This is a genomic window from Salinarimonas soli (assembly GCF_008386575.1).
Lineage (GTDB): Bacteria > Pseudomonadota > Alphaproteobacteria > Rhizobiales > Beijerinckiaceae > Salinarimonas_A > Salinarimonas_A soli.
In genome coordinates, this window is record NZ_VUOA01000018.1 from 1 (window position 1) to 51,439 (window position 51,439).

Annotated in this window: 64 protein-coding genes (1 of these 64 cut by a window edge); 15 read left to right on the forward strand and 49 right to left on the reverse strand. The window is 68.8% G+C overall.

Features of this window, described 5'->3' with window-relative positions; genetic code table 11:
• Both F0L46_RS26580 and F0L46_RS08025 read left to right on the forward strand, forming a co-directional pair.
• Positions 1 to 249: hypothetical protein (locus F0L46_RS26580; protein ID WP_210247623.1), on the forward strand; the 249-nt coding region annotated here is incomplete at its 5' end.
• A gap of 457 nt (positions 250 to 706) precedes the next feature.
• Positions 707 to 1,609: a histone deacetylase family protein gene (locus F0L46_RS08025; protein ID WP_149816548.1), complete on the forward strand. Its 903-nt coding sequence runs from the start codon at positions 707 to 709 to the stop codon at positions 1,607 to 1,609.
• 13 nt (positions 1,610 to 1,622) lie between these two features.
• Here F0L46_RS08025 and F0L46_RS08030 read toward each other — a convergent pair whose 3' ends face one another.
• The 4 genes from F0L46_RS08030 to F0L46_RS08045 are packed head-to-tail and all read right to left on the reverse strand — an operon-like array spanning position 1,623 to position 5,301.
• Positions 1,623 to 2,183, reverse strand: a complete 561-nt coding sequence (locus F0L46_RS08030) for a DNA-3-methyladenine glycosylase (protein ID WP_149816549.1) — start codon at positions 2,181 to 2,183, stop codon at positions 1,623 to 1,625.
• Positions 2,184 to 2,189: 6 nt separating this feature from the next.
• A complete protein-coding gene (locus F0L46_RS08035) occupies positions 2,190 to 3,008 on the reverse strand; it encodes a polyphosphate kinase 2 family protein (protein WP_149816550.1) in 819 nt (272 codons plus the stop codon).
• 26 nt (positions 3,009 to 3,034) lie between these two features.
• Positions 3,035 to 3,781 carry an SDR family oxidoreductase gene (locus F0L46_RS08040; RefSeq protein WP_149816551.1) on the reverse strand — a complete coding sequence of 249 codons (747 nt, stop codon included), beginning with the start codon at positions 3,779 to 3,781 and terminating at the stop codon, positions 3,035 to 3,037.
• A gap of 47 nt (positions 3,782 to 3,828) precedes the next feature.
• Positions 3,829 to 5,301, reverse strand: coding sequence for an aldehyde dehydrogenase family protein (locus tag F0L46_RS08045; protein WP_149816552.1), 1,473 nt, complete (start codon positions 5,299 to 5,301; stop codon positions 3,829 to 3,831).
• Positions 5,302 to 5,545: 244 nt separating this feature from the next.
• Between F0L46_RS08045 and F0L46_RS08050 the strand changes: the two genes are divergently transcribed.
• The 4 genes from F0L46_RS08050 (at position 5,546) to F0L46_RS08065 (ending at position 9,688) form a co-directional block, all read left to right on the forward strand.
• A complete protein-coding gene (locus tag F0L46_RS08050; protein WP_149816553.1) occupies positions 5,546 to 6,514 on the forward strand; it encodes a TRAP transporter substrate-binding protein in 969 nt (322 codons plus the stop codon).
• A gap of 41 nt (positions 6,515 to 6,555) precedes the next feature.
• Complete coding sequence (locus F0L46_RS08055) at positions 6,556 to 7,098, forward strand: TRAP transporter small permease (RefSeq protein WP_149816554.1); 543 nt, start codon at positions 6,556 to 6,558, stop codon at positions 7,096 to 7,098.
• A 12-nt stretch (positions 7,099 to 7,110) separates the two neighbouring features.
• On the forward strand, positions 7,111 to 8,388 hold the full coding sequence (locus tag F0L46_RS08060) for a TRAP transporter large permease (RefSeq protein ID WP_149816555.1): 1,278 nt from the start codon (positions 7,111 to 7,113) through the stop codon (positions 8,386 to 8,388).
• A 181-nt stretch (positions 8,389 to 8,569) separates the two neighbouring features.
• Positions 8,570 to 9,688, forward strand: coding sequence for a CaiB/BaiF CoA transferase family protein (locus tag F0L46_RS08065; RefSeq protein ID WP_149816556.1), 1,119 nt, complete (start codon positions 8,570 to 8,572; stop codon positions 9,686 to 9,688).
• 9 nt (positions 9,689 to 9,697) lie between these two features.
• On the opposite strand, the gene F0L46_RS08070 is transcribed toward F0L46_RS08065, so the two are convergent.
• A complete protein-coding gene (locus tag F0L46_RS08070) occupies positions 9,698 to 10,012 on the reverse strand; it encodes a hypothetical protein (protein ID WP_149816558.1) in 315 nt (104 codons plus the stop codon).
• 89 nt (positions 10,013 to 10,101) lie between these two features.
• On the opposite strand from F0L46_RS08070, the gene mazG reads away from it, so the two are divergent.
• Positions 10,102 to 10,923: a nucleoside triphosphate pyrophosphohydrolase gene (gene mazG / locus F0L46_RS08075; RefSeq protein WP_149816559.1), complete on the forward strand. Its 822-nt coding sequence runs from the start codon at positions 10,102 to 10,104 to the stop codon at positions 10,921 to 10,923.
• On the opposite strand, the gene hflX is transcribed toward mazG, so the two are convergent.
• The 10 genes from hflX to F0L46_RS08125 form a co-directional block, all read right to left on the reverse strand.
• Complete coding sequence (hflX, locus tag F0L46_RS08080) at positions 10,916 to 12,313, reverse strand: GTPase HflX (RefSeq protein ID WP_240539915.1); 1,398 nt, start codon at positions 12,311 to 12,313, stop codon at positions 10,916 to 10,918. The two genes, mazG and hflX, sit on opposite strands and share 8 nt — an antisense overlap.
• Before the next feature lies 1 nt (position 12,314).
• Positions 12,315 to 12,566: an RNA chaperone Hfq gene (gene hfq, locus F0L46_RS08085; RefSeq protein WP_149816561.1), complete on the reverse strand. Its 252-nt coding sequence runs from the start codon at positions 12,564 to 12,566 to the stop codon at positions 12,315 to 12,317.
• A gap of 188 nt (positions 12,567 to 12,754) precedes the next feature.
• Complete coding sequence (gene ntrX / locus F0L46_RS08090) at positions 12,755 to 14,125, reverse strand: nitrogen assimilation response regulator NtrX (protein ID WP_149816562.1); 1,371 nt, start codon at positions 14,123 to 14,125, stop codon at positions 12,755 to 12,757.
• Entirely contained in the window at positions 14,122 to 16,410 is a 2,289-nt protein-coding gene (locus F0L46_RS08095; protein ID WP_149816563.1) for a sensor histidine kinase NtrY-like, read from the reverse strand. Before F0L46_RS08095 ends, ntrX begins: the two co-directional genes overlap by 4 nt.
• Before the next feature lie 187 nt (positions 16,411 to 16,597).
• Positions 16,598 to 18,043 carry a nitrogen regulation protein NR(I) gene (gene ntrC / locus F0L46_RS08100; RefSeq protein WP_149816564.1) on the reverse strand — a complete coding sequence of 482 codons (1,446 nt, stop codon included), beginning with the start codon at positions 18,041 to 18,043 and terminating at the stop codon, positions 16,598 to 16,600.
• Between the two features lies 1 nt (position 18,044).
• Positions 18,045 to 19,154 carry a two-component system sensor histidine kinase NtrB gene (locus F0L46_RS08105; RefSeq protein WP_149816566.1) on the reverse strand — a complete coding sequence of 370 codons (1,110 nt, stop codon included), beginning with the start codon at positions 19,152 to 19,154 and terminating at the stop codon, positions 18,045 to 18,047.
• On the reverse strand, positions 19,151 to 20,167 hold the full coding sequence (gene dusB / locus F0L46_RS08110; protein ID WP_149816567.1) for a tRNA dihydrouridine synthase DusB: 1,017 nt from the start codon (positions 20,165 to 20,167) through the stop codon (positions 19,151 to 19,153). The genes F0L46_RS08105 and dusB overlap by 4 nt, the downstream gene beginning before the upstream one ends.
• A 96-nt stretch (positions 20,168 to 20,263) precedes the next feature.
• Positions 20,264 to 21,262 carry a metallophosphoesterase family protein gene (locus tag F0L46_RS08115; protein ID WP_149816569.1) on the reverse strand — a complete coding sequence of 333 codons (999 nt, stop codon included), beginning with the start codon at positions 21,260 to 21,262 and terminating at the stop codon, positions 20,264 to 20,266.
• Positions 21,259 to 23,076 carry an AAA family ATPase gene (locus F0L46_RS08120; RefSeq protein ID WP_240539917.1) on the reverse strand — a complete coding sequence of 606 codons (1,818 nt, stop codon included), beginning with the start codon at positions 23,074 to 23,076 and terminating at the stop codon, positions 21,259 to 21,261. The genes F0L46_RS08115 and F0L46_RS08120 overlap by 4 nt, the downstream gene beginning before the upstream one ends.
• Complete coding sequence (locus F0L46_RS08125; protein WP_240539918.1) at positions 23,073 to 23,351, reverse strand: hypothetical protein; 279 nt, start codon at positions 23,349 to 23,351, stop codon at positions 23,073 to 23,075. Before F0L46_RS08125 ends, F0L46_RS08120 begins: the two co-directional genes overlap by 4 nt.
• 250 nt (positions 23,352 to 23,601) lie before the next feature.
• Here F0L46_RS08125 and F0L46_RS08130 point away from each other — a divergent pair, with 250 nt between their 5' ends.
• Positions 23,602 to 24,060, forward strand: coding sequence for a hypothetical protein (locus F0L46_RS08130; RefSeq protein WP_149816571.1), 459 nt, complete (start codon positions 23,602 to 23,604; stop codon positions 24,058 to 24,060).
• 114 nt (positions 24,061 to 24,174) lie between these two features.
• Positions 24,175 to 24,741 carry a hypothetical protein gene (locus F0L46_RS08135; protein WP_149816572.1) on the forward strand — a complete coding sequence of 189 codons (567 nt, stop codon included), beginning with the start codon at positions 24,175 to 24,177 and terminating at the stop codon, positions 24,739 to 24,741.
• A gap of 9 nt (positions 24,742 to 24,750) precedes the next feature.
• On the opposite strand, the gene F0L46_RS08140 is transcribed toward F0L46_RS08135, so the two are convergent.
• Both F0L46_RS08140 and F0L46_RS08145 read right to left on the reverse strand, forming a co-directional pair.
• Positions 24,751 to 25,650, reverse strand: a complete 900-nt coding sequence (locus tag F0L46_RS08140) for an NAD(P)/FAD-dependent oxidoreductase (protein ID WP_149816574.1) — start codon at positions 25,648 to 25,650, stop codon at positions 24,751 to 24,753.
• Between the two features lie 223 nt (positions 25,651 to 25,873).
• Positions 25,874 to 26,545, reverse strand: a complete 672-nt coding sequence (locus F0L46_RS08145; RefSeq protein WP_149816575.1) for an HAD family hydrolase — start codon at positions 26,543 to 26,545, stop codon at positions 25,874 to 25,876.
• A gap of 267 nt (positions 26,546 to 26,812) precedes the next feature.
• On the opposite strand from F0L46_RS08145, the gene F0L46_RS08150 reads away from it, so the two are divergent.
• On the forward strand, positions 26,813 to 27,067 hold the full coding sequence (locus F0L46_RS08150; protein ID WP_149816576.1) for a DUF7696 family protein: 255 nt from the start codon (positions 26,813 to 26,815) through the stop codon (positions 27,065 to 27,067).
• Between the two features lie 250 nt (positions 27,068 to 27,317).
• On the opposite strand, the gene F0L46_RS08155 is transcribed toward F0L46_RS08150, so the two are convergent.
• Entirely contained in the window at positions 27,318 to 27,671 is a 354-nt protein-coding gene (locus F0L46_RS08155) for a hypothetical protein (protein ID WP_149816578.1), read from the reverse strand.
• Between the two features lie 546 nt (positions 27,672 to 28,217).
• On the opposite strand from F0L46_RS08155, the gene F0L46_RS08160 reads away from it, so the two are divergent.
• Positions 28,218 to 29,123: a hypothetical protein gene (locus tag F0L46_RS08160; protein ID WP_149816580.1), complete on the forward strand. Its 906-nt coding sequence runs from the start codon at positions 28,218 to 28,220 to the stop codon at positions 29,121 to 29,123.
• A gap of 87 nt (positions 29,124 to 29,210) precedes the next feature.
• Here the strand turns inward: F0L46_RS08160 and F0L46_RS08165 are convergent, their stop codons facing one another.
• From F0L46_RS08165 to F0L46_RS08175, 3 genes are read right to left on the reverse strand one after another with little or no spacing between them, the layout of a single operon-like run.
• Positions 29,211 to 30,020: a hypothetical protein gene (locus F0L46_RS08165; protein ID WP_149816581.1), complete on the reverse strand. Its 810-nt coding sequence runs from the start codon at positions 30,018 to 30,020 to the stop codon at positions 29,211 to 29,213.
• On the reverse strand, positions 30,013 to 30,435 hold the full coding sequence (locus F0L46_RS08170; protein ID WP_149816583.1) for a hypothetical protein: 423 nt from the start codon (positions 30,433 to 30,435) through the stop codon (positions 30,013 to 30,015). The genes F0L46_RS08165 and F0L46_RS08170 overlap by 8 nt, the downstream gene beginning before the upstream one ends.
• Positions 30,401 to 30,697, reverse strand: coding sequence for a hypothetical protein (locus tag F0L46_RS08175; protein ID WP_149816584.1), 297 nt, complete (start codon positions 30,695 to 30,697; stop codon positions 30,401 to 30,403). Before F0L46_RS08175 ends, F0L46_RS08170 begins: the two co-directional genes overlap by 35 nt.
• A gap of 216 nt (positions 30,698 to 30,913) precedes the next feature.
• Here F0L46_RS08175 and F0L46_RS08180 point away from each other — a divergent pair, with 216 nt between their 5' ends.
• A complete protein-coding gene (locus F0L46_RS08180; RefSeq protein ID WP_149816586.1) occupies positions 30,914 to 31,354 on the forward strand; it encodes a hypothetical protein in 441 nt (146 codons plus the stop codon).
• A gap of 118 nt (positions 31,355 to 31,472) precedes the next feature.
• Here the strand turns inward: F0L46_RS08180 and F0L46_RS08185 are convergent, their stop codons facing one another.
• The 5 genes from F0L46_RS08185 to F0L46_RS08205 form a co-directional block, all read right to left on the reverse strand.
• The gene (locus F0L46_RS08185) at positions 31,473 to 31,877 is read right to left on the reverse strand and encodes a hypothetical protein (RefSeq protein WP_149816587.1); all 405 of its coding nucleotides are present in this window, start codon (positions 31,875 to 31,877) and stop codon (positions 31,473 to 31,475) included.
• A 69-nt stretch (positions 31,878 to 31,946) separates the two neighbouring features.
• Positions 31,947 to 32,090, reverse strand: coding sequence for a hypothetical protein (locus tag F0L46_RS26075; RefSeq protein ID WP_188311893.1), 144 nt, complete (start codon positions 32,088 to 32,090; stop codon positions 31,947 to 31,949).
• Positions 32,074 to 32,619, reverse strand: coding sequence for a hypothetical protein (locus tag F0L46_RS08195; protein WP_149816589.1), 546 nt, complete (start codon positions 32,617 to 32,619; stop codon positions 32,074 to 32,076). The genes F0L46_RS26075 and F0L46_RS08195 overlap by 17 nt, the downstream gene beginning before the upstream one ends.
• Entirely contained in the window at positions 32,619 to 33,083 is a 465-nt protein-coding gene (locus tag F0L46_RS08200; protein ID WP_149816590.1) for a lysozyme, read from the reverse strand. Before F0L46_RS08200 ends, F0L46_RS08195 begins: the two co-directional genes overlap by 1 nt.
• Positions 33,080 to 33,352: a DUF7940 domain-containing protein gene (locus tag F0L46_RS08205; RefSeq protein ID WP_149816591.1), complete on the reverse strand. Its 273-nt coding sequence runs from the start codon at positions 33,350 to 33,352 to the stop codon at positions 33,080 to 33,082. The genes F0L46_RS08200 and F0L46_RS08205 overlap by 4 nt, the downstream gene beginning before the upstream one ends.
• Positions 33,353 to 33,480: 128 nt before the next feature.
• On the opposite strand from F0L46_RS08205, the gene F0L46_RS27185 reads away from it, so the two are divergent.
• On the forward strand, positions 33,481 to 33,789 hold the full coding sequence (locus F0L46_RS27185) for a VanZ family protein (RefSeq protein WP_368732169.1): 309 nt from the start codon (positions 33,481 to 33,483) through the stop codon (positions 33,787 to 33,789).
• Positions 33,790 to 33,862: 73 nt separating this feature from the next.
• Here the strand turns inward: F0L46_RS27185 and F0L46_RS08210 are convergent, their stop codons facing one another.
• From F0L46_RS08210 to F0L46_RS08225, 4 genes are all read right to left on the reverse strand, one after another.
• Positions 33,863 to 35,290 (reverse strand): SGNH/GDSL hydrolase family protein, encoded by a 1,428-nt coding sequence (locus F0L46_RS08210; protein ID WP_149816593.1) that lies wholly within the window; start codon positions 35,288 to 35,290, stop codon positions 33,863 to 33,865.
• Between the two features lie 73 nt (positions 35,291 to 35,363).
• Positions 35,364 to 36,299: a hypothetical protein gene (locus F0L46_RS08215; protein ID WP_149816594.1), complete on the reverse strand. Its 936-nt coding sequence runs from the start codon at positions 36,297 to 36,299 to the stop codon at positions 35,364 to 35,366.
• 4 nt (positions 36,300 to 36,303) lie between these two features.
• Positions 36,304 to 36,537 (reverse strand): hypothetical protein, encoded by a 234-nt coding sequence (locus F0L46_RS08220; RefSeq protein WP_149816596.1) that lies wholly within the window; start codon positions 36,535 to 36,537, stop codon positions 36,304 to 36,306.
• 5 nt (positions 36,538 to 36,542) lie between these two features.
• Positions 36,543 to 36,902: a hypothetical protein gene (locus tag F0L46_RS08225; RefSeq protein WP_149816597.1), complete on the reverse strand. Its 360-nt coding sequence runs from the start codon at positions 36,900 to 36,902 to the stop codon at positions 36,543 to 36,545.
• A gap of 147 nt (positions 36,903 to 37,049) precedes the next feature.
• Here F0L46_RS08225 and F0L46_RS08230 point away from each other — a divergent pair, with 147 nt between their 5' ends.
• Positions 37,050 to 38,030, forward strand: coding sequence for an acyltransferase family protein (locus tag F0L46_RS08230; protein ID WP_149816599.1), 981 nt, complete (start codon positions 37,050 to 37,052; stop codon positions 38,028 to 38,030).
• A 28-nt stretch (positions 38,031 to 38,058) separates the two neighbouring features.
• On the opposite strand, the gene F0L46_RS08235 is transcribed toward F0L46_RS08230, so the two are convergent.
• Genes F0L46_RS08235 through F0L46_RS08270 form a run of 8 tightly spaced genes read right to left on the reverse strand, consistent with a single transcriptional unit; the run spans position 38,059 to position 43,445 of the window.
• The gene (locus F0L46_RS08235) at positions 38,059 to 38,517 is read right to left on the reverse strand and encodes a hypothetical protein (protein WP_149816600.1); all 459 of its coding nucleotides are present in this window, start codon (positions 38,515 to 38,517) and stop codon (positions 38,059 to 38,061) included.
• 9 nt (positions 38,518 to 38,526) lie between these two features.
• Positions 38,527 to 39,279 carry a hypothetical protein gene (locus tag F0L46_RS08240; RefSeq protein ID WP_149816601.1) on the reverse strand — a complete coding sequence of 251 codons (753 nt, stop codon included), beginning with the start codon at positions 39,277 to 39,279 and terminating at the stop codon, positions 38,527 to 38,529.
• Between the two features lie 21 nt (positions 39,280 to 39,300).
• Positions 39,301 to 39,981 carry a baseplate wedge 1 family protein gene (locus F0L46_RS08245; RefSeq protein WP_149816602.1) on the reverse strand — a complete coding sequence of 227 codons (681 nt, stop codon included), beginning with the start codon at positions 39,979 to 39,981 and terminating at the stop codon, positions 39,301 to 39,303.
• Positions 39,982 to 39,985: 4 nt separating this feature from the next.
• Positions 39,986 to 41,158, reverse strand: a complete 1,173-nt coding sequence (locus F0L46_RS08250) for a baseplate J/gp47 family protein (protein WP_149816603.1) — start codon at positions 41,156 to 41,158, stop codon at positions 39,986 to 39,988.
• A 1-nt stretch (position 41,159) separates the two neighbouring features.
• Positions 41,160 to 41,513 (reverse strand): contractile injection system sheath initiator, encoded by a 354-nt coding sequence (locus F0L46_RS08255; RefSeq protein WP_149816605.1) that lies wholly within the window; start codon positions 41,511 to 41,513, stop codon positions 41,160 to 41,162.
• A 7-nt stretch (positions 41,514 to 41,520) separates the two neighbouring features.
• Positions 41,521 to 42,192: a Gp138 family membrane-puncturing spike protein gene (locus F0L46_RS08260; protein WP_149816606.1), complete on the reverse strand. Its 672-nt coding sequence runs from the start codon at positions 42,190 to 42,192 to the stop codon at positions 41,521 to 41,523.
• Between the two features lie 3 nt (positions 42,193 to 42,195).
• On the reverse strand, positions 42,196 to 43,131 hold the full coding sequence (locus F0L46_RS08265) for a phage protein (protein ID WP_149816608.1): 936 nt from the start codon (positions 43,129 to 43,131) through the stop codon (positions 42,196 to 42,198).
• Complete coding sequence (locus F0L46_RS08270; protein WP_149816609.1) at positions 43,128 to 43,445, reverse strand: phage baseplate plug family protein; 318 nt, start codon at positions 43,443 to 43,445, stop codon at positions 43,128 to 43,130. Before F0L46_RS08270 ends, F0L46_RS08265 begins: the two co-directional genes overlap by 4 nt.
• 460 nt (positions 43,446 to 43,905) lie before the next feature.
• Here F0L46_RS08270 and F0L46_RS08275 point away from each other — a divergent pair, with 460 nt between their 5' ends.
• Positions 43,906 to 44,277 (forward strand): hypothetical protein, encoded by a 372-nt coding sequence (locus F0L46_RS08275; protein ID WP_149816610.1) that lies wholly within the window; start codon positions 43,906 to 43,908, stop codon positions 44,275 to 44,277.
• A 19-nt stretch (positions 44,278 to 44,296) separates the two neighbouring features.
• Here F0L46_RS08275 and F0L46_RS08280 read toward each other — a convergent pair whose 3' ends face one another.
• The 11 genes in view from F0L46_RS08280 to F0L46_RS08325 are tightly spaced (at most 13 nt apart) and all read right to left on the reverse strand, a layout consistent with a single transcriptional unit that may run on beyond the window.
• Entirely contained in the window at positions 44,297 to 44,821 is a 525-nt protein-coding gene (locus tag F0L46_RS08280) for a phage baseplate protein (protein ID WP_149816612.1), read from the reverse strand.
• 9 nt (positions 44,822 to 44,830) lie between these two features.
• Positions 44,831 to 46,651: a phage tail tape measure protein gene (locus F0L46_RS08285; protein WP_149816614.1), complete on the reverse strand. Its 1,821-nt coding sequence runs from the start codon at positions 46,649 to 46,651 to the stop codon at positions 44,831 to 44,833.
• Positions 46,648 to 46,821 (reverse strand): DUF6889 family protein, encoded by a 174-nt coding sequence (locus tag F0L46_RS26085; protein ID WP_188311900.1) that lies wholly within the window; start codon positions 46,819 to 46,821, stop codon positions 46,648 to 46,650. Before F0L46_RS26085 ends, F0L46_RS08285 begins: the two co-directional genes overlap by 4 nt.
• 11 nt (positions 46,822 to 46,832) lie before the next feature.
• On the reverse strand, positions 46,833 to 47,294 hold the full coding sequence (locus F0L46_RS08290) for a phage tail assembly chaperone (protein ID WP_149816615.1): 462 nt from the start codon (positions 47,292 to 47,294) through the stop codon (positions 46,833 to 46,835).
• 13 nt (positions 47,295 to 47,307) lie between these two features.
• Positions 47,308 to 47,757, reverse strand: coding sequence for a tail tube family protein (locus F0L46_RS08295; protein WP_149816617.1), 450 nt, complete (start codon positions 47,755 to 47,757; stop codon positions 47,308 to 47,310).
• 13 nt (positions 47,758 to 47,770) lie between these two features.
• Positions 47,771 to 49,237 (reverse strand): DUF3383 domain-containing protein, encoded by a 1,467-nt coding sequence (locus F0L46_RS08300; protein ID WP_149816618.1) that lies wholly within the window; start codon positions 49,235 to 49,237, stop codon positions 47,771 to 47,773.
• A gap of 3 nt (positions 49,238 to 49,240) precedes the next feature.
• Positions 49,241 to 49,822 carry a phage neck terminator protein gene (locus F0L46_RS08305; protein ID WP_149816620.1) on the reverse strand — a complete coding sequence of 194 codons (582 nt, stop codon included), beginning with the start codon at positions 49,820 to 49,822 and terminating at the stop codon, positions 49,241 to 49,243.
• A 1-nt stretch (position 49,823) separates the two neighbouring features.
• Entirely contained in the window at positions 49,824 to 50,204 is a 381-nt protein-coding gene (locus tag F0L46_RS08310) for a hypothetical protein (protein WP_149816621.1), read from the reverse strand.
• 3 nt (positions 50,205 to 50,207) lie between these two features.
• Positions 50,208 to 50,696: a hypothetical protein gene (locus F0L46_RS08315; RefSeq protein WP_149816623.1), complete on the reverse strand. Its 489-nt coding sequence runs from the start codon at positions 50,694 to 50,696 to the stop codon at positions 50,208 to 50,210.
• Between the two features lie 8 nt (positions 50,697 to 50,704).
• Positions 50,705 to 51,091: a DUF4054 domain-containing protein gene (locus F0L46_RS08320; protein ID WP_149816624.1), complete on the reverse strand. Its 387-nt coding sequence runs from the start codon at positions 51,089 to 51,091 to the stop codon at positions 50,705 to 50,707.
• A gap of 3 nt (positions 51,092 to 51,094) precedes the next feature.
• Positions 51,095 to 51,439 carry the 3' portion of an STY1053 family phage-associated protein gene (locus tag F0L46_RS08325; protein ID WP_149816626.1) on the reverse strand. 213 nt of this gene lie beyond the right edge of the window, so only the last 345 of its 558 coding nucleotides appear in the window; the start codon falls outside the window, past its right edge; its stop codon occupies positions 51,095 to 51,097.

Consider the following 51,439-nt stretch of genomic DNA (forward strand, 5'->3'; position numbering starts at 1 on the left):
CAAGGCATCCACCTTAAGCGAGCTTCCAAGGTCAACATGAAACCAGCACCATCTCTTACCCAGGCACCCAAAGGCACCCAGCGCAAGGACAACGCCGCCCACGCTTCCCTTCCTCCTCCGATTCACTTGTCAAAGAGCAAAACCGAAACAGGGCGAACCGACCTTGCCCGGCGAGAACCGGACCTCATCAGCGTACCTGTCTGGAAACAGAAAGACGCCGGAGCCGAACAAGTCGGCGGCGTCTCGTGATCCCCATATAAGAGAACCACGAACCTCGGTCAACACCGCTTGGCGAGATTTTCTCGCCGGGGCGGACGACCAGGGCCATCCCGATCCAATCGACATCACCGAACGATCGAGACCCGGCGGGGACCGCCGAACCATGATGCCCGATCATGTCTGGAAAAGAGCCTAGAAACCTCGGCACCACCGCTCCGTTCGGGGCGGCGACCGCGTCTCAGTGATCGGGGGTATACGCCCCCCACCCAGACGCGTCAACCGGAAAAGCGCCAAAAATGACACCGAAAGCGGCAGGCTGCCTCTCGGAAGAGCAACAAAGCTATGAAAACAGGCGCGTTTCCGGCCGTTCTGGGCAAGTCTGACGCACCTTGGCGGGGGATCCCCTGCCCTTGCGTCACGGAAGCCGATTGACGCCCGCAGCCGCGACAGAACAATCGAGGCGAGCCCTCCCAGCGAACCAGGACCCATGGCCATACCGATCGTCGCCCATCCGGCCTATGCGGCCCCTCTCCCCGACGGGCATCGCTTCCCCATGCCGAAGTATCGGCTGCTCGCCGAGCGCCTCGTCGATCTCGGCCTCGTCCCGCCGGACGGCTTCCTCCGCCCCGAGCCCGCCACACGCGAGCTCGTCATGGAGGCGCACGACGCGTCCTATGTCGACCAGGTCTTCGCCTGCGCCGTGGAGCGCGATATCGAGCGGCGGATCGGGCTGCCTGTCGACGAGGGCGTGGCACGCCGCGCCCGGATGTCGGCGGCAGGCACCCTCCTGGCTGCCCGTCTCGCCCTCGCCCATGGGCTTGCGGGCAGCGCCGCCGGCGGGAGCCACCACGCGCAGCGTGCGACGGGCGCAGGGTTCTGCGTCTTCAACGACGTTGCCATCGCCGCCCGGGCGCTCAAGCGGGAGCGCGCGATCACCCGCGCGGTGGTCATCGATCTCGACGTGCATCAGGGCGACGGCACCGCGGATTGCCTGTCCGACGAGCCCGACCTCTTCACCTTCTCCATGCATGCCGAGCGGAACTATCCCGTGCGCAAGATCACGGGCGACCTCGATGTCGGCCTGCCCGACGGCCTCGACGATGCGGGCTATATGGAGGCTTTGCGTCCCCATGTGCCGAGGCTGCTCGACGCGCTCCAGCCGGATCTCGTGTTCTACAATGCCGGGGTCGATCCGCATCGGGACGACAGCCTCGGGCGGCTCGCCCTCTCCGACGAGGGCTTGCGGGCCCGCGACCGCTTCGTGATTGCCGAGGCGCGGGGCCGGGGCATCCCCCTCGTGGCGGTCGTCGGGGGCGGCTATGGCCCCGATCCGGCGGCGATCGCCCGGCGCCATGCCTTCGTCTTCGAGGCCATGGCGGGGGCGGCGTGAGATCAGCGAGCACTTACCCGCGCGGCCGGCGGAACGGACGGCTGAGATAGGGCGAGCCCCGGAGCCCGAAGCGCCATGGCGTCTCGACCCCTCGGCTGATCCCGATCCGGGGCCCGGCCTCGATCACCTCCCCCGCCCCCGCCGACTCGATCCGGAACGGCGGCTCGTCGAGGGGACGGCCGTCGAGGCTCCTGTCGATGGCGAGCGCCTGGCACAGGCGGCCTGGGCCGGCGCAGAGCAGGCGAGGATCGTTCGTTCCCCGGCGCAGGCTCATTTCGTTGAGCCCCTGGAGCGGCTCGACGGCGCGGATCAGCACGGCGCTGCCGGGCTCGCAGACCATGTTGAAGCACCAGTGAATGCCGTAGGAGCGGTAGATGTAGGCGCGCCCGGCGGGACCGAACATCGCGGCGTTCCGGGGCGTCGGGCCGGAGAAACTGTGGGACGCCGGATCGTCCCGGTCGTAGGCCTCTGTCTCGACGATGCGCCCGCCCACCTCCGACACGAGGAGCGTCGCGCCGACGAGCTCACGCGCCACCAAGTGGGCGGGCCGGTCGAAGAAGCCGGTCGGGACCATGCGGCGTCAGCGGATCACGATCGACGACGCGTCGAGGGTGGTTTCCGGATAGCGGGGATCCATCGCCTCCAGGGTGGCGCGCACGATCGCCGCGATGGCGGCGTTGCGCGCCCACTTGCGGTCCGCCGGGATGACCCGCCAGGGCGCGTGGGCCGTCGAGCAGCGCTCCAGCATGATTCGGTAGGCCTCCCGGTACTCGTCCCAGAGCGCGCGGTCTGCGAGATCGCCCTCGTTGAACTTCCAGTGCTTCGCCGGATCGTCGAGACGCCCCTGCAGGCGCTTGCCCTGCTCCGCCTTGGAGATGTTGAGCATGAACTTCAGCACCACCGTGCCGCTCTCCACGAGGAGGCGCTCGAAGTCGTTGATCTGGGCGTAGCGCTGCTCGATCACCTCGGGTGGCGCCAGCCCCCGGACGCGGCCGACGAGGACGTCCTCGTAGTGCGAGCGGTTGAAGATGCCGATCGTGCCGCGGGCGGGGCATGCCCGGTGGATGCGCCAGAGGAAATCGTGGGCGAGCTCCTCCCGGCTCGGCGGCCCGAACGGGTGGACATGGACGCCCAGAGGGCCCGTGGCGCCGAAGACGTGGCGGATGGTCCCGTCCTTGCCACTCGTGTCCGTCCCCTGGAGCACGACGAGCAGGGAGCGCCGCCCCTCGGCGTAGAGGCGGTCCTGGAGGTCGTCAATCGCCTTCGCGTCCGCCTCGATCCCGGCGCGCGCCGACTCCTCGTCGGGGAAGCGCGAGCGGTCGCGCGGATCGAGGGCTTCGAGGTCGATCGTCGCGCCAGGTTCGACGAGGAAGGCGTCGAGCCACGAGGAATGAGCCATGGGAGATCTCCGCTCCGCGGGCGCGCTCAGATGCAACGCCCGCCGTCCACCTCGAGCACGCTGCCGGTGACCATCTCGGCCTCGTCGGAGCACAGGAAGAGTGCGGCGTTGGCGATGTCCTGCGGTGTCGAGAGACGGCCCCAGGGGATCGTGGCGCGGAAGGCGGCCCGGCGCTCGGGGGTGTCCTCGCCCATGAAGGTCGCGAGGAGCGGCGTCTCGCCCGCGACGGGAGCGAGGGCGTTCACGCGGATCCGGTCGGGGGCGAGCTCGACCGCCATGGACTTCGACAGGAGGTTCACGGCGCCCTTCGAGGCATTGTACCAGGCGAGGCCCGGGCGGGGCCGGATGCCAGCCGTGGAGCCGATGTTGAGGATCACCCCGCCTCCCCGCTCGCGGAAATGCGGCACGGCGGCCCGGGCGAAGAGATAGATCGACTTCACGTTCACGGCGAACACGCGGTCGAACTCGTCCTCGGACACCTCCAGCATCGGCCGGTTGCGGTGGCTCACGCCCGCATTGTTGACGAGGATGTCGAGGTGCCCGAAGGCCTGGATCGCACTTGCGACGGCGCGCTCGACGTCGGCGGCTTGCGACACGTCGCCCGAGAGCGCGATGCTCCCCCGGCCGATCGTCTCGGCGGCGCGACGGGCGGCCTCCTCGTTGAGATCGAGCAGGGCGACCCGGGCGCCCTCCCGGGCGAAGGTCTCCGCGATGCCGAGGCCGAAGCCCTGGGCGGCCCCAGTCACGAGCGCGGTCTTGTTGGCTAGGCGCATGTCCCCTCCCCTCGTGGTCTCGTTCGCTCCTCCCGATGCGGGGAGCGTCATCCGTGGTTCAGCACGATCGTCTTCGAGGCGGAAAACTCGTAGAGCGCCTCGAAGCCCTTCTCCCGGCCATGGCCGGACTTCTTCACGCCGCCGAAGGGAAGCTCGATGCCTCCTCCGGCGCCATAGCCGTTGACGAAGACCTGCCCGCACCGCATCGCCCGCGCCACCCGCATGGAGCGCGCCGCGTCGCGGGTCCACACGCCCGCCACGAGACCGTACGGCGTGCCGTTGGCAAGGCGCACGCCGTCGCCCTCGTCGTCGAAGGGCATCAGCGAGAGGACGGGGCCGAACACCTCCTCGGATGCGAGCTCGTTAGCGCGGGGCACCGGCCCGAACAGGACGGGCGCGACGTAGAAGCCCCCGGCCGGCGCGCCGTCGACGATTGTCCCCTCCGCGAGCGCCGGCACGCCCGCCCGGCGGGCACGGGCCGCGAAGGCCTCGACCCGGCGCTTCTGGGCGGCGTTGACCATGGGGCCAAGATCAAGGTCCATGTGGTGCGGGCCTGCCCGCACCTCCGAGAAGCGCGGCACCAGCGCCTCCACGACCTCGTCGTAGATCCGGCGCTCGATCAGCACGCGGCTTCCCGCCGAGCAGGTCTGGCCGCCGTTCTGGACGATGGCCTTCACGAGGACGGGGAGCGCGGCGTCGAGGTCGGCGTCGGCGAAGACGAGCTGGGGCGACTTTCCGCCGAGCTCCAGCGTGCAGCCGATGTGGTTGCGGCCGGCCGCCGCCTGAACCAGCGCTCCCACCTCGGGGCTCCCCGTGAAGGAGAGAAAGTCGATACCGGGATGGCCCGCGAGCGCCGCGCCCGCCTCCTCGCCGAGGCCCGAGACGACGTTCAAGGCCCCGTCGGGAAAACCGACATCCAGGGCGAGCTCGGCGATGCGCAGAAGGCTGAGGCCGGCATCCTCCGCGGGCTTCACGACGCAGGCATTGCCGCAGGCGAGCGAGGCGCCGACGGAGCGGCCGAAGATCTGCGCCGGGTAGTTCCAGGGCACGATGTGGCCCGTCACCCCATGGGGATCGCGCACGACGGCGACCGTGTAGCCGTTGAGAAACGGAATCGTCTCGCCGTGCAGCTTGTCGGCCGAGGTGCCGTAGAACTCGAAATAGCGTGCGGTGGCGACCATGTCGGCCCGGCCCTGCGACAGGGGCTTGCCGGTGTCCTGGGACTCGAGCGCGCCGAGCTCGTCCACCCGCGCCGCGATCGCCCCGCCGAGCCGCGACAGGAGGCGTCCGCGCTCCACCGCCGTGAAGCGGCCCCAGGGGCCCTCGAACGCGGCCCGGGCCGCCGTGACGGCGGCGTCGATGTCGGCCGCGCCCGAGCGCGCGATGGCGGCGAACACGGCGCCGTCCGAGGGGCAGACGACGTCGAGCGTGCGGCCGTCCCCCGCCGGACGGCTGCGCCCGCCGATCACGTTGAGCTGGAGCGCCGGCGTCGTGCGGGCCGTCTCGTCGGAAACCGTCATCGCGCGTCCTCTCTCGTCGGTCCCGCGGGGGTCGGGCGCCCCGGCGCTCGGGCGGGGTGGCGTCCCGGGGGACTCGTTGGTTCACCTTGGGGCAAGCCATAGCATGCTCCCGTTCCGCCCGGTTGCGAAGCCTCGCACAACGGAGTGCGCAGGACCGCCGCAGGCGCGTTGACTTCGCGCCCGCGGCCATTAGCGTCACGCCCGTGACGGAGACCGGCGCGAGACCGGCCCCAGGGAGATGTCCATGTTCATGAGAACGATCCTCGCCGGCGCCATGGCGCTCGGCCTGACCAGTGCGGCGGGCGCCGCCGAGCTGAAGCTCGGATACTCGCTCGCGCCGACCTCGCATTACGGCGTGTCGGCCACCGCCATGGGCGAGGAGCTGGCGCGGCTCACCAACGGCAAGTGGACGATCAAGCAGTTCCCGGCGAACGCGCTCGGCGGCGAGCGCGAGATGGTGGAAGGCCTCCAGATCGGCACCGTCGACCTCGTCGTCACCTCGACGGGGCCCGTGGGCAACTTCGTGCCTGACACGCTCCTCACCGACATCCCGTTCCTCTTCCGCGACTACAAGCACGCCCACGCGGTGCTCGACGGCCCGATCGGGCAGCGCATCCTCGACCAGTTCCCGAAGAACGGGCTCATCGCGCTCGCCTGGGGCGAAAACGGCTTTCGCAACCTCACCAATTCCAAGCGCCCGATCCGCACCCCGGACGACGCGCGCGGCCTGAAGGTGCGTACCATGGAGAACCAGGTGCACATGCAGGCCTTCCGCACCATCGGCGTCCTGCCGACGCCCATGGCGTTCCCGGAGTTGTTCACGGCGCTCCAGCAGGGCACCGTCGACGGCCAGGAGAACCCGATCGGCGTGATCCTCTCCGCGAAGTTCCCGCAGGTGCAGAAGTATCTCTCGCTGACCCAACACGTCTATTCGCCGGCCCTGATCCTCATGTCGCCGAGCGTCTGGAACAAGCTCGACGCGAAGGAGAAGGAAGCCTTCCAGCAGGCCGCCAAGGTCGGCGCCGCCGCCATGCGCAAGAAGGCCTTCGAGGACGCGCAGAACGGCGTGGAGGAGCTACGCAAGCAGGGCATGGAGGTGGTGACCGACCTCGACCGCAAGGCCTTCGAGGAGGCGCTCAAGCCGGCTTTCGCCGAGTACGCCAAGCGGTTCGGCCAGGCCAAGATCGACGAGATCCGGAACTACCAGTACTGACCGGCCCGCCGCCCGCCCTGCCTCCCGCGCGAAGGCCTCCGATGATCGCCGTCTTCCTCGCCTTCGACCGCTTCCTCATGCGGTGGACCGCGCGCGCCGCGATGACGTTCCTCGTCCTCGCGGTCGCGGTCTCGTTCTACCAGGTCGTGACCCGCTTCGTGTTCGAGCAGCCCTCCACCTGGTCCGAGGTGACCGCGCGGGCCCTCGACATCTGGATGGTCTATCTCGGGATCGCGATCGCGTTCCGGGGCGGCACGATGATGGCGGTCGACTTCCTCCTGGACCGGACGCGGGGCGGCGCGCGGCTCGTCCTCCTGGCCCTCATCGCGGGGCTGACCATCGGCGTGCTCGGCGTTCTCGTTTGGTCGGGCGTGATGATGGTCCAGCGCACGCAGTTCCAGATGCTTGCCGGCATCGACAACCCGTTCACGGGCGAGGGCATCCCGATCGCCCTCGTCTACGCCGCGATCCCGACGGGCGCGGCGCTCGCGATCGTGGGCGTGATCGCCCGTGCGATCGAGAGCGCCCGCGAGACGCTCGCCGGAGCCGCGGTCGCATCCGACCGCACGATCCTCGAAGTCTGAGGGGACGCGCCCGTGACCAGCTTCATGCTCGCGGGGATGGTGGCGCTCTTCGCGCTGAGCGTTCCCATCGCGATCGCCATCGCGGCGGCCTCCATCGGCGGCATCGTCCTCTTCGAGAGCATCCCGCTCATCGTGGTCGCTCAGAAGATGATGACCACGCTCGATTCGTTTCCGCTGATGGCTGTGCCGTTCTTCATCCTGGCCGGCAACCTCATGGAGGCGGGCGGGATCTCCCGGCGGCTCGTGGAGTTCGCGAAGGCGCTCGTCGGCGGCGTGCAAGGCGGGCTGGCCTGCTCGTGCGTGCTCACCTGCATGATCTTCGCCTCGGTGTCGGGCTCCAGCGTCGCGACCACCTTCGCCATCGGCGCCATCATCATCCCGGCCATGGTGCGCCACCGCTACCCGAAGGAGTTCGCGGCGGCCCTCCAGGCCACCTCGGCTGAGCTCGGCGTGATCATCCCGCCCTCGATCCCGATGATCCTCTACGGGGTCAGCGCGGAGGTCTCGATCGGCGAGATGTTCATCGCCGGCATCGGGCCGGGCCTCCTCATCGGCTTCGCGCTGATCCTCTTCGTGTGGGTGACCTGCAAGCTGCGGGGCTGGGGACGCGACGACGCCGAGGGACGGGCGGGCCTGGTTGCCGCCACGAGGAGCGCAGCGCTTGCCCTGCTCATGCCCGTGATCATCATCGGCGGGATCTACAGGGGCGTGTTCACGCCCACCGAGGCTTCCGTCGTCGCGGTGGTCTACGCGGCGGTGGTGAGCCTCTTCGTCTACCGCGCCATCACGTTCGCCGATCTGGCGCCGATCCTGCGCAAGTCCGTGATCTCGTCGGCGATGATCATGTTCATCATCGCCGCGGCGGGCCTGTTCAGCTTCCTCATCACCCGCGCCGGCGTGCCGGCCGCGGCGGCCGAGTGGATCTCCGGGATCATCGGCGGTAAGGCAAGCTTCCTCTTGGCCGTGAACGCCTTCCTGTTCGTCGTCGGGATGTTCATAGAGACCTCCGCGGCGATCATCGTGCTCGCGCCCATCCTGGCGCCGATCGCCGCGAGCTACGGCATCGATCCGGTGCATTTCGGGCTCGTGATGGTGGTGAACCTCGCGCTCGGAATGATCACGCCCCCCTTTGGGGTGAACCTCTTCGCGGCCTGCCAGGTGGCGGGGATCAGCATGGAGCGGATCATCCCGCGCCTCCTGCCCTTCGTCCTCGTCGTCGGCACCTGCCTCCTCCTCATCACCTACGTGCCCGCGATCCCGCTTTTCCTACGCGACATGGTGTTCCGGTGAGCATCGGCCCGGGCCACCACGCAGAGATCAGTGCCGTAGGCGCGCGGCATGGGTTCGATGACAGCGAGCGCAAATCTGCGCCGACGCGCCCCCGTCCGGCCGCCCCGATCTCCACGAATCTGATGCTGTCCCACCGCGCCGGGCACGTGCTCGGCCTCCCGCACTCCTACTGAGGCGGCCCATGCCCGGCGCCCTCGAAGGCCTCCTCGTCGTCGCCATTGAGCAGGCGGTCGCTGCCCCCATGTGCACGCTACGCCTCGCCGACGCGGGCGCCCGCGTGATCAAGATCGAGCGCCCGGAGGGAGACACGGCCCGGCATTACGACGCCGCGGTTCAAGGCCTGAGCGCCTATTTCGCCTGGTTGAACCGGAGCAAGGAGAGCGCGGTCCTCGACCTGAAGAGCCCGGACGGCCTCGCCCTCGCCCAAAGACTCGCGGCGCACGCGGACGTCGTGGTCCAGAACCTCGCGCCGGGCGCCGCGGCGCGCCTCGGGCTCGACGCCGCAGCGCTCACCGCCCTGCATCCGCGCCTGATCGCGGTCGACATCGTCGGCTATGGCGGCGACACGCCCTATCGCGACATGCGGGCCTACGACATGCTCGTCCAGGCCGAGAGCGGCGTCTGCGCGGTCACCGGCACGCCCGAGACGCCCTCCAAGGTCGGCGTCTCGGTGGCCGACATCGCGACGGGCATGAACGCCCATGCGGCGATCCTGGAGGCGCTGATCGCGCGGGGTGCTTCCGGCCGGGGACGGGCGATCGAGATCGCGATGTTCGACGGCATGGCGGACTGGATGAGCGTCCCGCTTCTCCATCATACGGAGGGCGGGCGCCCTACCGCCCGCCACGGCCTGTCGCACGCCTCCATCTATCCTTATGCCCGCTACGCCTGCCGTGACGGCGACGTGGTGATCGCGGTGCAGCACCAGGGCGAGTGGCATCGGTTCTGCGAGGGCGTGCTCGGACGGCCGGACCTGACGCGCGACGATCGCTTCGCCGACAATGCGCGGCGGGTACGCAACCGAGAGGCTCTCGACGCCATTATTGCGCCCCGCTTCGCCGCCCTCGCTCAGGGCGACGCCATCGGGCTTCTTGAGGCGAATGCCATCGCCTGGGCCAGGGTCTCAGGCGTCGCCGATCTCGCGGGGCATCCCGCCCTGCGCTGCCTGGAGAGCCCGACGGGCGACGGGGGGCACTTTCTCGTGCCGCGTCCGGCCGGTCGAGAGCCGTTCGCGCCGGGGCCCGTGCCCCGTCTCGGCGAGCACACGGACCGGATCCGCGCGGAGTTCGCGGCCCCGTAGGCGAAGGGGTCAGCCGAGATTCGCCGAGCGCCCGTTCGCGTGACGGCGCGAGATCCGCCAGGGGCGGACGAGTTCGAGCCGGGCGGTCTCGGAGGGGAGCATCACGCGGGCCGAGCCGTCGGCCGCGATCTCCTCGACCACGAAGAACCCGAACAGATGGAGGCGCGCCACCGCGGCCTTCGTCGACCGGTCGTCGGCCGTCACGGGCATCGAGCCTGCCGTATAGACGGTATCCAAAAGGTCCTTCGGCTCGCTCTGGGCAAAGGGTGCGCCACGGCGGCCCGGGAAGGGGATGACGACGGCGGAACGGGACTCGGAACGCATGACGCAACCTCGACTCGACGAACAGGTGGCAAGAATTGCGCGCGCCGCGTTAAAGCGTGGTGAACCATGACAACGCTTTGGAGCCGCCCATGATCCCATCTCGCGACATCGCCGGTCTCGTCGAGATCATGGCTCGCTTGCGCGACCCCGAGCGCGGCTGCGCCTGGGACGTGGCGCAGGACTTCCGCTCCATCGTGCCCTACACGCTCGAGGAGGCCTACGAGGTGGCCGACGCGGTGGAGCGGGGCGACCTGCCGGACCTGCGGGACGAGCTCGGCGACCTCCTGCTCCAGGTCGTGTTCCACGCCCGCATGGCCGAGGAGGAGGGCGCCTTCGCCTTCCCCGACGTGGTCGAGGCGATCACGTCGAAGCTGATTCGCCGCCATCCGCACGTGTTCGGGGAAGGTGCGACCCGCGATCCCGCCGCCATCAAACGCATGTGGGGGGAGATCAAGGCCCAGGAGAAGGCCGAGCGGCGCGCCGCGCGCGGCGGCGTCGACGAGAGCCCCGGCCTCCTCGCCGGCGTGCCGGGCGCCCTCCCCGCCCTCACCCGGGCGGAGAAGCTCACCACCCGCGCCGCGACCGTTGGCTTCGACTGGCCGGACGCCGGTCAGGTGATCGCGAAGATCCGCGAGGAAACCGCCGAGATCGAGGAGGCGTTGGCCGGCGGCGACAAGCCCGCGATCCAGGACGAGATCGGCGATCTTCTATTCGCGGTCGCCAACCTCGCCCGGCACTGCGGCGTCGATCCGGAGGCGGCTTTGCGCGGCACGAACGCGAAGTTCGAGCGCCGCTTCCGCCACATCGAGACGGCGCTCGAACGCGAGGGCCGCACGACCGCACAGGCGGGCCTCGGAGAGATGGAGCGCCTGTGGGGCGAGGCCAAGGACCGCGAGCGCGGGATCAGCTGATCTGCCGCGCCGCGGGAAAACGCTGCAGGAGGCGCGGCTCCTTCTCCGGCGCAATCCGGATCGTCATAAGGATCGTCGTGTCCCCCGCCTCCCGCCGGTCCATCACCTCGGCCTGCTCGTAGAGCCAGTTCAGGCTCGCCCCGTCCGCGGTGTCTAGGCCGATCTCGAAGGTGTGGCGCCCGGCGCCGACATGCCCCTCGATCGTGGCGAGCAGCGCGTCGACCCCCTCCCCCGTCACGGCGGAGACGAGCGCGGGCCGGCGCTCCTCCGGCATGCGGGCGATCTGGTTCATCAGGCGCTCGTGCTCCTCCTCCGACAGGAGGTCGGCCTTGTTCCAGACTTCGACCACGCGCCGGTGGTCCTCCGGGTCGATGTCGAGCTCGCGCAGCACATGCTGCACGTCCAGGGCCTGCGCCTCCGTCTCGCCGTGCGAGACGTCGCGCACGTGGAGGAGAACGTCGGCCTCCATCACGTCCTCGAGGGTCGCCCGGAAGGCGGCGACGAGCATCGTGGGCAGATCGGAGATGAAGCCCACCGTGTCGGACAGGATGGACTTCTCGCCGTGGGGCAGCTCGATGGCGCGCGAGGTCGGGTCGAGGGTGGCGAAGAGCAGGTTCTCGGCGAAGACCTCCGCCCGGGTCATCCGGTTGAACAGGGTCGACTTGCCGGCGTTCGTGTAGCCCACGAGCGCCACGATCGGGTACGGCACCCGCCGTCGGCTGGTGCGATGGAGCGAGCGGGTGCGCGTGACGGCCTCGAGATCGCGCTCGATGCGGGTCATGCGGTCCTGGATGAGCCGACGGTCGGCCTCGATCTGCGTCTCGCCAGGCCCGCCAAGAAAGCCGAAGCCGCCGCGCTGGCGCTCGAGGTGCGTCCAGGAGCGAACGAGGCGGCTCTTCTGGTAGGCGAGGTGCGCGAGCTCCACCTGGAGCGCGCCCTCCCGGGTCCGGGCTCGGCGCCCGAAGATCTCGAGGATCAGCCCGGTGCGGTCGATGACCTTGCAGCCCCAGGCCTTCTCGAGGTTGCGCTGCTGCACGGGGCTGAGGGCGCAATCCATGACGACGAGGCCGATCTCGTCAGCGACGATGCGCCCCGCGATCTCCTCCACCTTGCCCTTGCCGAGATAGGTGGCCGGGCGAAGGGCCGAGAGCGGCGCGCCGAAGGCATCGACCACCTGAAGATCGATCGCGGCCGCAAGACCGACGGCCTCCGACAGGCGCGCCTCCGCGGGACGCGGGTTCTCGACCGTGCCGTCGTCGGGCGCCGACGACCGGCGCCGGCGCGTCAGGTAGGGACCGACCACATAGGTGCGGGTGCCGACCGCGACATCCTTCTCCGGCTCGGCGAGCCGTTGAAGGCGCTCCTCTCCAGGCGCGCGCGGTTCGGTCACGTCAGGCCTTCTCGGCGACCTCGTCCGGCTCGAACAGCTGTACGGGGTGGCTCGGCATGATCGTGGAGATCGCGTGCTTGTAAACGAGCTGGGAATGCCCATCCCGCCGCAGGAGCACACAGAAATTGTCGAACCACGTCACCACTCCCTGCAATTTGACGCCATTCACTAGAAAGATCGTCAGAGGGATTTTGTTCTTGCGGACATGGTTCAGGAACGTGTCCTGGAGATTTTGTGCGCGCTCGCCCGCCATGTGTTTTTCCTCGTTAGCCCGCCTTCGGGGGAAGGGCGGGCCTGCCCGTTTGCGTGGTGACCACCCGAAGGACGGTCATGAGCCTGCCTCGACATTACAGGGCGGGAACGGTTGCATGGCAAGAGGAGAACGGCGGGGACTGCCAAGTTTTCCCGCCCCGCGGGTGCTTATTTTTTGAGCAACTTGCCTTAAGCGCCGATTCCAAGCGACTTCAGCTTCCGATGGAGGGCCGATCGCTCCATGCCGATGAACTCCGCCGTGCGCGAGATGTTGCCGCTGAAGCGGGCGATCTGGGCGACCAGATATTCGCGCTCGAAGATCTCGCGGGCGTCGCGCAGGGGAAGCGACATCAGCTTCTCGCCGCCGGCCCCGTTCGGGGTCACGGGCACCAGCGCCCCCACCTCGCTCGGCAGCATCTCGGCCGTGACGGGCGCCTCCGGGTCGCCCACGGCGAGAATCATGAGCCGCTCGATGTTGTTGCGCAGCTGGCGGACATTGCCCGGCCAATCGTGCGACTGCAGGACGGCCATCGCGTCGTCGGCGATCCGCCGCCTCGCGAGACCCGTCGCCGACGAGATCTGGTCCATGAAGAACTCGATGAGCTCGGGCACGTCCTCGCGCCGCTCGTGAAGCGAGGGCACGCGGATCGGTACCACGCTCAGGCGATGGAACAGGTCCTCGCGGAAGCGGCCCGCCTGGATCTCGGCCGCGAGGTCGCGGCTCGACGACGAGATGATCCGAACGTCCACGTGGACGCGGGTGGTGCCGCCGACGCGCTGGAAGTTCTGGTCGACGAGAACGCGCAGGATGCGGTTCTGCGTCTCGCGGGGCATGTCGGCGATCTCGTCGATGTAGAGCGTGCCGCCGTGCGCCTCTTCCAGCGCACCGATCCGGCGCCCGCCCTCGCTCGACGCCTCGACGCCGAACAGCTCGGCCTCCATGGTCTCGGGCGTGATCGTGGCGGCGTTGATAACCACGAAGGGGCCGTTCGCCCGCGCCGAGGTACCGTGGATCGTGCGGGCGGTGAGCTCCTTCCCGCTTCCGGGCGCGCCGGTGATGAGGATGCGGGCATTGGTGGGCGCGACGCGCTCCACCGTCTGGCGCAGCTGGTTGACGACGGACGAGCGTCCGGCGATCCGGCTCGCCTGGACCGAGCGCGCCCGCAGATCCTTCACCTCACGCTTGAGGCGGGAGGCCTCCAGGGCGCGCTCGGCCACGAGCACGAGCCGGTCGGCCTTGAAGGGCTTCTCGATGAAGTCGTACGCCCCCGCCTTGATGGCCGACACGGCCGTCTCGATGTTGCCGTGGCCGGAGATCATGACGACGGGCATCTCGGGATGCTCGGCCTTCACGGCATCGAGCACCTGCAGGCCGTCGAGGCGGCTACCCTGCAGCCAGATGTCCAGGAAGATCAGGTGCGGGCGCCGGGCCGCGACGGCGGCAAGCGCGTCGTCAGCGCCACCGGCCGTCCGCGTGCGGTGCCCCTCGTCCTCGAGGATGCCTGCCACGAGGTCGCGGATGTCGGCCTCGTCGTCGACGATGAGAATGTCTGCGCTCATGAAATCGCCAATCGTCTGCCGGCCGCCGCGGGGGCAGCCTCCTCGTTGCTGTTGGTCTGGGCCGCGCGGGGGAACCACAGGCGGACCCACGCCCCCCGGCCCCCCGGATTGTCGAGAAGCTCGATCCCGCCGCCGTGCTCCTCGAACACCTTGCCCACGATGGGCAGTCCGAGGCCCGTGCCGCCGTCGCGGGTGGTCATGTAGGGTTCGAGCAGCCGCTGCCGGCCCTCCGCCGGGAAGCCCTTGCCGGTGTCGACGATGTCGATCGCCAGCCGCCCGGCATCGTCGCTCACGCTCACCCGGATGACGGGTTCCCCCCGCTCGCTCTCGGGCAGGGCCGCGATGCCCTCCGTGGCGTTCTTCACGATATTCGTGACGGCCTGGGACACCAGCCGTCGGTCGAAGCGGGCCCGCACGGGGATCGCGGCGCCGTCATCGTCGAACCGGATCTCGGGATGCGCGATGCGCATCATGAAGACGACCTGACGGACGATCTCGCTCAGGTCCTCCTCGCCCATGGTGGGCTTGGGCATTCGCGCGAAGGAGGAGAACTCGTCCACCATCCGCTTGATGTCGTCGACCTGGCGGACGATCGTCGCGGTGCATTGGTCGAAGACCTCGCGATCCGTGGTGATCACCTTCCCGTACTTGCGGCGGATGCGCTCGGCGGAGAGCTGGATCGGGGTGAGCGGGTTCTTGATCTCGTGCGCGATGCGTCGCGCCACGTCGGCCCAGGCGGAGGTGCGCTGGGCTGAGACGAGGTCCGTGATGTCGTCGAGGGTGACGACCAGCCCCTTATCCTCGCCGCGCGCTTGCTCGCTCGTCACCCGCACGTTGACCGTCCGCTCGCGGCCCTTGCGTGTCATCTGGATCTGCTGCTGGAGCAGGCGCTGGCGCGAGCCCCTCGCCTCCTCCAGGAGGCCGGCGATCTCGGGCAGCACCTCCGCGGCGGACCGGCCGACGAGGTCCTGCCGTTCGAGGTCGAGCAGCGTCTCGGCGGACGGGTTGGCGATCGTGATCACGTCGCGCCCGTCGACGCCGATCACGCCGGCCGACACCCCGGCGAGAACGGCCTCGGTGAAGCGGCGCCGGCGGTCCATGAGGTCGCTCGTGGTCAGGAGGCTGTCGTGCTGGCGGCGCAGCTCCGAGGTCATGGAGTTGAAGGTCTCGCCGAGGCGCGCGAGATCGCCCTCCGGCCGCCGCACGGGCACCTGGACGTAGAAATTGCCCTGGGCGACCTGCCCCGTGGCATAGATGAGGCGGCGGATCGGGGTGACGAAGCGATTGGCGAAGCGCAGGCCGAACCAGACCGCCGAGAACAGCACGATGAGCGACACGAGCGCGAACATCGAGGCGAAGGCCACCTGGGTCCCGAGGCTCTTCTTCTCCAGCGCCTCGTAGATCGCGATGCCCTCGGCCGCCTGCGCCGGAAACTCGACCGCTTCCTTGTCGACGGCCCGCGCGACGAACAGCACCCGGCCGCCATGGGCGGCAAGCCGCACGGCGGCGCGGAACACGTTGCCCTCGCGCGGCACGAAGCAGAACGCGTCCTTCTCGGACACGTCGTCGATGTCGTCGGCGCCCGGCGGCTTGAGCCCCTCGATCGGCCTGAGGTCGATCCGCTCCACGACGCTGCCGTTCGGCTCCACGATCATCGCGACGGGGAAGCCGAGAAACGTCGCACGCGACGCCATGAAGTCCACGAAAACCTTACGGTCCGCGTCGAACAGGACCTTGGCGCGGTTGAGGTCCGCCGCCATGAGGTTCGTCTCGCGAACCATCGTCCGGCACTGCAGCTCGCGATAAGACTGCGCGATCTGCCCCGTGCGCTGCATGAGCTCGCGGATCCAGCCCGTGAACCAGGGATCGAGCCCGCGCTCCAGGGTGACCATCGCGACGATGGCGACGAGGATCGCCGGGAAGGTCGCCACGAGGCTGAACAGGCCGACGATGCGGATGTGGAGCCCCGCCGCGGCGGCTCGCGCCATGCGGGCGCGCACGATGCCGCGGGCCTCCCAGACGACGGTGCCGGCCAGGACAAGAACCAGGACGATATTGAGCCGGAAGGCCCAGACCACGACGTCGTGGGTCGGCAGGACGGGGGTGAGGCCCGACAGAATCAGGAAGGTCGCGAGCGCCGAGCTGAGGGCCGCGGCGACGGCGACGGCGCCGAACCAGCCCGGCGCGTGCCGATCGACGTCCACGCTGCTCGCGCTGCGGGTGGAACCAGGTTCGTTCAAGTGTGCCTCGGAAGACGGACCGCCCGCACGACGGGGGCTAGTCATACGATTAGCTGATGCTGAAACACAACACTGTGATCGGAATTCAACATTTCTAAGGCAGCGAGGCGCAATCGGCGACCGAGCTGCCCGGTGATCTCGCCCGAGCGGGGCTCGCACGGGGCAGCCCATGACGCAGTCGCCCAGCGCCGGCCTGCTCCGGGCGAATCACAGGCGCAGGGCGGCGGAGCGGTCAGCGTCCGTTGCGGATGACCTGGAGATCGAGGTCCCGCACCTTCTTGCGCAGGGTGTTCCGGTTGAGCCCGAGAAGCTCGGCGGCCCGGATCTGGTTGCCGCGCGTGGCGGCGAGCGCAGCGCCGATCAGTGGGCCTTCGATCTCGCGCAGGATCCGGTGATAGAGGCCCGGAGGCGGCAGGTTATCCTTGAAGGCGCTGAAATATTGCGTGAGGTGGCGGTCGACCGCGCTCGCCAGATCGTCGCCGCCGTTCGCCTCCGCGGCGGACGGTGCCATGGCCGGCATCGGCCGGGTGTCGAGCTCCGCCTCGATGATGGGGCCCGTAATCGTGTCCTGCGGGTAGAGAGCCGCGAGGCGGCGAATCAGGTTCTCGAGCTCGCGCACGTTCCCGGGCCAGCGGTAGCGCTTGAGCTTCTCCATGGCCTCGACGTCGATCTGCTTCGTGGCGAGCCCCTCCTTCGCGACAAGCGCGAAGAAGTGGCGGGCGAGATCGGGCACGTCCTCAGCCCGCTCGCGCAAGGGCGGCAGGCGCAGGGGGACGACGTTGAGGCGGAAGAACAGGTCCTCGCGAAACAGGCCCTGCTGGATCGAGATCCTGAGGTCCTTGTTTGTCGCGGCCACGATGCGGACGTTGGTCTTGATGGGCGTGCGGCCGCCGACCGTGGTGTACTCGCCCTGCTGGAGCACCCGCAAAAGGCGGGTTTGCGCTTCCATCGGCATATCGCCGATCTCGTCGAGGAACAGCGTGCCACCCTCGGCCTGCTCGAAGCGGCCGGCGCTGCGGGCGGTCGCGCCCGTGAAGGCGCCCTTCTCGTGCCCAAACAGCTCCGATTCGATGAGGTCGCGCGGGATCGCGGCCATGTTCACGGCCACGAAGGGGCCGGCGCGGCGCTTGCCGTAATCGTGGAGGGCGCGGGCCACGAGCTCCTTGCCGGTCCCCGACTCGCCCATGATCATCACGGTGAGATCGGTGGGCATCAGCCGCGCGAGCGAGCGGTAGATCTCCTGCATGGCGGGCGAGCGGCCCACGAGCGGGATGTCCTCCACCTCGGGCTTTCCGAGCGGCGCGGCGCCCCGTGGCCGCGCGAGGGCGCGGCCCACGATGGCCACGAGCTCCTTGAGGTCGAAGGGCTTGGGCAGGTACTCGTAGGCGCCCCGCTCGGACGCCTTGATGGCGGTCATGAACGTGTTCTGCGCGCTCATGACGATGATCGGCAGCTCGGGCCGGGATTTCTTGATTCGCGGCAGGAGGTCGAACGCGTTCTCGTCGGGCATCACCACGTCGGTGATGACGAGATCCCCCTCCCCTTGCGACACCCACCGCCACAGGGTCGCGGCATTCCCCGTGGAGCGCACCTCGTAACCGGCGCGGGCAAGCGCCTGGTTCAGGACGGTGCGGATCGCGGCGTCGTCGTCGGCGAGAAGGATCTGTCCGGTGGGCATCTCACGGGCTCTCGTCATCGGCAGCGCGCCCGTCACGGGCACGGTACAGGGGCAACAGAATGCGGAAGGTGGTACGCCGCGGGGCCGGATCGCATTCCACGACGCCCCCGTGGTCGCCCACGATCTTCGCGACCAAAGCAAGTCCGAGGCCAGAGCCCTGCGCCTTCGTGGTGACGAAGGGCTCGAACAGCTCGGGCATGAGATCGGGCGGGATGCCCGGCCCGTTGTCGCGCACGCTCACCTCGATGGGCAGGCTGACGCGCTCGGTCGAGCCCGGCACCTGGAGGCGCACGCCGGTGCGGTAGGCGGTCGAGAGCACGATCTCGCCGTCCAGCGCGTCGATGCCGATCGCCTCGGCGGCGTTCTTGACGAGGTTGAGGACGATCTGGACGAGCTGGTCGCGATTGCCGAGCACGGGCGGCAGGGACGGGTCGTAGGTCTCGACGAAGCGGACGTGGCGGGCGAATCCGGACTGGGCGAGCCGCTTCACGTGGTCGAGCACGCCGTGGACGTTGACCGGCCCGCGCTCGACGGGCCGCTCGTCGCCAAACAGCTCCACCCGCTCGACAAGCTTCACGATGCGGTCGACCTCCTCGTAGATGAGGCGCGTGAGCAGCCGGTCGCTGTCGTCCACCGAGCCCTCGAGGAGCTGGGCGGCGCCGCGGATCCCGGAGAGCGGGTTCTTGATCTCGTGAGCGAGCATCGAGCCCAGCGCCGTCATGGACCGGGCCGCGCCGCGATGGCTGAGCTGGCGGTCCATCTTGTCGGCGATGGTGCGCTCCTGGAGCATCAGGACGATGACCTCGCTGCCCTCCTCCAGGGGCGTGGCGAACACGTCGACGATGCGCTCGGCGCCGATCCTGGGGCTCCCGAGGTCCACCCGGTACTCGCTCACGCTCGCGCCGCGCCGGCTGACCTCCGCGGCGAGGGCCACCACGGGCGAGCCGAAGGGCATGATCTCGGCGAGCGTCTGCCGGCGCATCACCCTGAGGCTCATGTCGAAGAACGACTCGGCCGCGCTGTTGGCGTTGAGGATCGCGCCGTCGGCCGCGAGCGTCAGCACCGGCATCGGGAGCGCGTTCAGGATGAGGTCGCTCGCGATCGGCGTCATGCGGCCCGCCGCACCGGCTCGGCATAGAGGCGTCGGAGCAGAGCCACCACGGCTGCCGGGTCGTCCATGCGCACCAGGGCCGCGCGATCGGCCTCGGCGAGGCCGTAGCCCGCTGCGCCGGCCTCGTCGGCATAGGCGGCGAGGTGCTTGCGGGCGTGGCGCACGCCCATGCGCGCGCCATAGAGCGAGAGCAGGCCCTCGTAATGCTCGACCGCCGCAGCCGTCTTCTCGGCGGCGTCCGGCTCGCGGACGGGCCGGCCCGCAAGGCCCGACGCGATCTGACCGACGAGCCAGGGGCGGCCCATGGCGGCGCGCCCGATCATCACGGCGTCGGCGCCCGACTGCGCGAGGCAGCGGCGGGCGTCGTCGAGGGAGGTCACGTCGCCGTTGGCGACGAGCGGGATGGAGAGGCCAGCGGCCACGGGAGCGATGGCCGACCAGTCGGCGGAGCCCTTGTAGAACTGCTGGCGGGTGCGGCCATGCACCGTGACGGCGGCGGCGCCCGCCTCGGCGGCCCGGCGCGCCAGCTCGGGCGCGTTCAGCATGCGCTCGTCCCAGCCGAGCCGCATCTTGACGGTGACCGGAATGCGCACGGCCCGGACCACGGCCTCAATCAGCGCGGCTGCGTGGTCGAGGTCGCGCATGAGGGCGGAGCCCGCCCAGCCGCCGGTCACCCGCTTGGCGGGGCAGCCCATGTTGATGTCGATGATGTCGGCGCCCGCATCGCAGGCGAGCCGCGCCGCGCGCTCCATCCAGTGGGCGTCGCAGCCGGCGAGCTGGACGACGTGGGGCGTCACCCCTTCCCCTTCGGCGCGCAGCCGCGCCTCCTCAGCGCCCCGGACATAGTCGTCGCAGGCCACCATCTCGGACACGACGAGGCTCGCGCCGAAGCGCCGGGCGATGCGGCGCACCACGACGTCGGTCACGCCCGACAACGGCGCCAGGATCGCCCGTCCGTCGAGCACGACGGAGCCGATGACGAGCGGGTCGCCCAATTTCTGATCAACGCTCATTGTGCCCATTCATTAGTCACGCTTGCGCAAAGCGCAAGCTATCCCTTGGGCCATGAACCCCGTGGGCTGCGCTTGGGCACACGTTCCGGCGACACCTTACGACCGGCGGTCCACGGCCTCGGACAGGAGCGAGCGGACAATCGCCCGCACGGTGTCGGGCGTCCCCTCGCGGGCGAACTTCGCCTCGATCTCGTCGCGGATCACGGAGCCGTCGCCGCTGCGTGCCACCTCGCCGGCGCTCTCCGTGCGCAGGAGCGACACGAAGGCACTCTCCACGTCCGCCACCAGCGCCCGCCCGCCGGCGGCGTGAACGAGACGGCCGGTGAGGTCGAAGGCGTCCGGCTCGAACGGGAGCATGTGCCGCTCCAGCGCGCCGGCGGGCGTGAGCTCCCAGACGGCGGGCTGGTGGTCGGCGAGATCGACGGACAGGCGCGCGATGTTGCCTGGGTTTGCCCAAAGGGTCGCCCCCGCCCGGATCGATTTCTGGGTCTTGTGCACGTGCCCGTTCACGACGAGATCGCAGCCCGCGATCGCGTGCGGGGGCACCGCGCCCGGATAGGCCTTGTCGAAGGCGATGTCGTGATGGGTGAGCCACACGACCTGATCGGCCGCGGCGAACGAGCCGCGCACGTCCCGGGGCACCTCCTGGCCGAACGGCGTCATCCCGAGCCCGACGCGTCGGCCGCCCAGGAGGTACTCGACGACCGGCCCCGAGCCGGACACCACATCGACGACGTCGCACAATCCTAGCACCGCAAGGCTGTCGCCGTCGGAGAGCCGCGTGTGGGCGATGTCGTGATTGCCGACATTGACGAGCGGGCGGATGCGGAAGCCCTTCAGGATCCGGATGAGCCGGCTTTTCAGCGCCATGTCGGGCTCGACTGCCCGGTCGAACATATCGCCGAGGATCAGGGGCGCAAGGCCTCGGCCGTTGGCGATGGCGACGGCGGCTTCGAGCTTGCCCAGGATGGCGGACGGCCAGGTCTCGTCCTTGCGGCGCCCAGGGCGGCGCGATCCCACATGGGGGTCGCCGATCAGGAGCAGGCCCGAGGCCTCGATCGTCTCGAGGACCGCATGGTGCGAGGTGATGATCATGCGGCCTCCTGCGGGTGCGTGTGATCGCCGAGAAGCGCGGCGGCGTCGACGGGCGCGCCGCAGGCGGGGCACAGGCCGCCGCCGGCCTCGATGAGCCCCTCGATCGCGCCCTTGATGGCGGCGATGCGGCGCTCGGCCTCCCCCGCCCGTCCACGCGCCGCATCGAGCGCCTTGCGCAGGCGCGCGAGTTCCCGCGCGGACCGATCGGCGGCACCCGCGTCGCGGAGAGGTGGCAGGTCGTCGGGTAGCTCGGCAAGGGCCGCGGCTCGCGCGGAGGCGCCAGCCGACCGCCGTGACGCGGCGATCAGGCGATCCACGAGGGCGCTCCTTGCGTTTGCCTTCGCGAGGCGCTCCGAGATCCCGGCAAGCGCCTCCGGGCCGGGCAGCTCGAGCAAGGCCTCGCTCCGGCCCCGGGCGGCGGCAAGCCTGCGGACAGCCGTCGTGAGCCTCGCGTGCGCTCCCTCCAGGTCGACGACCCGGCGGGCCCCGGCGTGGAGGTTGGCGAGCGCGTCGCGCTCCTCGGCCAGGCTCATCTCGATCCCGGCCAGGTCGCCGAGGCGGGCCAACGCATCGCGGATCTCGCCAAGCTCGCGCTCGCCGAGGCGGACGAGCGTCTGGTCGCGGGCGGTGCGCTCCCGATGGATGGCCAGCATCTCGCGCAGATACGCCGATTCCTGGCCGATCGAGAGCACCGCCGAGCGCTTGGATGCAGGCTCGCCGAGGAGGAACACGGGAAACTTCTGGTGCGCCACGTGCACGTCGAGCCCCTCGACCTTCACGATGCCGCACAGGCGCTCGACCCAGTCCGGAACGGCGCGTCCGCCCGTCTCGAAGCGGGTCCCGTCCTCCTCGACCACGGAGCCGTCCACCTCGTGCAGCGACCAGAGGTTCACGGGCGTGCGCTTCGGGGTCCGGTTGAAGCGCAGGATGCGACCGCGGGCGAGCCCCAGCTCGACGGTGCAGGCGCCGGCGCCGGCGCGCACGAGGGCGTCGCGCCCCTCGCCGTAGAACACGGCGCGCAGCGCGCGGATGATCGTCGACTTGCCCCGGTTGTTCGGCCCGATCAGCGCATTCACGCCCGGTCCCAGCGGCAACGTGGCGTCGGCGAAAGCCTGAACGTCGACGAGCCGGATGGAGCGCAGGCCCGGCATGTCGTCGCTCCAGGCGGCCGCCTCGGCGGGGCCCGCGATCGTCACGCCATCCGCGACCAAGCCTGCCACCCGCGCGACCCGGAAGCGCCCCTCGAAGGCTGAGAGATCATGGTGCGAGATCGCGAGGCACTGCACGCCGAGCCGCGCCGCGCCGTCTTCCAGGACCCGGTAGAAGGCCGGCACCCGGTCCGGCGCGATCCAGCAATCGGCTTCGTCGAGAGCCAGGAAGCGCCCGACGCCCGCCTTCACCACTGCGATGAGGCGGAGCGCCATGCCGACGACATTGGTGAGCGCCCCGCCATTGTCCTCGAGCACGTCCTCGCGCGAGCCGTCGGGCCGCGCGAGGCCGATGTCCAACGCGGCGAGGCCCCGCTCGGTCGTCAGATCGAGCACCACTGGCTTCTCGCCGGGGAGAACCTCCTGGACGAGCGCGGTGAGCAGGGTCTCGAAGGCCGCGACGTTGCGCCGGCTCGCCTCCGCCTGGACCGCCTCGATGAAAGCCTCGACGTCGCCCTTCACGGCGATGCGCGCCTTGGCGAGCGCGATGTCGCGCTCCAGCACGGCCTCGCGCTGACGATGTCCATCCTCCCGGCCGCGCGCGCGCGACACGCCCGCGGCGAGACGCTCGAGCTCGCGGCCGATCGTGGCGAGGGCCTGCGTCAAGAGCCGGCTCCCGAGCGCGCGAGCCGCGCCTCGATCGCGCGGAGACGGGCCGCGAAGGCCTCGACCGCGGCCTCGTTCTCGGCCCGCGCCGCCTCCACGAGGCCCGCCAGGGCGGTCTCGTCGTCGGTGCCGAAGGCCTCGCGCGCGAGCCTGCGCGCCTCGTCGAGCTCGGCCGCCAGGCGCTCGATCTCGCCCTCCGCCCGGATCCGTTCGGCGCGCAGGCGGTCATAGGCCGGGCGCAACTCGTCGAGGCGCTTCAGGGTCTTCGGATCCATCGTCGGGCTCGCTTGCAAGGGGAACGGTAGCGCCGCGGAACGCTCCCCGCTGACTTAGAACGAAGAGCGAACCCTTTCAATATCAGGGGCCTCGCGGACTTGCGGACGAGTCCGGGTCAAGGCTTTGTGGACTCGCGCTGAATCGCGTGCGCCGTACGGGTTGACGGGCCCTGACGAATGGTTAACTTGTTCCTTATTCGTTCCTGGCCCTGCTTCGGCGGGCCGCCCTCGAACCCCCAGGGACCCAGCCATGACCGACGCTCTGGACGCCGCAGCCCTCTACGAGAACGATGCCTGGCTCGTGACGGCGGACGGGATCGAGCACAAGGGAACGAGCTATTTCATCGAGCGTGACGTCATGGCCCAGCGCCGGTCCGACGGGCTGTGGACCTGGCCCCTGCAGCTTGCCGAGAAGAGCTGGTTCGAGGCCCGGGACTTCGCGCGCGCGTTCCTTCATGCGCTGCTCGCCTACGACATCCGCCCCGACGCGGCGCTCGCTTCGTCGCTCGCCCAGATCGGCCCCGCCGCGCGCTCGGTGTGCGGCGAGGTGGCGACGCTCGGCGAGGCGGCGGCCTTCGTGGCGGCCATGGCCGAGCCGGCCCGGGAGACCATGCCCCGCAACGTTCGCGCACGCCGCGGCGTCACGATCGCGACCCCGGCCCGTGCCGTCGCCCGCGTGGGCCAGGCCCGCAGGGCGATGGCGGTCTGAGCCCCGAAAAGGGCTCGGACGTTATGAGAACAAAATACGAACACGTTCGTTGACCAGAAAGCGGGAGCCCTGAGGGCCGCCGCTTCACGCCAGCTTTTCGCACAGGACCGCCCCATGTCTTCGCCCCGTGGACAGACCCTCGCCGATCTTCGCACCCGCTTCGACGGCTTGAGCCGGCGCCTGGCGCAAGCCGGCGACGTGCTCGTGGCGGGCCGCCGCGATCTGATCGCGCGGGCGGCGGACCGGCTTGCCGCCCTCCAGCCGGAGAGCCCTCCCGAGACGCCCGAGAACCCGGACGAGTTCGCGGGCTGCGCCATCTACGCGATCTGCGCGACGAGCGTGACCGACGCCGTCGCGAGCCGCACCTTCGAGCGCTGCCGCCGTGCGCTCCAGGTCGGCGGCACGGCGCGCTCGGGGTTTCGCCATGCCGCGAAGGCCGAGGCCATCGACCGGATCTGGCGGGAGCGCGAGCGCCTCTTTCGCGATTACGCCCAGGCGGCCGACAAGCTCGCCTTCATCGGCGGCCTGCCCGGCATCGGAACGGTCACGAAGCACCGCCTCGCGCGACGCCTTGGCCTGATCGGGATCGAGGGGAGCGGGCCGGCGCGGCTGCACGGCGGGCACGCGCCCCGCGTCGGCCGGGCGCGCGAGGTCGCGCGTCTCGGGCGGGCGCGGGGCTGAGAGCCGCGCTTACGCGGTCTCCTCGTTGACGAGCTCGTTGTTGATGGCGAAGGCCGCCATCGCGCCCTCCGCCGCCGCCACGATGGCGAACTGGACGCGCCGCGACGAGTCGCCGGCCACATAGAGGCCGGGAACGTTGGTGCACTCGTACTCGCCCGTGCGGACCCGGCCCTTCGACGTGGTCTCGCATGCAAGCCGCTCCACGAGTTCGGCGGCGGCCTGGTGCTCCTTCGGGATGAGGAAGAGCGCGCCGCGCGGCAGCGGCTCGCCCGTGCGGAACACGACGCGGTGCAGCCCCTCGGCGTCGCCCTCGAGCCGGAGCAGCCGCCGCTCGTCGACCCGCACGCCGTGGCGCGCCAGCCGCTCCACGTCGGCGGGCTCCAGGCGCGAGGCGCCGTCGGTGCACAGCACGATGTCACGACTCCAGACCGTGAGCTCCAGGGCGAAGTTCATCCCCTTGCGCCCGCGTCCGTAGACGGCGATGCCCTGATCGCGGTGCTCCCAGCCATCGCAATAGGGGCAGTGATAGACCCCATGACCCCAGAGCTCGCAGAAGCCGGGGATCTCGGGGAGCTCGTTGACGAGGCCGGTGGCGACGATGAGCTTCTTCGTCCGCACCCGCTCGCCCCCGTGCATCACCACCTCGAAGCCGCCCTCGCTCGGACGGGCGTCCTCCACCGGCACGTCGCGGAACTCGACACTGTCGTAGGACGCGATCTGCTCGCGCCCCACGCGGCGGAAGTCGGCTGGCTTGATGCCGTCATGGCCCAGATAGCCGCTCACCCGCCACGAGACGGAGTTGCGCGGCCGGCCGGTGTCGCACACGAGAACGCGGCGGCGGCATCGCCCGAGCACCAAGGCCGCGCTCAGCCCTGCAGGCCCGCCTCCAACGATCAGCACGTCGTACATGCGACAACTCGCTCCATCCCCACCGATCAGGGTGAAGCCCCGGCGGACGAAAGGGTTCCTACGGCAGCGGCAGCGAGGAGCCGGCAAAGAAAACCCGCCGGAATGCCGGCGGGGGAGGTGCTTTCGACGTCTTAACCCATGTTGCATGAGGAGACCGCCCGGCGCAACCGTGCGATTCGGCAACGGGCAAGTCTTTCGTAGAAGACGCGCGACTTTAGGATTTTCAGCCTTGCGGACCAAGGAGCCGCGTGAGGCGCTCGTCCGTGAAATCCCGGATGACGAGATCGGCCCCGGCCGCCGTCAGCTCGGCCTCGCCGTGCCCCGTCGCAAGGGCCACGACCATGAGCCCGGCGGTCTTTGCCGAGCGTATCCCCGTACCCGAATCCTCGAAGGCGAGCCCGTCCCCGGGCGAGACGCCGAGGCGTTCGGCTGCGGACGCGTAGGGCAGCGGGTCGGGCTTGCCCCGCCCGACGTCCTCGGCCAGGACCTCGATGTCGAAGCGCTCCGACAGGTGGAGCGCCCGCAGCATGTGGTCCACGTTCTGGCGGGGCGCGTTCGTCACGAGGGCCGTCGGCAGGCGGCGGGCAGATGCCGCGTCGAGGAACTCCGTCAGGCCGGCGATCCGCTTCAGGGCCGGCGCCATCTCGCGAAACAGTGCCTCCTTTTCGTCCGCGATGCGCGCGTGCTCGGCCGCCGTGCGATCCGGAAACAGCATCGCGCCGATCTCCCCGTTGAGCCGGCCGGACACCGTGGTGCGGTATCGCTCATGCGTCATGTCGATGCCGTAGGGCGCCAGAACCTCGGCCCAGGAGCGCTCATGCACGGGATCGCTGTCGCACAGCGTACCGTCGAGATCGAAGAACAGGGCGCGGGGGGAGAACGAACCGTCGATCATGATGCAGCGCTAGTGCCTCCGGACAGCGCCTGGCCGCACGGAGATCTCCGCGGCTCACGGCGCGCGGGCACAGGAGGGCAAACGGGGCTGGAAGGGAAGCCCAAATCAAGCCCGCGCAGCGAAACGCGAGGCTGAGGACGGGAAGGCGCGAACGCGCCGGCAGTGGTGGAGGCTTCGGACCGGCCCGCTGCGACGCTCCATCATCTCCGTCCCGGTGTGGCCCGGCCGCTCTATTGCCGGGCCCCGGAATCGCTGTAGCGACGGGCGATGACGAACACAGTCCACTCCCACCTCGCGGGCTGCGAGGTCTCCACCTGGTCCGAGGAATGGCGTCATGAGTGCGAGGTGGCCGCCGTGCTGGCCATGAGCCCCACCCAACGCAAGTCGTTCTTCGACGGAGCAACGAACGAGGAGGGTCGCAAGGAGCGCGGCGTGGTGGACATCCGCGGCGCGGCGTCCGCCGAGAAGATCAAGCAGGACATGTTCCGCCTCGAGGAGCTGCGCCGCGCGGCCAAGCGTTGAGCTCAAGCCCAGCCCGTCCGGCGGGAAGGGCCGGGCCCCTGACCAGCCGCCTCGCGCGACCACCCTGCGGACCCTGCCATGTCGCTGCCCAACCGCACCATCGCCTCCGCGATCTCGATCGTGGTCGCGGCGGCGCTCCTCCTCGCGACGGTGCTCGTGATCGCCGACATCGTCCGGATGGTGATCGGCGGCTAGCGCCCGGCGACGGAGATGCCGGTGACGCCCCCGCCAGGGCCGGGGCGCCCGGGCCTCAGCACCCGCGGCAGAGCGAGTTGACGACCTTGCGGCCGACCTCGTTGTTGCGGGCGACGTCAGCTTCGATCGCCTCACGGTTCTTGCCCTCGGACGCCTTCAGATCGGCGGCCTCGCCGGAGCCCGACGCGGGCGAGGACGAGCGCCGCCTGGGGCCGGATTTCGGCCGTACGCCGACCTGGGACAGGGCGACCGGCGCATCCTCCGGGCCGATGCTGACATTCGGCTGCAAGGGCTCGTAATCGGAGAGGGCCGAGTTCAACGAGCACGCTCCCAAGAGCGGGAGAATGGCCGCGACCAGAGCAGCTCGCAAAGTCATGTTCATCGTCACATCCCGTTGGTCGGGCACCATGCACCCGTGGATCGGCTCGCGTCCTGCTTACGCGGCCAAGTGTGGCATGAGAGGGGCGCGTGAACGAAGCCGTCCAGACCGGCGCCAAACGGTGAGCGCTGTTGAAGCGCGAACACGATGCGCCGTCGAGCGCACGTTCAGCGAAACGGGTGCGAAAACCCGCGACTCGCCGGAATCCAAATTGTCCGAAGAGAACGGTTGGCTGGGGGACCTGGATTCGAACCAGGACTAGCGGAGTCAGAGTCCTATCTTATCCGTTGTTCATCAACGCTCTGGCTGTAAAACGATCCATTCCCGGCCATAAGCAGATCAATGGCCTAGAGCCGAATTGTAAAATGAGATCCGGGCGCAAGACGCGTCCCCAGCGCCCGAACCGAAAGGTGCGACGATGGGCATGATCTGGACCCAAAGTCCCTCCCGAATCCCCTCCCACTTCCAGAGCCGTGCAGCAGGTGTATTTCCGGACCTTGGCCCCTCTCCGCGAAAGTCGAGTGGACGCAGCCGCCCAGCTGGTACAATCCTTCGCATCGCAAAGAGGCCACCCTGATGCTGAGTCCTGAATCCTCGAAGCTGTCGCCTGTGCGAACCAGCGAAATCCGTGCACGGGTCAAGCGGGTGCTTGGCGGAAAGGCCTTTCCGGACGACTTGCCTCGAATCTATCTCTGGCTCCGCGAGCAGGGCGGCTCACCACCGTCCTCGATCCTTGAGATCGCAAACTTCATCGCGCATCCAACGAGCCGAGATAAGGGTTTGGCAACTAAGAATCTTCGGACGTTTCTGCGACACTACCGTATGATGGCGAATATCCGAGACCTTGATCTGGCCGATTGCCCGACGGGCTTCGTCGACATCATCCGCGACAACTTCAACCGCTTGAGAGACGATGAACTGCTGTCGGCAACTGGCTTGCGCCGCTCGGTCGCAAAAGGATTGATTGAGGAGGTATTTTCGTATTTCGAAGATGACGGCGAGCGGAGCCGCTTTCCGGAACATAAAGCGTCCAGGCTCACGGGCTCTCATATCAAGGCTTTGGTCGCGGGAATTACGCTGACCCCTGTGCGGCCAGCTCTCACGTCGCAGCAGATTGTTGCCGATTTCATCGCAGCCGTCGAAAACTCTCCGCTTCAGATGCGGCCGCAGCAGGTGGTTGACAAAATGGAGACGCGGCTGGCGCTCTTCGCGCTCGCCTCGATGCATGGCTCAACAATCACCTTGGAGAGCGGATGGTCAGCGAACCTGTTCGCTGGCACGACGGATGGCATGCTCGGTGTGCTAGCGGGCGCGGTGACAGAAGCCGTTCCGGGAAAGTTGCCTGAAGGCGTACTCGTCCCATTCCTGACCTCGACGATCCTTGCATCGGACTGGACGCGAGGACTCGACACGTCGCCGAACACGGTTTGGCGGGGTCCAATCGAGATCGGTGCCGACGGTCGGCTCTGCGTCCTCGCGTGACTTCGATGAGCTGGTCACCCTGAGCGGCAGCATGTCCATCGGCGTCGAGCGTTTCAGGTTCGGCTGATCTGCCTGGAGTGACCATGTCTAAATTCGCCGATATGTCGATAATATTGCGCGGAGTTCTCTGATATTTTTCCGGTCAGGTCTTGTTCCATAGAAGCGCTCGAACCATTCAGACGCTTTCTCATGAAAGCTCAATTTTGTTTCGATGAAATTTATATCATCGTTCGGTATAAACAGCGCCAAGACTACTACAGCCTGCCCGATAGCCCTAGAGAGTTCCTGCATTGATACATCAACTAATCCGGCATCGAAGAACGGGCCTGCTTGATGCAGATTTTCGCCGGTCTTCCGCAACAAGCTGAACCCGATGACAGTGGGATGCGCCGCTAGCGAGCAAAACATCTCATATGCGTCGGCGCGCTTCTTTTCTTTAAACCCGTCTCGCTCATCGAGTGCGACTCGGATTTTGAACGGCGAAAACTCTTTCTTGCGATCTGCCTCGGAGCATTCTCGCCAACGTCGGACCTGGTCGGGGCGGGTTTGGAAATAATCGAGCAGGAACGCCGTTTCGAGAATGTCTCGCTGAATGGATGCCGCTACTTGGTAGTACCCGCTAAGCAACATCTTCAATGAAGCACTAGATGCATTGAAAAGACGGATGCCAAGAAGTTGGATTGTTAACTCATCATCGTGGCGGCCCTCGTGCTGCTTTGCGAACGCCATACACACGTTCATCGCCTCAGCAATAAAAACTGAGCATAGCCTTAAGCCTTCACTGCCCTGGATAACAGTTCTCGCGCTCGCGCGTATCTCCTCTTCGCCAGCGTGCAGGAGTTCGAAATTCTCGGGCCAACTGTCACGAGCTTGCCGCCGTCGTTTAGCTTCACCCATCGTGTCCGTCGCTTCGCGTAGATCTGTCCGGTGTTGATAGCGCAGCGATGATCCGATCCGCCACCGGCCCGAGCAGTGCCTCCTGATCGACCGTGCCTTCCGAGGAGACGTACATCTCAGCGACGAGCATCTCGAGAACGAGGGCGCGCTCCTCGGGCGTGAACTCGCCGGGTCGGGCGCGCTGCACCCCGTCGTCCTTGCCGCCGTGGGCTCGCCCCCAAAACGCATCGCGCGAGCCGGTCAGGACCTCGGCTGCGTCGTCGATCGCGTCCATCACGCCGCCCGCCGCTTTGTGCTCCGGCCCGCCGATCGGGGTGGCCGTCTGAGCCGCGATGCAGGCCCGCCTAGCCTCGCCCAACGCCCGCAACAGCGCCTTACGATCAAGCTCTGAGAAGATGCGCTTCCTGGTCGCCATGCCGGAACGTAGCGAGAACACGCAGGTGCCGGCAAGCCAGATCGAGCAGCTCGTCGAAGCTCAACACCTCGACCTGTCGGCCTTCCCCGTCCTGGATCGTGACAAGCCATGCGCTCAAGTCGGTGAACGGGAAACGGAGTAGCACTTCGAGAGCAACGTCGGCCGCGCGGTCGCTCAGATCAGATTCGGGACCGATGACGTACCCGGTTTCATCGACAATGAGATCCACACCATTGGTGCAGTGGAAGCGATACGCACACATGAGACACCTCGGCATGCCCCCGACGTGTCTTCGACTTCTTGACGCCTACGAGGTTCCGAGCATTCCCGGTGGTCAAATCTTTTCGAGGCGCATCTCCACGCTATCCTCGATATCCACAACGGCGACACGGCGCTATACCGAGATCGCTGAGTGCATGTTGCCGCCGACTCACGTTCAATCAGATGTGCTCACTGGTCACCCATCAACGAGGCATTCATGTCGTCCAGCGACCCTTTCGAAAAATTCAGGCAAGCTCTTGACGCAGCGCCACAGCACACTGAGCCCACCGACGATGAGTTGCGGCAGCGCGCAGTCGATACGTTCTCCAGCTTTTGGGAAGCAATCGGGAAGTATGACGCGCTCGTAAAACAGAAATATGAACAAGCGAGCGTGACGTTCGACATCACGCGCGTCGAACGCCGCGACCAAATTATCTATGGCGAGATTCGGATCACCCGTCCCAGCGGTAACACTGGACAGCAATCCTCGCGCCGGTTCCCATTCTCAATCCAGGGCAAGCGCATTTGGATGGACGATAGCGAGTTCAAGAAGATCTCGCGGGTACGCGCGAAATCCGACATCGCTGTCTACAGCCATGAGGACGAAAGCCTCGTCGCGGATCTGGGTACAGTAATCCTAGGCGTGCTGCGCAGCTAAACGCAAAAAGCCCCGTCGGCCGAAGCCGACGGGGCAGGTAGAGCGACCCTTGGGAGGTCGGGAGCGAGAGTAGAGCGGCGGCAGGCGGCCGGTCCTCCCCCACATGGTGGAAGCGGCGCTACTTCTCCCCTCCCCGCTTGTCGCGGGCCTCGAGCTTGTTGATCTGCCCGCGCAGGTCCTCGCCCTCGTCGTCGAGCTCCTTGATCTGATCCAGGATGGCGCGCTGCCGGCGCTCCACGTTGATCCGGGTCACCTCGTCGGTGCCCTCCCGCTTGAGCTGGCGCTCCACCGCGGAGAGGTCGTTCGACAGGAACGCCTTCTCGGTGCGGATCTGGCGCCGCTCGGAGCGCATCAGCCGGATCTCGACCCGGTCCATGCGCTGGTCGACGTAGAGCTGGGTCGCGGGCGCGAGGCCCATCCACATCAATGCCGTGCCCACCGTGGCGACGGAGCCGATATAGGTCGCGAGCTTCACGACGAGGCCTGCCGCGATGTCGAATGTCGCGCTTCCAGAGGTGGTCATGTATGCCCCCACAAGGGATGGGCCGGCGGCGCGGTTCTCGCGTCTCACCGGAACGGGAGAGGTAGCGCCCTATTCGGGGGCGGTTGGGGCGGCGTAGCTCTCGCGGAGGCGCTCGTAGACGTCCGCGGTGTCCGCCAGAGCGGCCGCGTTCTGGTCGCCGTAGTTCAGGGCTCGACGGGCGAAGATCCGCGGGCTCTCACCGAGTCGCGGCATCGGCCGGGGCGCCGGCTCGGGCACGATCAACACCACCGGGGGCAGCTGCACGGGGCTGGCCTGGGCCGTCAGCCCGGCCGTAGTGGTTGACCCGCAGCCACTCAAGATCGCGGCGAGTGAGACCGTCACGAGGAGCAGGACGACAAGCCGGAACGCCGTCGCCGGCTGGCACGGGAGCGGGCGGCTGGGGATCGGCGGGTGCCGCGGCGCGGGCCGCCAGCTCTCTTTCGTATGCATCGAGCTTCTCCTCGGCGGTGCGGGCCTGCTCGGCGCGCTGATCGGCGGCGCGGCGGTGGCTCTCGGCGGATTGCTGGGCTGCGGTGAGGTCTCGCTTCGCCTCGGCGAGCTTGCGCCTGAGGTCGTTGGCCTGGCACAGGCCGATCGTGTCGGCCCGGCCGGCGTCGTAGCCGGTCCACTCGCCGACCCCGTAGCCCAGCGCGAAGGCGCCGGGCAGCATGAGGAGCGCGCCGATCGCGAACGCGGCCGTCGCGGGCTGGATCCCGAAGAACCGGGCGATGAGGGCCAGCATCACAGGTCCGCCATGCAGAGCTCGCGCTCGGCCGCACGCCGGCGCGTGAGCCCGCGCATCCTGATCCCGGCCGCCGTGTCGAACCGCAGGAGCTTGTCGCAGGCCTCCCGGGTCTGCCCAGCGTTCACGAGGGGCGCGATGCTTTTGCAGTAGCGGGCCGGGCCGAGGTTCCAGGCGAAGCTGGTGAACGCGACCCAGCGCCGGTCCGGGAGCTCCACGGCGGTGCAGGCGTCGACGGCCGCGCCGTAGCGCTCCTCGATGCCGCGCCGCAGGCCCTCCTTGCACTGCTCGAGGGTGCGCACGTCGCCCTTCTTTACGCCCTCGGTCTCGCCGAAGCAGATGGTCCAGGGGTGGCCCTTGGTCGCCGGGTCGGGATAAGCGTACCGCTGCATCCCCTCCCAGCCGCCCGTGAACGTCATGCACGCGACCACGGCCGCGGCGGAGCGCTTCTTGGTGGTGCTCATGCCCCTACTCCCATCTGCTCGTCTGCCGAATCTTGGAGAGGGAGCGAGAGCCCGCGCTGCGCTACGACGCGCGCGAGCGGGACGCCGACGGTGCTGAGAAGCACCGAGGCGGCGAACAGCCCGATCGGGACGAAGGCGTTCCAGGCCGGCAGGCCCTCAATGCCGGTCGGCCAGACCCAGGAGGCGCCCTGGAGGGTGGCAGCGAGCCAGGCGACGCGAACCGCCAGTGATCGGCGCAGCACGGCGCGCGCGTTCTCGATGAGACGCATGGATCTCTCCAGGGCATGAAAAAGCCGCCCGGGTCAGGGGCGGCGGGTTGACGGGCCGGGCTTACGGGCTATGGGTCGCGAGCGAGGTGATGATGCTGCGACGGGGTGCTGCTTGGGTCGGCTGGGCAATGGTGGTCGCCTTATGCGTGCTGTCGCTTTGGCCGGGAGGCGTCGAGACGCCTCCTGAGGTCGCCGGACCACGACGGCATTTCCTGGCCTATGCCGCGACAGCGGCTGTACTCGCATACGCCTATCGGTCGCCCCGCCATCAATGGGTCGTGAGCTGCGGCTTGGTCGCTCTCGGGATTGCACTTGAGGTCGGTCAGATCTGGGTGCCTGGCCGGACTGCGGGCATTGGAGATGCGATCGGCAGCGGCATGGGCGCAATCGCCGGCGTGTTGGCGGTCAGCCTCTTGCCCTGGCGTCGGTCTGCCTAGCCCATCGCCGGAGCGCGGTGGGCGCCCTCAAGGAGGAGGGCGAGGCAGCCAACAGACACGATGACCAGCCTGATCACGCGATCTTGCGGAGCGAGTAATCCGACCAGTAGATGTCGGCGCTGCCGATGTTCGAGACCGCGTTCATGAGCACGACGGCGCCGATGTTGAGGCCCGTGAAGCCCGGTTGGAGGGTGATCGGCGGGGTGCGCAACACGCCCTTATGCGGCACGTTCGGGAAGACGTGCGTCCCGCCAACTGTCGTGTCGTAGCACCCATCCTGCGCTGTTTGGGGCGAGGCGGGACCCGTCTCCGTGATCTCGGTCAGGATCGCCTGGACGTTCAACGGTGTGCCCACAAGCTCGTAGGCGATTTCCGCGAACACGACGTCGCCTGCGGCAAAACCGGATGTGACCCCTGAGACATAGAAGGCATACTTCTCTGAAGCGAGGCCGCCGGATCCGCCGAGCGTGACGGTCATGCGTTGGCGCTCGCCATTCCCGAGCCCGTCCGTCCGAGGGTTTTCCTTCGCGAGCACAAGCGTTGAGCCATTGCCCGCGCCGATGGCACGCGCCGCCCGCCAGAAGGTCGCAACAGCACCGGTCGGGACGAGGCCGGTCGCGGTTACGAGCGTGCCGCCCGTCCCGGCCATGAGACCGTAATTGTTGCTGCCGGAAATAAGACGGTTGCCCGTCAGGTTGTCGGTTGCGTCGTAGATGTCCAGGACGTCGGCGAGCGTCGTCGGCCGGGGCGGGAACAGACGATCGAGCACCGCAAGGATGGCCGTCGCCACGTAATAGACGCCTTGGGCGGTCGGGTGGAGGCCATCGAGCAACATGCCCGCAAGGGGCTCGCCCGTGGCGGACGTATAGTCGGTGAGCGCGCGACGAGTTTCCACGAAGATGGGCAACCGCCTCGGGGTGAGGCCCGCCGCCGCGACGAGGTCGGCGCGCCCATAGCACAGCTCAGCCAGCCACGTGTTGAACGATGCAAGCCGTCGTTTCTGGGCTCCTGTCGTGCTCGCGCCACCGCTCGTCACACGAGGCAGAATGGGGATCACGATGGGCAGGATCCCCGCGTCGAGCAGGTCGCGCAGAATGGCCGTCATACCGCTCTGCATCGTTGCCAGCGGGGTGTTCTGGGTGATGTCGTTGGTGCCCGCGAGGACGAGGCAGATATCGGGCCGTGCCGCGATGACATTCGGCACCCGTGCCGCGATCTGGTCGATGCGGTCTCCGGAGACACCGAAGTTGTTCGCAAGCGGGAAGTTAAACCGTTGTCCCGAGAGGATATTCAGCCACGTCGGGATACCAATCGAATTGTAGCTTTTGCGGGTCCCGCTGAGCGTCGAGGCGCGAGCTGAGATGCTGTCGCCAAGCACGGCGAGGACCGGGCCGTTCACGGCGCGAATGTCGGTGAGCCACTCGCGCGGTGAACGCATCGTGTTCGAACCGGAGGGGGCGATGAGTTGCCGGCTGTACGGAGGGACGATAGTGCCGCCCATGGCGGTTCTCCATGAGAAAGCCGCCCATTGTGGACGGCGAGATGCGAAGGGAACGGGCGGGACCGGAGGGCGGTCAGCCCTCGAGGACGGACAGGCCTGATGCGGCTGAGGCGGCAGCGAACACCGCGCCGGTCGGGACGCGGGCGTCGAAGAACCTTCCTCCCCCGCCAGCGGCGAGCACCACGCCCTGCTTGATGGCTTGGTTCACGCCCGCGTCGGCCGGACGAGCCCCGAACCATAACTCCACGTCTGCCGTGCCGTTGTTGACGATCTCGAGGAAGTGCCGGTTGGCATTCGCCGCGACGACCTGGACCACGGTCGCATTCGCGCCACCCGCGCCCGCAGTATTGCCTGCCGCGAAGGCCGGGATGGGGACATAAGCGCCCGTGAATGCGGCCTGGACCGCGACCCGCATGCGGCCCGAAGTGTCGACCGCGAGGTGTTGCTTGTTGCCGGCCGGGTCGACGCCCGACACGGACAAGGGCGGGTTGACCGGGGCCGAGCCGACGGCGGCCTGCCCGGCGACGGTCACGGCGCTCTGGTCGGAGGCGAGCACGACGGGTAGGGAAGCCGCAGCGGTCTTCTGGCCGAGCGTCGCCGGCAGGCGCGCGATGAGCGCCTCGTACAGGGCGCGCAGCCAGCCGCGGACGCCCGTGCCCGCGATGGCCGGGGGCGTGGCGCCGTCCGCACCGAGCCCGGCCTCGATGTTCTGCAGGGACGCGACCTGGGCGGCCTGTCCCACCGCTGTAGCGCCACCCACAACGCTGACCTGAACGGGCGCGGCGCGCAGCTGCGCGTCGGTCACGGGACCGGTCACCGCGAGCGGGTTCCCCGCGTCGTTCTTGACCTCGACCTCGCTCGTGATCGCGACCGGCATGGGATTGCCGGCGCCGAAGGGCGCACCCGTGGCGTCAGACGGCGCCGACTTCGCCAGCTCGCGGCCGTTCGGCAGGGTGATCGTGTCGACGACGACGTTGTTGAGGGCGGCATCCTTGCCGGTGACGGCCATGGCTTCAGGCTCCGAGCAGGAGGAGGGAGAGGGTGAAGTTGCGCGGGCGGCTGCGATCGAAGCCGCCGGGGGTCAGCCCCTCGACCTCGCGGGCGAGCGCATCGGCGCGGGCGACAAGCGGGGCGACGAGCGACGCGACAGCTGCGGCGACCAGCTCGGGCGGGATGTCCTCGGGCTTGATCTTCGCGGCGGGCCCCTGCGGCCCCGGGACACGGATGCGGGCGGCTACCTTCGCCATGGCGGTCAGACCTCGTTGGCCCAAGCCGCGACGACGACCTCGCCGTAGCTCAGGGTGTCCTCATTGGAGCCGATCCGCCGCTCGATCTCGTAGCGGGCCGAGCGGCCGGGCGGCAGCGCGCGCACCTCGGCCTTGGTGAGATCGGCCGAGGCCACGTCGAGCACGGCGTCACCGGCCGAGGAGGACAGGGTCATCTCACGCTCCAGGACCTGGTCGGCCCAGTGCAGGATGAGCACGACCTGCGACCCGAACAGATCGAGCCGGCCCGTGACCCGGCCGCGCTCGTCGGTGAGATCGAAGCCCTGCTCGATCGTGACGGTGTTTCCCTGCCAGAGCGGCCCGAGCGGTGCGTAGGTTGGCTCCACGATGGGCCTCCGGGCATGAAAAAGCCCCTCCGAAGCGGGGCGCGGGTGGCGGGCGGGTCAGGCGATCTCGAGCCGATGCGGGTTCGTCCTATGGTTGACCAGGACCCGCCTGCATGATGTGTCGCGCGCTCAGGGGCGGGGCGACGAATGATCGGGAATCTGCAGCTATTGCGCGGCTACGCGGCGTTGGCCGTGGTGCTCTACCACCTGGGTTTCACCTTCGGCCTACCGCACGGCACCGACTTCAAGGGTGTCGCGATCTTCTTCGTAATCTCCGGGTTCCTGATGAGCGGCTTCGCCCATCAATCGCCCGCCATGTTCCTCTGGCGTCGCTTAGCCCGGATCGCCCCGCTCTACTGGGTCGGGACGCTCCTGATGGTCTGGCTGTTTGGCGGCTGGGCTTGGCACGACTGGCGGGACGTTGCGCTGAGCCTCGCCTTCGTGCCCCATCTCGACGCGCGGGGGACCTGGCAGCCGACCCTCGGCGTCGGGTGGACGCTCGTTCTCGAGATGTGGTTCTACCTGCTCTTCGCGAGTGCCATGGCCCTCGTCGGCCGGCGCGCGCCGCTGTTCGTGGCCGGACTGCTGGTCGCGCTGGTCGCCGTTCTGCAGGCGTCAGAGTCGCGGAACGTCTGGGCGCTCTACCTCGGGCACCTCTACAATCTGCATTTCGTGCTCGGGATCGCGCTCTTTTACGCCATGCGGTCCTTAGGGCGGCCCCAGATCGCGCGGTCAGCACTGTGGCCGGTGATGCCCCTCGCCGTCGCTGCCGCGGCCGCGATCTGCTTGAACGAACGCTCGGTGACCGTCGCGTACGTGACTGCCTATGTGGTCCCGCCCGTTCTGGTCGGCACCGCGGTCTGGCTTGCGCGAGTCGGCGCGGACACCCAAAGCCCGTGGGCTATGCGCATCGGTGACGCCTCGTATGGGATCTACCTCCTCCACACGATCGGCATCGAATGGTTCCGGCAGAAGGGCATCGTTCTCAACGAGAGCGCCGGCTGGAGCTTCGCCTTCGTTGTTGCGCTCGTCGCGGTCTCCTATGCCGTCTTCCGGCTGTTTGAGGTCCCGGCGCGGACGATCCTTACCCGACCGGCGGGCTCACCTGTGGCCCCGGCCGTCTCCTGACCGCCAAGCGACCGCCGCATGTCGAAGGTTACGGCCAAGTGACTGCGGGGATAGCGGCGAGGACATCGTCGACGCTCGGCGCCGCCGCCGGGTCCGCGCCAGCCGCGATCCAGGCGTGTTGGAGCCCGATCACCGCTGTCCAGGCCTCGTCGCGCCAGCCGACAAAGGCCTCCGCCTCGGCCTTCCACGCTGGCACCTTGCTCGACACGTAGCTGGAGCAGGAAACCGCCGACCCATAGCCCTTGGCCGTGGCGGTCGCCTCGATGTGCGCCTCCACGGGCAGCCGGTAGCTCTCCAGGGCCGCAGCAATCACGCCCGCGTTGGCCCAGCCGGGCTCGGCGAGGATCGCGGCGACGGCGGCCTCAAAGGGGGCGGGGACGGCGAGCGTCCCATCCGCATAGACGAAGCCGGAGGCGCGTTCGCGCGCCGCGGCGGGCAGGAGTGCCAGGAGCGCTCCTGCCTCATCGGCGGTCAACTGGATCTGCATGGGTTACCCCTAGTAGGACGAGATCAGGAACGCAGCGAAGCGGGTCCTTGTGGTACCCGAAGTGTTCTTCGTGCTTCCGGTCTGCTGGTAGGCATAGGCCGCGAGCGTGTCGCCGGCGTTGCACTTAATGATGGTCGCGGTCGAGGGCGATGCAGCGTCGCCGGCATTACCCGACTGCGACGCGCCGAGCGCGATCTCCAGGCCGTTCCGGTAAATTCCGACCGAGCTGTAGGCGCCAGCCGACGCGAGAGCGAAATGGACAGAAGCGGAGACGAGCCACAGCCCGGCCTCGCCGGCGCCGACGGTCAGCGTCGTTCCATCCCAAGTCGAGGTGCTGAGGTTGCTCTGGTCGGTCGCGGGATAGGGCAGGATCGTCGCGACCGAGGTCGGGATCGAGGTCACAGCGGCCAGGCCCGTTGCAACGATGCCCGACAGCTTGGGGGCCTTCTCCGTCGAGGCGCCGACCGCCTTCTCGACGAACATCGCCTGGAGCGCCTTGCGGACCTGCTGGAGGTTCGCCTCCGAGGGAGCGGCGCCGAGCGGGAGACCATTGTCGAGGGCCGCTCGTCCGGCGGCATTCGCCATCGCATAGACGAGGAGATGAACGAGCTCGGCCTCCATGCCCGAGGCACGGTAGAGGAGCTCGTTGAACAGCCGGGAATCCGCGATGCCGGCCTGCATGCCAGTGGTGAGCTCGCCCACCGTCGGGTCGCGCCGGCGCGCGGTCGCAGCGGCCCAGATGGCCGCGAGCGCGTTCTTCATGTCGGTGTCCTCGGGAGTGGGTCAGGAATTGAGGTAGTCGTTGACGTCCTGCGCGAACGCGCCGGTGTCGAACCCGGCGATGTCGGCGGTCTGCATGTCGAAGCCGAACAGCGGGGCGCCATCGACGGATGGCACCACGTAGGAGATCCGGACCCCGTGCGGCTTCAGGGGCAGGTAGCCCTTGGCGAGGAGCGCCAGGAACACGGGCGGCGGGATCACCCCGGCGACCCCGAAGATCGCCGTCATGTCGTGGTTGTCCTGGAGGATGATCCGCGTCGCGGTCGGGGCGAAGACGATGGCGAGCGCGTCGCGCGCGCCCTCGATCGTCCCGTCCCATCCGTTCGCCGCGATCTTGGCCCGCAGCAGGGTCCGATAGGTCTCGTCGTCGAGGCCGGTCACGCCCTCCGCCGACTCGAACGGCTCCCGCCAGACCCCGCGATCGAGCCCGCGCTTCTCCTCGTCGAAGCGGAACCAGGGATCGGGCAGCGGCGTCGCGACGAAGCGAGACCGCCCGACCCATTCCCCGTCGACGTCGAGCTGCGCGCCCGCCGCCGCGTCGAGATCGTAGGCCTGGGGCGTTGCTGCCAGGACGGTCTGCACTCCGACGAGCGGCTCGACGAGCCGGGCCAGCATGTCGGTGAAGCGGGCCGCCGGCCGGTGATAGCTCGTGACGAGCCCGAGATAGGTGTCGACGCTCTCCATCGGGTCAGACCACCGTGATCGAGACGTCCGAGATCTGGCCGCTCATGGCTTCGTTGAACGCGATCGCGACGTCGGCCGCAGCGAGCGGGTTCGCGCCCCGGGCCACGGTGAGCGAGTTGATCTCGAAGGTCCGGCTCTCCGCGGCGCCGAACAGGTTCGCCGGCACCAGGAGCCGCATCCAGTACACCGGGAGCCCGATCGGCTGGGCGTTGAGGTAATCGGTGATGGACTGCACCACCTTGGCCTGGATCGCGGCGGTGTAGCCCGGCAGCGCGGTGAGGTTCAGAGCGACCCTGATCGGCACCACGGCGGGCCGGAAGAACCGGACCGCCCGGGTGATCCCGAAGCTGTCCACCACGTCGACCACCGTGGTGCCGTGCGTGCCCGAACCGGGCCCCTTCTTCAGGGCGATGGTCTGGGCGATGGCAGTGGTGTCGCCGCCCTGGACGACGAGCGCGATGGTGTTCCCGGGCTGGCCGTTGGCGTCCGGAGCGCCGCCGTCGTTCTCGTAGGCGCGGTACCGGGTCACGCCGGGGAGCTCGGCCACGGCGCCGACGAGCCCCTCCAGGATCGAGCGCGACGGGATCATGGTCGACACGGCCTGCCGGCGGCGCAGGTCCGCGTCGCTCTCGACCGGCGCGCCCGGCGTCGCAGCGAGCGGGTTCGTCACGCTCTGCCACCCCTGGGTCGGCGTCGCGATCGTCGTGACGGTGCCGGCCGGGGCGCGCAGCGCGCCCGGCGCTGCGGCGGTGGCGGTCACCGTGATCTCGCCGGCGGGCGGGACCACGACGGAGGTCGGCAGAACCCAGCGGTTCCCGTCGGCGTCGCGCACCACTCCGCTGACGATCGTGGCCCCGGCCTGCCCGATGATCCTGAGGTCCACCGTCGAGAACGACGCGATCCGGCGGGCCAGGCCGTTCAGCTTCACGTTCGCGGACAGGCCCGCTCCTTGGGCGGTCGAGGGCGAGTAGGCGTTGAAGACCGCGACCGCCATGGAGTTCGTGTCATGGATCGCTTGCGCGAACACCGCGATCTGCTGGCCGTCCTGCGAGTCGGGCTCGATATAGATGTCGGCGCCGTAGATGCGCCGGAACTCGCCCTGCAGGTAGGCCAGCACCTCCGCATAGGTCGGGGCCGTGATGCCGGTCTCGGTGATCTGGGCGAGGGGGATCGGCATGTCAGATCGGCTCCGAAATGGTGGTCCGGCCATAGGCGGTGTCGATCGTCGCCTGCGCCGTGAAGGCGCGGGTCTCGCGGTCGAGCCGGCTCGAATAGGCGGAGATCCCGGTCACCCCGGTCGTGCCGAGGATGCGGGCCCGGGTCACGGGATCGCGGGTGTCCGCGGTGCGCCGGCCCAGCACCCGGGTCCGCCACGGCGTGCCCTCGTCGAGATCGAGGAACCACTCCCCGCGCTCGAGGTGGAGCCGGGTCTTCACGGCCTGGGCCGGAGCCTCGGGCACGTCGCGCCAGAAGTCGGCGCGGCCGCGCCCGAACGAGTAGTCCCCGTCGGCGGTGAGCTTGCGGTACAGCATGGCCGCCTCAGAGGATCGCGAAGACCTTGGTGGACGGGCCGGCGACGGTCTGCACCGCCGAACCGCCGAGCCCGCCGAGGTCGACCCGGTTGTTCGTGACGCTGACCAGCATCAGCGAGCGCCGGAGGATGGCGCTCGCCTCCGTGATCTCCAGGCTCGTCGCCTTGTGCTTCAGGAACACGTTGGCGCCGGGCTCCAGCGAGATCAGGGTCTCGCCGTCGTCGGAACGGATCTGCGTCGCGTCCGTCGAGACGTTGGCGAGCGCGCGCGGCGCCGATCGGAAGCCCACGAAGGCGAAGCCGTCGGAGAGGCTGTGCATCCGGGCGTCGACCTGCTGCTGCTCGCCGCCGGACTGCGCCCAGGCGTCGATCGAGCGCGACGCGAAGACGACGAGGGCCTCGTCACCGGCCTCGACCGGGAACGTCATGGTCACCCCGCCCCCGTGCGGAAAGTGGACCGGCACGTCGGCGAGCTGGGGCAGGCTGATCCAGTCCTGTGTCCCGTCGGGTTTGCGCCGGCGGATCTTCACGCTGGGCTGGAGCACGGCCTTGCCCGTCGCCCCGTCGTGCGACACGATCCGCGCCGGCACGGCGGTCCACAGATTGGCGAGGTGGCCCTCGATCGCGGAGCGTAGCGTCTCCTCGCCATCGTCGAATGCTTCGCGGACGTCGATGGCCATGACTCAATCCGGAATGGTGATGCCGCGCCCGCCGAGGCTGAGCGGGAACGGTCCCTGCCCATCCGCCCGAAGGCAGACCAGGTCGGAGTACCAGGGCTGGCCGCGCGTATCGCCGACGTGGTCGACGATCAGGACCTTGTAGAAGCCGTCGGGCGCGAGGCTCGGGATCATGCTGTTGTTGACCTCGGCGGTGTACTGGGGCGCGAAGCGCTGCTCCTGGATGCTGGCCTGATCGATCTTCACCCGGGAGCCGGGCCGGATCTTCGGGTTGAGCAGACAGCGCACCTCGACGCCCTGGAGGCTCTGGATGGGGAGCCCGACCATCCCGGTGCGGGAGTTCAGCACGAAGGCGTCTCCCGGGAGCGTGCCCCGGTTCTTAACGAGCTGGAGCTCGCCGTTCTGGATCGACCAGCTCGTGTCCGTGGCGAACCCGACCCGTCGCAGGACGTCGCGGGTCATGCCGAACAGGGTGGTGGCGCGCGGCGCCCGAAAGGATCCGAGATCCGCGACGTGGCCCACCGTCACCCCGTAGGGCTTCAGGTCCGCCGCGGCTTGGTCGACCACGTCGCGATGGGTCCACCCCGCGCCGAGCGTCTTCGAGGTCACGGCATAGTCGTAGGCCTGGACCGAGGTCTTCGCGACGATGTCGAGGTAGGTGTCGACCGGGTTCTCGCGGCCGGTGCGCTTCTGGATGATCTCGCCCTTGAAGACGACACCGTGGCCGTCCTCGTAGCCCGCCTCGAGGCTGACCTTGTCGAACTCCTTCTTGATCAGCTCCTGCGTCTCGGCCGAGAGGTTGTAGATCCGGATGTCGGCGTGGTTCGGGGTCTGGCGGTCGCCCTGCCCGACCCGGAACGCGATGCGCAGCTGCGAGACGTCGAGCGTCTTGCCCGAGCCCTCGATGGTGAGTCGGCAGTACCTGATCCACTGGCGGGTCATGTCGCGTCCACGAAGAGGAGCCGGGTGCGGCCGCCGAGATCGTCGAAGGCCGGCACCGCGTCGGGATTGCCGTCGGTCACCACGTAGAGGCTACCCGGGATCCCGATGTGGGCGTGCTGGGCGAGGAGGTCGGCGCCGGTGACCAGCGGCAGGCCAGAGAGCAACGGCACACCGTCGGCGGCACGCCCGATGTCGAGGATCCAGCCCGCTTCCGGCGCCCGGCGATAGGTCAGCCGCAGGCGGTACTCGGTGTCGCCCAGGCGCAGGCTGAAGGCCTGCGGGCCTGTCGTTAGGGGGAACTCATAGGTAGCCATCGGACCTCTCGACCGAATCGTCTCCCCATGGTGCGGTAGCCCGCCACCGAGGATCGACGATGCGCTGGCTTCTCAGGCTGTTCTCACCAGGATCGAAGGCCGCTCTACCGGACTCGGATCCAACTCTGTACGGGCGCCGCGTAGCCGTTCCGACGAGACGCGGGCAAACAGCTGTAGAAATCGATGTGGATCACCAGCAGCACGTTGCGGCGATGCGAGCCAAGGCGGCGGCAATTGGTGAAGATCAGCGTCGGCGCGCTGAGCACATCGGTTGCACACAGTTCGTGTGGCGCACTGCGGGCGATGCCGATGTGTGTGAGGCTTGCGCTGCGCTCGACGGAAAGCGGTTCCGCTATCGAAAGCCTCCGGCGATCGGGATGCCTGGAGCAGCCACCTGCTGTCCGCAGGGGTGGTGTCGGTGCTATGCCGAACCTGTGCTGCCCTGAACCCGAGGAACTTGATGCTCCGACCCGTGTGCTGCGCCGTTGCGCTCGCCCTTCTCACATCGGCTTCCGCGCAGACGGATCGAACAGCCTTTCCGGTCGTCGATGTCGAGGCCGGTTGCGCGTATTTCAGCAGTGTGCGCGACCGGTCTGAGCGGGCGAAAGCCTACTGCATGCGGATCGAACAACCGGCTTACGACTTCGCCAAGCGTTTCTGGTCGAACCTGACGGATGACCAGCGCCGAACATGCCGGGCGCAGCTCAAGAGCGCGCTGAATGAGACCGCCTATGGTACGGAGCAGTTCTTCTACTATTCAGGCCTCGCTGACTGCGTCCGCATCACGCTTCGGGAGAGCCAATCACAGAACCCGGAAGGCTTCCGCTACTAAGTTCAGCTTGGGCTGAATTTTAGCGGATCCCGCCGTCAGCGACAGAGAGGCTGCTGGGTTTGAGCTGGCGCTGCCCGCCCTCGACCGGGCTTCCCGTTCGGCTCGGATCGGCCTGCTTTTTCGAGCTCGTCATTTGCGTGTCGACGATGATGACCTCGCGCAGGCCCACGGTGAGGCTCAGGACCTCCTCGGTCCGCGGGTCGGTCGTGACCTGGAGCGAGGCGATCAGCATGTTCGTGTAGGCGCGCTTGCCCGTGAACACGTCGAACGGCTCGCGCTCGAACTGGAGATCCAGGAACTCCTGGTAGACCTCCTGGACGAAGCCCTCTTGGCCCGCCGTCGAGTTCGAATAGCCGACCCGCATCTCGACCGTGGCCGGCATCTTGAAGGCGTGGTCGGAGATCGTGGCGCCACGCTCGACGGGATGGAGCGTGATGAAGAGGTCGTCCCGGTGGCTCTCCTCCGAGACGATGTGCGGGATTAGCGTCCCGATCTCGCGCCGGTTCGACTGGATCAGGGCGTAGACGTCGTCGATGAGTGACACCGGCCCCTCCTATCGCAGCGCGCCTTGGGTGTGGCGCAGCAGCTGGGCGTTGACCCCGCGCTGCTGGCCCGCCACCTCGCGCCCGGTGGCCGCCGGATCCGAGGAGCCCATCACCTGGATGTTGGTCTCCTGCTTCATCTCGACGTTCGTGTCGCCGCCACCGCCGCCCGAGGGCATCAGCGGGTAGGACTGCTCGAACGGCGAGCGCCCCCCGCCGAACCGACCGGGATCGAAGGATGGCAGGCCCTTGCCGCCGAACGGCGCGAACTCGGGCGGGGCCTGTGGAGGCGGCGCCTTGCGCGGGGTCTGGTAGGGCGCGTAGGGCCCGTTGTCGAAGCCGGGCACGTAGCCGAACCGGTTGCCGCCGATCACCGGGCCGTGGCCGTGCCGCCAGCGCCAGGGGCCCAGATACCAGGACGAGCGGAAGGAGTTCGACCCGTTGGTGTTGTCGGGCACCCCGCCCGAGGCGATGGCCTCGATGCGGCTCTTGATGAAGTCCGCCTCGGATGCGTTGGCCTGGCGATAGCCGGCGTACTGGCCCGGGGCACGGGCGACCTGGAGCAGGTTAGCGCTGGGGCCCCAGCCGCTCGATCCGACCCGGTTCAGCATGTTGTTGATGACGGCGTCGACGCCTTCAGCGTTCTTGGTGCGCGCCTCGCCGGCGATCGTGTTGATCACCCGCTCGTCGAGGTCGGCGGCCGAGAGCTTGTACTTGGGACGGTACGTCCCCTCCGCCTCGGGCTCGCGAGCGTTGTAGCGCCCATTGCCCTTCTCCGCCGCGCCACGCTCGTCGGCCTCACCCCGGGTCTCGTCGCGCCGCTTCGGCGTCTTACCGTTGAGATAGTCGCCGAGCGGGTTCCACTCGCCGGGCTTGCTCGTCGCCGGCCCCGGGTTGTTTGCGATGTAGGCGAGCCCGAACAGCGCGGCGAGGGCGATTCCCAGCGGGCTCGTCGGGCCCAGCACCCGGAGCAAGCCGAGCGCCCACGCTGCCGCGAAGACCGCGAAGGCCTCCATGGCTGTCTTCAGCCCATTCTCGCCGGTGAGCGCCTTCGTGACCCTCTCAAAGCCGCCGGCGACGGCCTGGAGCGTCTCCGCGATCTTGTCCCGGTTCTCGAAGAACCATTGCCGGAGGTCCTGGAGCACACGGTTCAGCACCGGCGCGATGTCGGTGAGAGCCTTTTCCAGGACCGTCGTGACCATCAGGCTCAGGGAGCGGTAGTTCTCCATGAGCTCGCGCGACGTCTCGGCGGCTTTCTTATTGTCGAGGCCGACTGCCGCGGCGGTCTTCTGGTACTCCTCCCGGAAGCGCCGGGTGTCCTTCACCAGAGCGTTGAACGTGCTTTCGTCGAGCCCGAGCGCCTCGGCGTACTGGACCGCGATGTAGTAGGGCTTCTTCGACAGCGCGCCGCCGAGATCGGCCAGGATGTCGACCGTGTCGCGGAGCCGCCCGTTGGCCTCCCGGGTCTGCACCCCGAGCGCCTTCACCATCGACTCGTTGCCGGGGTTGACCCGCAGCGCTCGCCCGAAGGCCTCGAGCGAGCCCCGCGCGCCCTCGACCGACCCGCCCATCTGCGAGACGGCGTAGCCGAACGCCTTGATGTTCGTGGCCGAGGCACCGGTGCGCTGCGAGGCGTAGTAGAGCTGGTCGAAGCTCTCCGCCATCTTGACGACGGCGGCGGTCACCGCGGCGGCGGTCGCGGCGGCTGCGACGGCGAGCGTCTTGACCTGCTCGGTGGCGCGATCGACACCTTCGGTGAAGCGGCGGCGGGAGGATTCATCGATCTTGAACCCAAGCCCGACCAGGAACTCCTTGATCACGTCCTGGCTCATCGCTTCGCCGCCTCCTGGGCCCGGAACGCGTTCTCGTCCTCTACGTCGAGCATGTCGTTGAGCAGCGCGATGTCGCAGAGCGTGTAGGTGCCGTCGCTGAGTTCGTGGAGCTTTGCGTGGCCCCGCGACACCGGCCGCAGCAGCCAACCCATGTCGTCGGGCAGCGTCACCGCCTCGAAGCTCAGCGCGGCGCGCTGGCGAACGAAGTCAGGCCGCCGCCGGCTAAGAAAGGGCCGATGGCGCCCTTCAGCACGTGGAACGCGATCTGGATCATCTCCGGCATGGTGATGTCGTCGTACATCGGCCGTGGCGCGCCTGCCGGCCAGACCGGCGCCCAGAGCTCGCCCACCTTGCGCGAGCACACCCCGAGACTCGCCGCGAGGACGTAGTCGACATCGGCGTCGGGCAGGCGCGCCACGGCGCCGAGCACCGGCTCGAGCATCCGGATCAGGGCGGCGTGGGCGTCGCCCGGGGCCTCGCCTTCCGCTGCCTCGCCCTCGGCCGGAGCGGCCGTCCGGGCCGCCGGCACCATCTCGGCGAGCGCGCTCATGATGGGGGTGAGGCGGCGCGTGACGTGGAACGCCCTCATGGCGTCGAGGCGGCCCGCCCGGTAGACGTGGCCGCCGACGGTGAACTCGGTCATGTCGGATCCCCGCTCAGATCAGGCCGGCGCCGAGGCGCTGGTCGATGAAGATCGCGTCGAACATCCAGGTGTTCGTGCCGGCGACCTTCTGGTTCACGTTGTCGGGCAGCTTCTTGAACGCGGCCAGGCGGGCGCTGGCCTCGTCGCCGCGCACGGGGTTGCGCACCACGATGGTGTTCTGCCCGTGCAGCGCCGAGGACATGGTCTGGAAATTGTACATCTCCGAGAGCAGCGCGTTGACCGGCGAGGTCTTGAGCAGCGTCACGGCGACCGTGCCGGCGCGCCCGCCATGCAGCGAATGCTGACCGCCGCCGCCGGCGCCGACCTGCATCGTGTTCTTGTCCTCGAGCATCGTGATGGTGATGCCCTCCTCGGCGACGCCGGCCTCCTCGCCCGAGAGCGAGAACGAGCCGCCCGGGCCGACGATCGCGGCCTGGACGTCGAGGAACGAATAGGTGGCCATGACAGGGCTCCGATCAGCGGTTGACGTTCACGAGGATGCCGGAGGAGTGCACCGCGCCGGCGAGCTTCGCGGCGACCTGGATCGGCACCGCCTTGCGGGCCTCGCGGTCGGCCTGCGGCTGGAGCGCGACGAGGGGGGCGTAGATGTAGAACCCCTTGGTCAGCGCCTGGCCGCGCCGCAGCGTCCCGAACTCCAGGGCCGAGTTCCAGACGCCCGGCGCGACGAGGCCGTTGTTCACGGCCCGCGCCATCGTCGCCTCGACCGTGGTCACGATGAGGTTCGTGCCGGCGTCGGTCTGGGGGACCTTGGTCGGGGCCTGGTACAGGAGGTTGTAGACGTCGGTCTGGATCGCGTTCTGGAGCCAGTCCGTGCCGTGGACCTCGTCGAAGAAGTAGCCGTTCGCCATCACGCCTTCCTGGAGGATGGCGGTGCCGTTCTCGTAATTCACGAAGACGTTGCAGTTCTTGGCCTTCAGGGTCGCGGCCTGAGAGACCGTGAGGGTCTCGGCGACGACGCCGGGCTCCTGCTTGAACTTCAGCGTGATCGTGGTGTTCTGGGCCTCGAAGTTCACGGTCGCGGCGCGGCCGAAGAACGAGGCGATCGCGACCGGGCTCGACGAGGAGTACTGCGTCCAGGTCCGCTTGTAGCGCGCCGCCTTGAGCTGGCTCGCCAGATCGTCGTCCCGGGTCGGGTCGAGCACGTCGGTGGTCGAGATCGTGACGCCGTAGAGCCGGCTCTGGGGCGAGCCCTCGACGTAGGCCGCCGCGGCGAGGTGCTCGACATTCGTGACGCCGGCGACCGCGTTGATCACCGCGTACCACTCCCGCGACCGGTCGGCGAGGATCTGGATCGCCCCGACCTGGCTCTCCGCCGCGACCCCGGCCACCGGCGCCGAGGCGACACCCGTGACGAGGCACATCGCGACCGCCGCCGTGCCCGTGGCATAGGTGAGCGTTGACGCCGCGCCGGTCGTGGGGCTCACGATGTCGAACCGGCCCCGAATCGCATCCCAGGTGCAGATCGCGCCGGCGAGCGCCGTGGTGACGATCGAGGCGACCCCGTTCAGGTTCGTCACGCCCGAGAAGTTCAGGTTGGCGAGGTTCTTCGCGACCCCGTCCACGGTGATGACGAGCGAGCCCGTCGTGATCGCGGTGAAGACGGCGAGTGAGCGCTGCGCCGTGGTGAGCACGCCGCCATGGAGGACCGCCTTGGAGCCGTTCCGCGCCCGGCGGGCGATGTAGAGGAGCGAGGGCTGGGGCTCCTGCGAGAAGAAGAGCTCGGCCGCCTTGTACTCCGGGGTGGTCAGCCCGAAGTCGTTTGCGACCCCGTCGAGGCCAGCGTACTGGCGGATCCGCTCGACGGGGTCGATCACCTCGGAATCGCCCAGGATCACGGCTGCGCCGAAATTGCGGGCCGGAGCGGCGAGCGGTTGAAGCGCGATGTCGACCTTCACGACATCGGAGACGGGCAAACCGTTCATCGGTCAGGGCTCCACAAGGATCGGGGTGGTGCTCGTGCCTTCGGTGATCCCACCTTGGGCGGAGCGGAGGTTCAGGACCGCGTAGGTCCGGTCGGTCTGGCGGCGGAACTGCAGGGGCAGATCGACCCGGCGGCGGATCAGGGCGCCGACCTCGTCGGAGAGCTGGACCGGGGCGCCCGGCGCGACGTAGGCGATGCCGGCGAGGAACAGGGGCTCGCGGTTCTGGGCGATGGAGAGCCCGTCGCGGAGCCGCGACGCGTAGCCGTTCGCGGCCGGTCCGTAGAACGTGGCGAGCACCTCGAGATCCTCGTGGCGCTGGTGGGTGCTGGTCCCCTCCCCTGCCCCGTCGTGGATCACGGCGCCGAGATAGTCGCCCTGCCGCGCCGTGATGCCGATCGCGCACCAGTTCACGTCGACCGGGGGCACCGGCGGCGGCCTGGGCTGCCAGCGGGGCCGGACCAGGGCACCGTCGAGCCCCGTGATCCCGACCACCATGGCCTGGAGGATGTCGGCGAGATCGTCATCGTCGGGCGGTGGCGCGCCCAAGGGCGCGAGGTAGCCCCTGGTCGAGCTGTCGTTCGCCACGTCAGCCCCCGGCCGGCGCAATGGCGGCGCAGGTCGCCGAGCAGAACCCGGCGCCGAAGGTCGACCAGTCCGCGGCGTTCATGACCGTGTAGTCCCGGCCGCCCCAGATCACGACGTCGGCGTCGTACTCGTCCGTGCCTGTGGTGAGGCGGGTGTCCGAATGGACCGTGATCGTCGAGAGGATCCGGGAGCCCTCCGGCGCGCGGACGAGCGGCGAGCCCGAGCCTTGGGTCACCACGCCCTCGATCTCCAGGATCTCGACGACATCGTCGACGGCGCGCCCCCGGTCAGAGACCATGCGCAGCGTCCGTCGGACGCGGATCGGGGTCTCCTCGGCGAACATGGGATCGCTGAGCAGGTCGGAGACGTCGAGGAGCGGCATGGGCTACTGCCTCCGAGGCCGGATGACGTAGGTCACGGCCATGCGCAGCTGGCCGGTGTCGATGAGCGGGCGCTCGCCGGTGCGCCCGCGGGCCCGGCGCCGGGCCAGGGTCTGCGGGGCGAGAGGCGCGAACGGGCCTTCCGTGATCTTGGCGCGCACCGCGTTCTGGGCGATGAGCCCGACCCGGTGCTCGGCCTGTCCCAGCGCCTCGGTGTCGCCCTGAATCGTCTTCTTCGCCGCGGCCCGGTACTCCGCCACGATCCTGTCCTCGACCGAGGCGACGCCCGGAACGAGGAAAGGGCGTTCCGGGATGTTGCGAGCGGGGTCCCCGAACTCCTGGACGTAGCCGATCACCGCGTTGGTGATGTCGGGCTTCGGCTCGCCGGCTTCCGCTCTCCGCTCGGGTGCGTCGGACGGTATGCCGACGAGCACCCGGGAGCGCGACAGGCGCGAGACGAGCCGCATGATCTCGGCGGAGCGGTCCCGAACCACCGTGACGCTCACAGCTGAAGCCCGCCCAGGCCCATCATGCGGGCGAGCTGGAGGTAGCGCGTGCCGTACGTGGTGAGGTTGAAGTGCGCCCCGCCCTCGACCGCGGCGGACCCAGTGTCGTAGCTCACCGAGACCTTGTCGATCGACTTGCCCGAGACGACGCCTGCCGCGACGCCCGGGACCCCGCCACGCTTCGATGCAGCGGCGAGCGCCTGGCGGGCCAGCACGACGTGGTGCGCCGCGAGCAGCGCGATCCCGTCCTCGGCCAGGTCGCCCCAGCGCGCCGCGTCGACGAGCTTTCCCGCGAACCCGATCCAGTACGGCACGACGTCGGGCTGCGCCGGGTCCTGCGAGACGAGCTCGGGGAAGATCTCGTAGAAGCGGCCCGGGGTCATCGATCAGGCCTTGCGGCTCGCGACGAAGGCGGACTTGGCCTCGGGCTCGGCGGCGTTGAACGCCTCGGCTTCGGCCTTGCTCAGGCTCTGCACGACCTCGACCTCACCATTCATGACGGAGTACGAGCCGCCGCCGCGGTGCCGAGCGACGAGGGCCGGAGCATCGCCCAGCGGGGGTGAGACGGGCGGGGCCGCGCGAAGGGCCGCGATCTCGGCGCGCAGCGCCTTGACCTCGTCGCTGAGGCGGTCGCGCTCCTCCACGAGGGTCGCGACCGTGCGCATCGCCTCGTCGAGCTGGCCGCTCGTGATCTCATGGGCCCGGCGCACGCCGTCGAGCTCGACGTCGGC

Excerpts from the sequence above, each read along its gene's own strand:
- F0L46_RS08025 (WP_149816548.1), top strand. The coding sequence starts at position 707 with ATGGCCATACCGATCGTCGCCCATCCGGCCTATGCGGCCCCTCTCCCC.
- F0L46_RS08030 (WP_149816549.1), bottom strand. The coding sequence starts at position 2,183 with ATGGTCCCGACCGGCTTCTTCGACCGGCCCGCCCACTTGGTGGCGCGT.
- F0L46_RS08035 (WP_149816550.1), bottom strand. The coding sequence starts at position 3,008 with ATGGCTCATTCCTCGTGGCTCGACGCCTTCCTCGTCGAACCTGGCGCG.
- F0L46_RS08040 (WP_149816551.1), bottom strand. The coding sequence starts at position 3,781 with ATGCGCCTAGCCAACAAGACCGCGCTCGTGACTGGGGCCGCCCAGGGC.
- F0L46_RS08045 (WP_149816552.1), bottom strand. The coding sequence starts at position 5,301 with ATGACGGTTTCCGACGAGACGGCCCGCACGACGCCGGCGCTCCAGCTC.
- F0L46_RS08050 (WP_149816553.1), top strand. The coding sequence starts at position 5,546 with ATGTTCATGAGAACGATCCTCGCCGGCGCCATGGCGCTCGGCCTGACC.
- F0L46_RS08055 (WP_149816554.1), top strand. The coding sequence starts at position 6,556 with ATGATCGCCGTCTTCCTCGCCTTCGACCGCTTCCTCATGCGGTGGACC.
- F0L46_RS08065 (WP_149816556.1), top strand. The coding sequence starts at position 8,570 with ATGCCCGGCGCCCTCGAAGGCCTCCTCGTCGTCGCCATTGAGCAGGCG.
- F0L46_RS08070 (WP_149816558.1), bottom strand. The coding sequence starts at position 10,012 with ATGCGTTCCGAGTCCCGTTCCGCCGTCGTCATCCCCTTCCCGGGCCGC.
- mazG (WP_149816559.1), top strand. The coding sequence starts at position 10,102 with ATGATCCCATCTCGCGACATCGCCGGTCTCGTCGAGATCATGGCTCGC.
- hfq (WP_149816561.1), bottom strand. The coding sequence starts at position 12,566 with ATGGCGGGCGAGCGCGCACAAAATCTCCAGGACACGTTCCTGAACCAT.
- ntrX (WP_149816562.1), bottom strand. The coding sequence starts at position 14,125 with ATGAGCGCAGACATTCTCATCGTCGACGACGAGGCCGACATCCGCGAC.
- F0L46_RS08095 (WP_149816563.1), bottom strand. The coding sequence starts at position 16,410 with ATGACTAGCCCCCGTCGTGCGGGCGGTCCGTCTTCCGAGGCACACTTG.
- ntrC (WP_149816564.1), bottom strand. The coding sequence starts at position 18,043 with ATGCCCACCGGACAGATCCTTCTCGCCGACGACGACGCCGCGATCCGC.
- F0L46_RS08105 (WP_149816566.1), bottom strand. The coding sequence starts at position 19,154 with ATGACGCCGATCGCGAGCGACCTCATCCTGAACGCGCTCCCGATGCCG.
- dusB (WP_149816567.1), bottom strand. The coding sequence starts at position 20,167 with ATGAGCGTTGATCAGAAATTGGGCGACCCGCTCGTCATCGGCTCCGTC.
- F0L46_RS08115 (WP_149816569.1), bottom strand. The coding sequence starts at position 21,262 with ATGATCATCACCTCGCACCATGCGGTCCTCGAGACGATCGAGGCCTCG.
- F0L46_RS08125 (WP_240539918.1), bottom strand. The coding sequence starts at position 23,351 with ATGGATCCGAAGACCCTGAAGCGCCTCGACGAGTTGCGCCCGGCCTAT.
- F0L46_RS08130 (WP_149816571.1), top strand. The coding sequence starts at position 23,602 with ATGACCGACGCTCTGGACGCCGCAGCCCTCTACGAGAACGATGCCTGG.
- F0L46_RS08135 (WP_149816572.1), top strand. The coding sequence starts at position 24,175 with ATGTCTTCGCCCCGTGGACAGACCCTCGCCGATCTTCGCACCCGCTTC.
- F0L46_RS08140 (WP_149816574.1), bottom strand. The coding sequence starts at position 25,650 with ATGTACGACGTGCTGATCGTTGGAGGCGGGCCTGCAGGGCTGAGCGCG.
- F0L46_RS08145 (WP_149816575.1), bottom strand. The coding sequence starts at position 26,545 with ATGATCGACGGTTCGTTCTCCCCCCGCGCCCTGTTCTTCGATCTCGAC.
- F0L46_RS08150 (WP_149816576.1), top strand. The coding sequence starts at position 26,813 with ATGACGAACACAGTCCACTCCCACCTCGCGGGCTGCGAGGTCTCCACC.
- F0L46_RS08155 (WP_149816578.1), bottom strand. The coding sequence starts at position 27,671 with ATGGTGCCCGACCAACGGGATGTGACGATGAACATGACTTTGCGAGCT.
- F0L46_RS08160 (WP_149816580.1), top strand. The coding sequence starts at position 28,218 with ATGCTGAGTCCTGAATCCTCGAAGCTGTCGCCTGTGCGAACCAGCGAA.
- F0L46_RS08165 (WP_149816581.1), bottom strand. The coding sequence starts at position 30,020 with ATGGGTGAAGCTAAACGACGGCGGCAAGCTCGTGACAGTTGGCCCGAG.
- F0L46_RS08170 (WP_149816583.1), bottom strand. The coding sequence starts at position 30,435 with ATGGCGACCAGGAAGCGCATCTTCTCAGAGCTTGATCGTAAGGCGCTG.
- F0L46_RS08175 (WP_149816584.1), bottom strand. The coding sequence starts at position 30,697 with ATGTGTGCGTATCGCTTCCACTGCACCAATGGTGTGGATCTCATTGTC.
- F0L46_RS08180 (WP_149816586.1), top strand. The coding sequence starts at position 30,914 with ATGTCGTCCAGCGACCCTTTCGAAAAATTCAGGCAAGCTCTTGACGCA.
- F0L46_RS08185 (WP_149816587.1), bottom strand. The coding sequence starts at position 31,877 with ATGACCACCTCTGGAAGCGCGACATTCGACATCGCGGCAGGCCTCGTC.
- F0L46_RS26075 (WP_188311893.1), bottom strand. The coding sequence starts at position 32,090 with ATGCCGCGACTCGGTGAGAGCCCGCGGATCTTCGCCCGTCGAGCCCTG.
- F0L46_RS08195 (WP_149816589.1), bottom strand. The coding sequence starts at position 32,619 with ATGCTGGCCCTCATCGCCCGGTTCTTCGGGATCCAGCCCGCGACGGCC.
- F0L46_RS08200 (WP_149816590.1), bottom strand. The coding sequence starts at position 33,083 with ATGAGCACCACCAAGAAGCGCTCCGCCGCGGCCGTGGTCGCGTGCATG.
- F0L46_RS08205 (WP_149816591.1), bottom strand. The coding sequence starts at position 33,352 with ATGCGTCTCATCGAGAACGCGCGCGCCGTGCTGCGCCGATCACTGGCG.
- F0L46_RS27185 (WP_368732169.1), top strand. The coding sequence starts at position 33,481 with ATGGTGGTCGCCTTATGCGTGCTGTCGCTTTGGCCGGGAGGCGTCGAG.
- F0L46_RS08210 (WP_149816593.1), bottom strand. The coding sequence starts at position 35,290 with ATGGGCGGCACTATCGTCCCTCCGTACAGCCGGCAACTCATCGCCCCC.
- F0L46_RS08215 (WP_149816594.1), bottom strand. The coding sequence starts at position 36,299 with ATGGCCGTCACCGGCAAGGATGCCGCCCTCAACAACGTCGTCGTCGAC.
- F0L46_RS08220 (WP_149816596.1), bottom strand. The coding sequence starts at position 36,537 with ATGGCGAAGGTAGCCGCCCGCATCCGTGTCCCGGGGCCGCAGGGGCCC.
- F0L46_RS08230 (WP_149816599.1), top strand. The coding sequence starts at position 37,050 with ATGATCGGGAATCTGCAGCTATTGCGCGGCTACGCGGCGTTGGCCGTG.
- F0L46_RS08235 (WP_149816600.1), bottom strand. The coding sequence starts at position 38,517 with ATGCAGATCCAGTTGACCGCCGATGAGGCAGGAGCGCTCCTGGCACTC.
- F0L46_RS08240 (WP_149816601.1), bottom strand. The coding sequence starts at position 39,279 with ATGAAGAACGCGCTCGCGGCCATCTGGGCCGCTGCGACCGCGCGCCGG.
- F0L46_RS08245 (WP_149816602.1), bottom strand. The coding sequence starts at position 39,981 with ATGGAGAGCGTCGACACCTATCTCGGGCTCGTCACGAGCTATCACCGG.
- F0L46_RS08250 (WP_149816603.1), bottom strand. The coding sequence starts at position 41,158 with ATGCCGATCCCCCTCGCCCAGATCACCGAGACCGGCATCACGGCCCCG.
- F0L46_RS08255 (WP_149816605.1), bottom strand. The coding sequence starts at position 41,513 with ATGCTGTACCGCAAGCTCACCGCCGACGGGGACTACTCGTTCGGGCGC.
- F0L46_RS08260 (WP_149816606.1), bottom strand. The coding sequence starts at position 42,192 with ATGGCCATCGACGTCCGCGAAGCATTCGACGATGGCGAGGAGACGCTA.
- F0L46_RS08265 (WP_149816608.1), bottom strand. The coding sequence starts at position 43,131 with ATGACCCGCCAGTGGATCAGGTACTGCCGACTCACCATCGAGGGCTCG.
- F0L46_RS08270 (WP_149816609.1), bottom strand. The coding sequence starts at position 43,445 with ATGGCTACCTATGAGTTCCCCCTAACGACAGGCCCGCAGGCCTTCAGC.
- F0L46_RS08275 (WP_149816610.1), top strand. The coding sequence starts at position 43,906 with ATGCTCCGACCCGTGTGCTGCGCCGTTGCGCTCGCCCTTCTCACATCG.
- F0L46_RS08285 (WP_149816614.1), bottom strand. The coding sequence starts at position 46,651 with ATGAGCCAGGACGTGATCAAGGAGTTCCTGGTCGGGCTTGGGTTCAAG.
- F0L46_RS08290 (WP_149816615.1), bottom strand. The coding sequence starts at position 47,294 with ATGACCGAGTTCACCGTCGGCGGCCACGTCTACCGGGCGGGCCGCCTC.
- F0L46_RS08295 (WP_149816617.1), bottom strand. The coding sequence starts at position 47,757 with ATGGCCACCTATTCGTTCCTCGACGTCCAGGCCGCGATCGTCGGCCCG.
- F0L46_RS08300 (WP_149816618.1), bottom strand. The coding sequence starts at position 49,237 with ATGAACGGTTTGCCCGTCTCCGATGTCGTGAAGGTCGACATCGCGCTT.
- F0L46_RS08310 (WP_149816621.1), bottom strand. The coding sequence starts at position 50,204 with ATGCCGCTCCTCGACGTCTCCGACCTGCTCAGCGATCCCATGTTCGCC.
- F0L46_RS08320 (WP_149816624.1), bottom strand. The coding sequence starts at position 51,091 with ATGACCCCGGGCCGCTTCTACGAGATCTTCCCCGAGCTCGTCTCGCAG.